General features: G+C 65.6%; 47 protein-coding genes, 1 other RNA gene and 2 pseudogenes (2 of these 50 cut by a window edge). 25 read left to right on the top strand and 25 right to left on the bottom strand.

What is annotated here, in order from left to right; all coding sequences use genetic code 11:
- Positions 1–872, top strand: partial view of a TPR end-of-group domain-containing protein gene (locus NOV74_RS02325; RefSeq protein WP_257308907.1) — the 3' portion only. 484 nt of this gene lie to the left of the window's left edge; 872 of the gene's 1,356 nt are visible here — the last part of the coding sequence; the start codon falls outside the window, past its left edge; the stop codon is at positions 870–872.
- 13 nt (positions 873–885) lie between these two features.
- On the opposite strand, the gene NOV74_RS02320 is transcribed toward NOV74_RS02325, so the two are convergent.
- The 5 genes from NOV74_RS02320 to udk form a co-directional block, all read right to left on the bottom strand.
- On the bottom strand, positions 886–1,881 hold the full coding sequence (locus NOV74_RS02320) for a polyprenyl synthetase family protein (RefSeq protein WP_257308905.1): 996 nt from the start codon (positions 1,879–1,881) through the stop codon (positions 886–888).
- A 4-nt stretch (positions 1,882–1,885) separates the two neighbouring features.
- Entirely contained in the window at positions 1,886–2,383 is a 498-nt protein-coding gene (locus NOV74_RS02315; protein WP_257308903.1) for a YajQ family cyclic di-GMP-binding protein, read from the bottom strand.
- Positions 2,384–2,529: 146 nt separating this feature from the next.
- Positions 2,530–3,159 (bottom strand): NUDIX hydrolase, encoded by a 630-nt coding sequence (locus NOV74_RS02310; protein WP_257308901.1) that lies wholly within the window; start codon positions 3,157–3,159, stop codon positions 2,530–2,532.
- Positions 3,159–3,476 (bottom strand): rhodanese-like domain-containing protein, encoded by a 318-nt coding sequence (locus NOV74_RS02305; RefSeq protein WP_257308899.1) that lies wholly within the window; start codon positions 3,474–3,476, stop codon positions 3,159–3,161. The genes NOV74_RS02310 and NOV74_RS02305 overlap by 1 nt, the downstream gene beginning before the upstream one ends.
- Positions 3,469–4,122, bottom strand: coding sequence for a uridine kinase (gene udk, locus NOV74_RS02300; RefSeq protein WP_257308896.1), 654 nt, complete (start codon positions 4,120–4,122; stop codon positions 3,469–3,471). The genes NOV74_RS02305 and udk overlap by 8 nt, the downstream gene beginning before the upstream one ends.
- Positions 4,123–4,175: 53 nt before the next feature.
- Between udk and NOV74_RS02295 the strand changes: the two genes are divergently transcribed.
- Positions 4,176–4,799 (top strand): type II secretion system protein GspG, encoded by a 624-nt coding sequence (locus NOV74_RS02295; RefSeq protein ID WP_257308894.1) that lies wholly within the window; start codon positions 4,176–4,178, stop codon positions 4,797–4,799.
- Positions 4,800–4,894: 95 nt separating this feature from the next.
- Here NOV74_RS02295 and tdh read toward each other — a convergent pair whose 3' ends face one another.
- Entirely contained in the window at positions 4,895–5,926 is a 1,032-nt protein-coding gene (tdh, locus tag NOV74_RS02290) for an L-threonine 3-dehydrogenase (RefSeq protein WP_257308892.1), read from the bottom strand.
- Between the two features lie 264 nt (positions 5,927–6,190).
- On the opposite strand from tdh, the gene asnB reads away from it, so the two are divergent.
- The 5 genes from asnB to NOV74_RS02265 are packed head-to-tail and all read left to right on the top strand — an operon-like array spanning position 6,191 to position 9,738.
- Positions 6,191–7,888, top strand: coding sequence for an asparagine synthase B (asnB, locus tag NOV74_RS02285; protein ID WP_257308890.1), 1,698 nt, complete (start codon positions 6,191–6,193; stop codon positions 7,886–7,888).
- A 49-nt stretch (positions 7,889–7,937) separates the two neighbouring features.
- A complete protein-coding gene (locus NOV74_RS02280) occupies positions 7,938–8,303 on the top strand; it encodes a PilZ domain-containing protein (protein WP_257308888.1) in 366 nt (121 codons plus the stop codon).
- 35 nt (positions 8,304–8,338) lie between these two features.
- Entirely contained in the window at positions 8,339–8,584 is a 246-nt protein-coding gene (locus NOV74_RS02275; protein WP_257308885.1) for a hypothetical protein, read from the top strand.
- Positions 8,585–8,620: 36 nt separating this feature from the next.
- The gene (locus NOV74_RS02270) at positions 8,621–9,280 is read left to right on the top strand and encodes a rhodanese-like domain-containing protein (protein ID WP_257308883.1); all 660 of its coding nucleotides are present in this window, start codon (positions 8,621–8,623) and stop codon (positions 9,278–9,280) included.
- On the top strand, positions 9,277–9,738 hold the full coding sequence (locus tag NOV74_RS02265; protein ID WP_257308881.1) for a MauE/DoxX family redox-associated membrane protein: 462 nt from the start codon (positions 9,277–9,279) through the stop codon (positions 9,736–9,738). Before NOV74_RS02270 ends, NOV74_RS02265 begins: the two co-directional genes overlap by 4 nt.
- 58 nt (positions 9,739–9,796) lie before the next feature.
- Here the strand turns inward: NOV74_RS02265 and NOV74_RS02260 are convergent, their stop codons facing one another.
- Positions 9,797–10,990 (bottom strand): glycine C-acetyltransferase, encoded by a 1,194-nt coding sequence (locus tag NOV74_RS02260; RefSeq protein WP_257308879.1) that lies wholly within the window; start codon positions 10,988–10,990, stop codon positions 9,797–9,799.
- A gap of 100 nt (positions 10,991–11,090) precedes the next feature.
- Here NOV74_RS02260 and NOV74_RS02255 point away from each other — a divergent pair, with 100 nt between their 5' ends.
- Both NOV74_RS02255 and NOV74_RS02250 read left to right on the top strand, forming a co-directional pair.
- On the top strand, positions 11,091–11,636 hold the full coding sequence (locus tag NOV74_RS02255; protein ID WP_257308877.1) for a hypothetical protein: 546 nt from the start codon (positions 11,091–11,093) through the stop codon (positions 11,634–11,636).
- 69 nt (positions 11,637–11,705) lie between these two features.
- Positions 11,706–13,049 (top strand): MFS transporter, encoded by a 1,344-nt coding sequence (locus tag NOV74_RS02250; protein ID WP_257308875.1) that lies wholly within the window; start codon positions 11,706–11,708, stop codon positions 13,047–13,049.
- 99 nt (positions 13,050–13,148) lie between these two features.
- Here NOV74_RS02250 and NOV74_RS02245 read toward each other — a convergent pair whose 3' ends face one another.
- A complete protein-coding gene (locus NOV74_RS02245) occupies positions 13,149–14,138 on the bottom strand; it encodes a hypothetical protein (protein WP_257308873.1) in 990 nt (329 codons plus the stop codon).
- Between the two features lie 69 nt (positions 14,139–14,207).
- Between NOV74_RS02245 and dnaG the strand changes: the two genes are divergently transcribed.
- From dnaG to NOV74_RS02210, 7 genes and pseudogenes are all read left to right on the top strand, one after another.
- A complete protein-coding gene (gene dnaG / locus NOV74_RS02240) occupies positions 14,208–15,932 on the top strand; it encodes a DNA primase (RefSeq protein ID WP_257308871.1) in 1,725 nt (574 codons plus the stop codon).
- Positions 15,933–16,065: 133 nt separating this feature from the next.
- Positions 16,066–16,287, top strand: a pseudogene (locus NOV74_RS15525) (RNA polymerase sigma factor region1.1 domain-containing protein); the annotation flags it as partial.
- A 108-nt stretch (positions 16,288–16,395) separates the two neighbouring features.
- Positions 16,396–17,817: pseudogene (gene rpoD / locus NOV74_RS15280) on the top strand (RNA polymerase sigma factor RpoD); the annotation flags it as partial.
- A 138-nt stretch (positions 17,818–17,955) separates the two neighbouring features.
- Positions 17,956–19,575: an MFS transporter gene (locus NOV74_RS02225; protein ID WP_257308869.1), complete on the top strand. Its 1,620-nt coding sequence runs from the start codon at positions 17,956–17,958 to the stop codon at positions 19,573–19,575.
- Between the two features lie 61 nt (positions 19,576–19,636).
- Complete coding sequence (locus NOV74_RS02220) at positions 19,637–20,605, top strand: serine/threonine protein kinase (RefSeq protein ID WP_257308867.1); 969 nt, start codon at positions 19,637–19,639, stop codon at positions 20,603–20,605.
- Complete coding sequence (locus tag NOV74_RS02215) at positions 20,605–24,702, top strand: translocation/assembly module TamB domain-containing protein (protein WP_257308865.1); 4,098 nt, start codon at positions 20,605–20,607, stop codon at positions 24,700–24,702. Before NOV74_RS02220 ends, NOV74_RS02215 begins: the two co-directional genes overlap by 1 nt.
- Positions 24,703–24,749: 47 nt before the next feature.
- The gene (locus tag NOV74_RS02210) at positions 24,750–24,971 is read left to right on the top strand and encodes a MoaD/ThiS family protein (protein ID WP_257308863.1); all 222 of its coding nucleotides are present in this window, start codon (positions 24,750–24,752) and stop codon (positions 24,969–24,971) included.
- Here the strand turns inward: NOV74_RS02210 and dnaX are convergent, their stop codons facing one another.
- Positions 24,972–26,567 carry a DNA polymerase III subunit gamma/tau gene (gene dnaX, locus NOV74_RS02205; RefSeq protein ID WP_257308862.1) on the bottom strand — a complete coding sequence of 532 codons (1,596 nt, stop codon included), beginning with the start codon at positions 26,565–26,567 and terminating at the stop codon, positions 24,972–24,974.
- Positions 26,568–26,701: 134 nt separating this feature from the next.
- Between dnaX and gltB the strand changes: the two genes are divergently transcribed.
- Positions 26,702–31,099 (top strand): glutamate synthase large subunit, encoded by a 4,398-nt coding sequence (gene gltB / locus NOV74_RS02200; RefSeq protein WP_257308860.1) that lies wholly within the window; start codon positions 26,702–26,704, stop codon positions 31,097–31,099.
- Here gltB and NOV74_RS02195 read toward each other — a convergent pair.
- From NOV74_RS02195 to hemH, 5 genes are all read right to left on the bottom strand, one after another.
- Positions 31,096–31,983, bottom strand: coding sequence for an SPL family radical SAM protein (locus NOV74_RS02195; RefSeq protein WP_257308858.1), 888 nt, complete (start codon positions 31,981–31,983; stop codon positions 31,096–31,098). The genes gltB and NOV74_RS02195 overlap by 4 nt on opposite strands.
- A 261-nt stretch (positions 31,984–32,244) precedes the next feature.
- Complete coding sequence (locus NOV74_RS02190; RefSeq protein ID WP_257308857.1) at positions 32,245–32,679, bottom strand: DUF2914 domain-containing protein; 435 nt, start codon at positions 32,677–32,679, stop codon at positions 32,245–32,247.
- Between the two features lie 59 nt (positions 32,680–32,738).
- The gene (locus NOV74_RS02185) at positions 32,739–33,602 is read right to left on the bottom strand and encodes a DUF481 domain-containing protein (RefSeq protein ID WP_257308856.1); all 864 of its coding nucleotides are present in this window, start codon (positions 33,600–33,602) and stop codon (positions 32,739–32,741) included.
- A 54-nt stretch (positions 33,603–33,656) separates the two neighbouring features.
- Positions 33,657–34,916, bottom strand: coding sequence for a protoporphyrinogen/coproporphyrinogen oxidase (locus NOV74_RS02180; protein ID WP_257308854.1), 1,260 nt, complete (start codon positions 34,914–34,916; stop codon positions 33,657–33,659).
- Positions 34,913–35,860, bottom strand: a complete 948-nt coding sequence (gene hemH / locus NOV74_RS02175) for a ferrochelatase (protein WP_257308852.1) — start codon at positions 35,858–35,860, stop codon at positions 34,913–34,915. The genes NOV74_RS02180 and hemH overlap by 4 nt, the downstream gene beginning before the upstream one ends.
- A 111-nt stretch (positions 35,861–35,971) precedes the next feature.
- Between hemH and NOV74_RS02170 the strand changes: the two genes are divergently transcribed.
- Positions 35,972–36,493 (top strand): hypothetical protein, encoded by a 522-nt coding sequence (locus NOV74_RS02170; protein ID WP_257308850.1) that lies wholly within the window; start codon positions 35,972–35,974, stop codon positions 36,491–36,493.
- Positions 36,494–36,515: 22 nt separating this feature from the next.
- Here the strand turns inward: NOV74_RS02170 and NOV74_RS02165 are convergent, their stop codons facing one another.
- Entirely contained in the window at positions 36,516–36,917 is a 402-nt protein-coding gene (locus tag NOV74_RS02165; RefSeq protein ID WP_257308848.1) for a hypothetical protein, read from the bottom strand.
- A gap of 140 nt (positions 36,918–37,057) precedes the next feature.
- On the opposite strand from NOV74_RS02165, the gene NOV74_RS02160 reads away from it, so the two are divergent.
- Positions 37,058–37,930: a TIGR02757 family protein gene (locus tag NOV74_RS02160; protein WP_257308845.1), complete on the top strand. Its 873-nt coding sequence runs from the start codon at positions 37,058–37,060 to the stop codon at positions 37,928–37,930.
- Between the two features lie 383 nt (positions 37,931–38,313).
- On the opposite strand, the gene ffs is transcribed toward NOV74_RS02160, so the two are convergent.
- Positions 38,314–38,409, bottom strand: an RNA gene (ffs, locus tag NOV74_RS02155) — signal recognition particle sRNA small type.
- A gap of 288 nt (positions 38,410–38,697) precedes the next feature.
- Here ffs and NOV74_RS02150 point away from each other — a divergent pair.
- From NOV74_RS02150 to NOV74_RS02140, 3 genes are read left to right on the top strand one after another with little or no spacing between them, the layout of a single operon-like run.
- Positions 38,698–42,087, top strand: a complete 3,390-nt coding sequence (locus tag NOV74_RS02150; RefSeq protein WP_257308844.1) for an adenosylcobalamin-dependent ribonucleoside-diphosphate reductase — start codon at positions 38,698–38,700, stop codon at positions 42,085–42,087.
- Between the two features lie 15 nt (positions 42,088–42,102).
- A complete protein-coding gene (locus tag NOV74_RS02145; RefSeq protein WP_257308843.1) occupies positions 42,103–42,906 on the top strand; it encodes a hypothetical protein in 804 nt (267 codons plus the stop codon).
- Positions 42,906–43,376 (top strand): hypothetical protein, encoded by a 471-nt coding sequence (locus tag NOV74_RS02140; protein WP_257308841.1) that lies wholly within the window; start codon positions 42,906–42,908, stop codon positions 43,374–43,376. Before NOV74_RS02145 ends, NOV74_RS02140 begins: the two co-directional genes overlap by 1 nt.
- Positions 43,377–43,451: 75 nt before the next feature.
- Here the strand turns inward: NOV74_RS02140 and NOV74_RS02135 are convergent, their stop codons facing one another.
- Positions 43,452–43,655: a hypothetical protein gene (locus tag NOV74_RS02135; protein ID WP_257308839.1), complete on the bottom strand. Its 204-nt coding sequence runs from the start codon at positions 43,653–43,655 to the stop codon at positions 43,452–43,454.
- 218 nt (positions 43,656–43,873) lie between these two features.
- Here NOV74_RS02135 and NOV74_RS02130 point away from each other — a divergent pair, with 218 nt between their 5' ends.
- Complete coding sequence (locus tag NOV74_RS02130; RefSeq protein WP_257308837.1) at positions 43,874–47,314, top strand: serine/threonine-protein kinase; 3,441 nt, start codon at positions 43,874–43,876, stop codon at positions 47,312–47,314.
- Here the strand turns inward: NOV74_RS02130 and NOV74_RS02125 are convergent.
- The 7 genes from NOV74_RS02125 to NOV74_RS02095 form a co-directional block, all read right to left on the bottom strand.
- Positions 47,304–47,597, bottom strand: a complete 294-nt coding sequence (locus tag NOV74_RS02125) for a hypothetical protein (protein ID WP_257308835.1) — start codon at positions 47,595–47,597, stop codon at positions 47,304–47,306. The two genes, NOV74_RS02130 and NOV74_RS02125, sit on opposite strands and share 11 nt — an antisense overlap.
- Positions 47,598–47,743: 146 nt before the next feature.
- Entirely contained in the window at positions 47,744–48,493 is a 750-nt protein-coding gene (gene nudC / locus NOV74_RS02120; RefSeq protein ID WP_257308832.1) for an NAD(+) diphosphatase, read from the bottom strand.
- A 51-nt stretch (positions 48,494–48,544) separates the two neighbouring features.
- On the bottom strand, positions 48,545–48,802 hold the full coding sequence (locus NOV74_RS02115) for a hypothetical protein (RefSeq protein ID WP_257308830.1): 258 nt from the start codon (positions 48,800–48,802) through the stop codon (positions 48,545–48,547).
- Positions 48,803–48,867: 65 nt separating this feature from the next.
- Entirely contained in the window at positions 48,868–49,977 is a 1,110-nt protein-coding gene (locus NOV74_RS02110; RefSeq protein WP_257308829.1) for a sialidase family protein, read from the bottom strand.
- 2 nt (positions 49,978–49,979) lie between these two features.
- Positions 49,980–50,249, bottom strand: a complete 270-nt coding sequence (locus NOV74_RS02105) for a MoaD/ThiS family protein (protein WP_257303889.1) — start codon at positions 50,247–50,249, stop codon at positions 49,980–49,982.
- A gap of 62 nt (positions 50,250–50,311) precedes the next feature.
- Positions 50,312–50,530: a hypothetical protein gene (locus NOV74_RS02100; RefSeq protein ID WP_257308827.1), complete on the bottom strand. Its 219-nt coding sequence runs from the start codon at positions 50,528–50,530 to the stop codon at positions 50,312–50,314.
- Between the two features lie 117 nt (positions 50,531–50,647).
- Positions 50,648–51,637 (bottom strand): malate dehydrogenase, encoded by a 990-nt coding sequence (locus NOV74_RS02095; protein WP_257308825.1) that lies wholly within the window; start codon positions 51,635–51,637, stop codon positions 50,648–50,650.
- A 178-nt stretch (positions 51,638–51,815) separates the two neighbouring features.
- Here NOV74_RS02095 and NOV74_RS02090 point away from each other — a divergent pair, with 178 nt between their 5' ends.
- Entirely contained in the window at positions 51,816–54,866 is a 3,051-nt protein-coding gene (locus NOV74_RS02090) for a ligand-binding sensor domain-containing diguanylate cyclase (RefSeq protein ID WP_257308824.1), read from the top strand.
- 7 nt (positions 54,867–54,873) lie between these two features.
- Here the strand turns inward: NOV74_RS02090 and mtgA are convergent, their stop codons facing one another.
- Positions 54,874–55,602 carry a monofunctional biosynthetic peptidoglycan transglycosylase gene (mtgA, locus tag NOV74_RS02085; protein WP_257308822.1) on the bottom strand — a complete coding sequence of 243 codons (729 nt, stop codon included), beginning with the start codon at positions 55,600–55,602 and terminating at the stop codon, positions 54,874–54,876.
- Between the two features lie 55 nt (positions 55,603–55,657).
- Here mtgA and NOV74_RS02080 point away from each other — a divergent pair, with 55 nt between their 5' ends.
- Positions 55,658–56,797, top strand: the 5' portion of a protein-coding gene (locus NOV74_RS02080) for a M29 family metallopeptidase (protein ID WP_257308821.1). The gene runs 9 nt beyond the window's last position; only the first 1,140 of its 1,149 coding nucleotides appear in the window; its start codon is at positions 55,658–55,660; its stop codon lies off the right edge, out of view.

The following is a 56,797-nucleotide window of genomic DNA, read 5'->3' as shown; positions in this document are numbered from 1 at the left end:
ATCCGGTGGATCTCGAAGCCTATGAATACTACTTGAGGGGGCGACAGTTCTATTTCAGGTTCAACCGTCAAGGCATGAGCCTCGCGGCCGACATGTACCGGCGCTCCTTGGATCTGGATCCGAATTTCCCCTCGGCCTGGGCGGGTCTGGCCAACTGCGCGGCCTACAGCTACATCTACATCGACCGGACTGAGCCTCAGCGAGAATTGGCGGAGTCCTGCAGCCGCAAGGCCCTGGAATTGGATCCGGACTTGGCCGAGGCTCATGCCTCCCGGGGCGTGGCCCTGTCCGCCGCCGGACTGGCCGACGAGGCTGAGACCGCGTTTGAAACAGCACTACGCCTCGACCCCAACCTCTACAGTGCCGCCTATTTCTACGCACGCCATTGCTTCGCGGCCGGTAAACCGGAAAGGGCCATCGAGTATTTCGAATGGGCGGCCGCCCTCCGTCCGGAGGACTTCCAAGCCATCCTGCTGGTGGCCCAGGTCTACCACAGCCTGGGCCTCGAAGATGAGGCCGAGCGGGCCCGCAAGACCGGGCTGGCGCTGGTGGAGGCACGCCTGGAGCACACCCCCGACGATGTCCGCGCCCGCTACCTGGGAGCCAACGCCCTCGTCGCCCTGGGTGAGCGGGAGAAGGGCCTGGCCTGGGCCCGAATGGCCCGCAGCATGGACCCCGACGATCCCATGCTGCTCTACAACCTGGGCTGCATCCATGCCCTGGCAGGCGATCCGGAAGAAAGCCTGGATTGTCTGGAGCAGGCCGCGGCCGCAGGGCTTACCCAGAAGGATTGGTTCATCCACGACGGCGATCTGGATTCCGTCCGGTCCTATCCGCGCTTCCAGGAGCTGATGGCCCAGCTCCGGAGCTGAGGGATCGGAGCCCTCACATGCTCCGCGACAGCAGAGCCTCGGGAATCTCCCGGAGCAGGCTCCCAGTGCTGGTGTCGCCCTGCACGGCGGAGAGCTGGGCCACGGCATTCTTCGAGGCCTTGAGGGCCAGGTCGCGGGTTTCAGAAAGGGCGTCGTGCTGCGCGATGATCGCGCGGAGCCGGGCCTCTTCATCCGCTGGAATGGGCACTTCCTCGCCCCGGTCCCAGATGGTGCGGATCAGGGACCGAACCTCGTCTGGGGCCTTTTCCAGCAGGGTAAGCATGGGCAGGGTGAGTTTCCCCTCGCGGAGATCGCTGAACGCCGGCTTGCCCAGCTGCTCGCTGGTGGCGGTGTAGTCCAGCAGGTCGTCCACCAGCTGGAAGGCCCGGCCGACCTCCAGTCCGTACTCGCGCATGGCGAAGCATTCATCCAGGCTGCGACCGGTGAGGACGGCGCCGGTTTCGGTGCAGCCACTGAACAGGAGGGCCGTCTTCCGCTCCTGGATGTCGAAGTAGTCCTTGCGGCTGGTGTCCAGCTTGTAGAGCACGTCGTTCTGGATCAGCTCACCTTCGATCATCCGGGTGGTGACTTCCGCGAAGATCTCCATCATCCGCCAGCTCCGACCGGCGATGGCCTCGTTCATGGCCACCAGGTAGAGGAGGTCCCCGAAAAGGACTGTCAGTGTGTTGCCCCAGAGCCGGTTGAGCGTGGGCATCCCGCGCCGCAGCTGGGCGTGGTCGATGACATCGTCATGCACCAGGGTGGCCGTGTGGATCAGCTCGAAGACGGCGCCGAAGCGCACATCCTCGTCATTGGGCACACCGCAGAATCGCGATGACAGCATCACCAGAGCCGGGCGCAGGCGCTTGCCCTGGCCACCGCGGACATGATCCGCCAGCTTCTGGACGACCTCCACGTCGCTCTGCAGGATGCGCTGCAGCTCCGCCTCCACACCCGCCAGCTTGGGGGCGATGGGCAGGAAGTAGCGGGAGAGGTCGAGTCGGCTCAACGGTTCAGCCCCTGTAATTCGTGAACTGCAGGTCCAACCCCTGGTCGTCCTTCTTGAAGAGGGCGATGACTTCCTGCAGGTCGTCGCGGCTCTTGCCGCTCACGCGGAGCTGGTCACCCTGGATGCTTGCCTGGACCTTGATCTTGGCATCCTTGACAGCCTTGATGAGGCCCTTGGCCTTCTCCACAGGAATGCCCTGGTGGATGGTGACTTCCTGGCGGACGGTGCCCTTGGTGGCGGGTTCGACCTTGCCGTATTCCATGCTGCGGATGCTCACGCCGCGCTTGTGCAGCTTGGTCTGCAGCACATCGATGACGGCCTTGAGCTTCATCTCGTCATCGCTGTTGAGCACCAGCACCTTGTCGTCCTTCAGCTCGATCTTGGACACTGAGCCTTTGAAGTCGTAGCGCTGGCCGATCTCCTTCATGGCCTGGGACACGGCGTTCTTCACCTCGTCCAGGTCCACCTTGCAGACCACATCAAAGGAACATTCACTGGCCATGGCCGCACCTCATCCGGATACACCCTTCAGACTAGCGCTTCGCCTTGGCTTAGGAAAAGGCCGAGACAGGATTAACGGGATGAAAAGCAGGACCAACAGGATGAAAGCTCGCTTCGCCTGAATCCTGTTAATCCATCTAAATCCTTTTAATCCTGTCCGCGCTTTTCAGTCGAGGCCTCCAGTCGCTCCCTCAGGGCTGGCCAGCCCTCCCAGAGGCTCAGGAGCTGGAAGGCGGCCAGCACCAGTGCGTGGTGGATCTCCCCTCGGGCCATGCGGGCCCGCCACTCGGGCCAGGGGCAGGCCCAGACCTGCAGTTCCTCGGCAGGGTCCAGCGCCAGCGGGCCATCCGGGTCGCAATCGAGGGCCAGGAAGCTGTGGCAGCGGTTGTTCTGGGTGGCCGGGTTCGGGGTGCAGGAACCCAGGGCCACCCAGCGGTCGGACACGAACCCCGTCTCCTCCCGCAATTCACGCAGTGCCGCGACCACCGGGGCCTCCCCCGCATCGCACCCCCCGCCCGGGATCTCGAGTGTGGAGGCGTCGATGCCGTGGCGGAACTGCTCCACCACCAGCAAGTCGCCGCCCCGTGTGAAGGCCACCACGTTCACCCAATCGGGCCCCTGGAGGCGGTAGAAGGCATGTTGCCGTCCCGTGTGGGGGCTGCGCCGCTGGGCCACGATCTGCCGGAAGAGCCGCGAATCCTGGCGCACGCTCTCGGACTCCTGGGTCCAGGCGGTGTTCGGATCGAAGCCCTCGGGATGACGGTGCAGCAGCCGCATCAGTACCTCGGCACGGAGGGATCCAGGCGGCAGTAAGCGTCGATGCCGCCAGCCAGGTGGGCCAGATCCGCGAACCCCGCGCCCTGGAGGAAGCGGAGGGCATAGAGGCTCCGGGTGCCATGGTGGCAGTAGGCCGCCACCGGCCGGGAGGGGTCCAGCTCGCTAACCCGGTCCGCCAGCTCGCCCAGGGGGATGAGGAGGGCGCCGGGGATGTGGGCCAGGTCGTATTCCCAGCGCTCGCGCACGTCGAGGCGCTGAACGGTCTCGGGCAGATCCCGGAAGGCCTCGGCGGATAGATGGATTCCGTTCTCAAACACGCTGAAGTTCTCCTTGGTCCAGTACGCGGCTGCAGATGTGATGGGTGATGACATCCATAGCCGTGCGGTTCTCCACGCCCGTCGGCACGATGAGATCCGCCCAGCGCTTGCTGGGTTCCACGAACTCCAGATGCATGGGGCGGACGCTCTGTTCGTACTGATCCATGACGCTTTCGAGGCTGCGGGCCCGCTCCTTTGTATCCCGTCGGATGCGGCGGAGGATGCGGATGTCGGCATCCGTATCCACGAAGACCTTCACGTCCAGCAAGTCCCTGAGCTCCTGAAGCGCGAAGAGCAGAAGGCCTTCCAGAATCACCACTTGGCCGGGTGGCACAGGTTCCTCCCAGCCCGTGCGATCAGAGATCGTGAAGTCATAGCGAGGCTTCTGGATGCTCTCGCCCCGATGCAGCGCCCCCAGGTGTGTGGCCATGAGCTCCAGATCGAAGGCATGGGGATGATCCCAGTTCACCGGCATGCCGCCGAAGCGGGACTTCACTACTTCCAACGGCGCGTAGTAGGCATCCATATCCAATAGGAGCGTGGCCACTTTGCGGCGACGCAGCCGTCTCACCAGCTCGGCGGCCACAGAGGTCTTTCCGCTGCCCGAGCCACCCACGATGCCCACCAGCATCGGCCTGTCGGTCATGTGCCCCCCTTTCTTCCATCCTATCGTCATGCGCCTCTGGTAAGGTTCTTGCCATGAATTGCACGCGTTTCGCCCCCGCCTTGGCCCTTCTTACGCTCCTGTCCGGATGCACTTCCGAAGACCCCAGGCTGCCCGGGAACCTCTACGAAGAGGCCCGAAAACTGAACCTGGAAGGCCGGAGCCTCGAAGCCAGGGCCATGATGAAGCAGCTGGTGGATCGCTACCCGGACACGGAAGCGGCCCGCCAAGCCACCCGGGACCTATTCCTGATCGAAGCCTTTGTGAATCGGGACGTGGCTGACCGCCAGAAGCAGGTGCGGGCGGCCCTCAAGCGCATCACAGACGCTCTGATCCGCTACAAGGCCAAGACCGGTGAGTACCCAGACTCGCTGCAGGGACTGGTCCCCGAATACCTCGACCAGGTGCCCGAAGCCCCTTGGGGCCATCCTTTTCTCTACCGCCCTTACGTCAGCCGTCCGGTGGAGGAAGTCCAGGTCAAGCGAGGCCCGGTGCGACAGAAATTCAACACCAAGCTGGACGGGTACTACCTGGTCTGCCTTGGCACGGACGGCGTCCCCGGTGGCGAGGGGCTGGCTGGCGATATTCTCATCAAGGACGGCGCCCCCTGGACTGACGGCCCCTTCCCGCCCGTTCCCCAGCCACAGCCCGTCCGTTGAGGTTCCAACCAACCTCGTGGCAAGCTGCGCACACCTTGGGCAGCTAACAAAATGCGGCCCATGGCCGCATTTTGCAGGTGCCTCCAGGCAGGAAACTAGCTGACGCCCCAGTCCAAAATCACCTTTCCGCTCTGCCCGCTCCTCATCGCGTCGAACCCCTTCTGGAAGTCGTCAATGCTGAAACGGTGCGTGATGACCGGGGTGATGTCCAGGCCACTCTGGACCATCGCGGCCATCTTGTACCAGGTTTCAAACATTTCGCGCCCGTAGATCCCTTTCAGGACGAGGCCCTTGAAGATCACCTGACTCCAGTCAATGGCACAGTCCCCGGGGAGGATGCCCAGCAGCGCCACGCGGCCGCCATGGTGCATCACTTCCAGCAGCGATTCGAAGGCATTGCGGTTGCCACTCATCTCCAGGCCTACGTCGAAGCCTTCGGTCATTCCCAATTCCTTCATCACTTCGGGGAGGCTCTTCTGCATGGGGTTCACGGCGACCGTGGCGCCCATCTTCCGCGCCAGTTCGAGTCGGTATTCGTTCACATCCGTGATCACCACGTTCCTCGCCCCCACATGCTTCGCGATGGCCACGGCCATGATGCCGATGGGGCCGGCGCCGGTGATCAGCACGTCCTCGCCCACCATGTCGAAGCTGAGGGCCGTGTGGGTCGCGTTGCCATACGGATCGAAGATGGAGGCCACCTCGTCCGGGATGTTGTCCGGCACCTTGAACACATTGAAGGCGGGGATGGAGAGGTATTCCGCAAACGAGCCCGTGCGATTCACACCTACGCCCACGGTGTTGCGGCAGAGGTGGCGCTTGCCTGCCCGGCAGTTACGGCAGTGGCCACAGGTGATGTGCCCCTCGCCGCTCACCCGATCGCCCGGCTGGTAGCCCTCGACTTCAGCACCCACCTTCTCGATGATCCCGAAATACTCATGCCCGACCACCATGGGCACGGGAATGGTCTTCTGGGCCCAGTCGTCCCAGTTGTAGATGTGCACGTCGGTGCCGCAGATGGCGCTCTTGTGGACGCGGATCAGCACATCGTTGGGGCCCATCTCGGGCATGGGCACCTCGCCCATCCAGATGCCTTCCTCGCGCTTGGTCTTGAGCAGGGCTTTCATGACGCCTCCAACCGCACCATTTCACCATCAAGATCAAAACTGGCCAACTTACCCTTCCGCCCTTGACGATTCGTGAAACCAGCCGATAAGGTTCTTGCAGGCGACCTATGACCTTCCTCTCCGCGCGGTTCAACCGCCATTCCAATAATCGGCTCCCTCGCGCGAATCGCGCGTGGGCCGGCGAGGGTCTCACCTAGACACCTGAATTCCCGGACCACCCCCGATTCGCGACAGCGGATCGGGGGTTTTGCTATTGGAGTCCCCATGTGCGGCATCCTCACCATCCTCGACATCGATCCTTCCCGCTCGAATCCGTCGGAGCTCCGGCGCCAGGCCCTGGCCATGGCGCGGAAGATCCGCCACCGGGGGCCGGACTGGAGTGGCATCTACAGCGACGACCGGGCCATCCTCGTCCACGAACGCCTCTCCATCGTGGATGTCGAGCACGGGGCCCAGCCCCTGGTCGACACCCTCCAAGGTACGGTCCTGGCGGTGAACGGGGAGATCTACAACCACCGGGAGCTTCGGCATGTCCTGCAGGAAGCCCATGACTTCCAGACCCTCTCGGATTGCGAGGTGATCCTCTACCTCTACGACGAGCTCTCGCCCCGGGATTTCCTCAACCGGATGAACGGCATCTTCGCCTTCGTGCTCTACGACCCCAAGCGCGAGACTTACCTCATTGCCCGGGACCCCATCGGCGTCATCCCCCTCTACCTGGGGTGGGATCGGGACGACCGGCTGTACGTCGCCTCGGAGATGAAGGCCCTGGTGGGCCACTGCGAGCGGATCCGCGAATTCCCCCCGGGACACTTCTACCTCGGGCACGAGGCGGACGAGGGGTTCCAACGCTACTACGAGCCTGACTGGGCCGAACCCGGCCATGTCCCGGATACCCCCTACGATTCCGCGGCCCTGCGCGCTGCGCTCGAAGCGGCGGTGCGGCGGCAACTCATGTGCGACGTGCCCTATGGCGTCCTGATCTCCGGGGGGGTGGACTCTTCTCTGATCGCGGCCATCGCCGCCCAGTTTCGGGAGGGTCGCGTGGAGGAGGGGGGCACGGCGCCGGCGTGGTGGCCGAGAATCCACAGCTTCGCCGTGGGTTTGGCGGGCGCGCCGGACCTGGCCCCGGCCCGGCTGGTGGCAGACCATATCGGCGCCATCCACCACGAGATCCACTTCACCGTGCAGGAGGGACTGGACGCCCTCTCGGATGTGATCTACCACCTGGAGACCTTCGATATCACGACGATCCGGGCGTCCACGCCCATGTATCTCATGATGCGGAAGATCCGGGCCATGGGCATCAAGATGGTGCTGTCCGGCGAAGGTGCAGACGAGATCTTCGGTGGCTACCTCTACTTCCACAAGGCACCGGACGGCCCGGAATTGCACGCCGAGACGGTGCGCAAGCTCCAGAAGCTGCACCTCTACGACTGCGCCCGCGCCAACAAGTCCAGCGCGGCCTGGGGGGTGGAAGCCCGGGTCCCCTTCCTGGACCGGGAATTCCTCGACGTGGCCATGCGCCTCGATCCCGCGGTGAAGCTGCCGCGAAACGCGCACCGGCCCCGCCCCATCGAGAAGTACCCCCTCCGGAAGGCTTTCGAGGGCCTCATTCCCGACGAGGTCCTCTGGCGCCAGAAAGAGCAGTTCTCGGATGGTGTGGGCTACAGCTGGATCGACAGCCTCAAGGCCGCGGCCGAGGGGGAGATCAGCGACGCCATGATGCGGGGGGCCTCCGAGCGTTTCCCTGTGAAGACCCCCGAAACCAAGGAGGCTTACCTCTACCGGCGGATCTTCGAGCACCACTTCCCCAGCGCGACGGCCGTGAACTGCGTGCCCTGGGAGCGCAGCGTGGCCTGCAGCACCGAGACCGCCCTGCGGTGGGACGCGTCCTTCGCGAACCAGGCCGATCCCTCCGGGCGGGCCGTGACCGATGTGCACGACCACGCCAAGGAGTGACGCGCTATCATCACGAGACCCACCGACACTGGGCATCCGCAGAGCGAACGTGACCATCGAGCAACGCCAGCACCCCCGAGTGCCCATTGCCTACCGCGTGAAGGTGGTGACGCCGGAACGCATCATCGCCTTCCCCACGGCCATCAACATCAGCATGGGCGGCCTCCTGATCGGCGGGTCGGATCGGCTGCCCGTGGGCACCGCCTGCGGCGTGGCCATCCTGCTTGAAGAGGCCGAGGCGGGCAAGCGGGTCGTGACGCGGGGAACCGTGGTCCGGTCTGATGCCAACGGCATGGCCATCCAGTTCTCGCGGGAGCTCGAAGGTCGCGACATCGAGGCCCTGAGGGCCCTGATCCGGTCCGTCTCACCCGAGGCGGATCGGGCCTTCGAGGCCCAGGAAAACCCCAAGGGTTGAACCAACCTGCATCCGATGGATCACCCGGAGCCTCCATGTCGAACCCCGAAGTCGCGCTGGCGCGCCTGCTGGATTACATCAAGCCAGGATCCGCCGCCAGGGGCTGCGGGGGCGAGGAGTGGGCTCCACCGGCCTTCGAGCGCTACGAAGACATCCGGGAATGGCTGAAGGAATCCGTCATGAGCGCCACCATGTATGAGCGGTTTCCGGACGGCCGCTGGACTGTCCAACTTCTGCTGAAGGAGCAGGAGCCCGGAACCTATCGGTACATCGTGTTGTAACCGATGCCAGGCTCATTCCGCCAAGCTGATCAGTCCATGCTGCGTGGCTCCCGATCCACGTCTTTCCGAACCTTGGCCTTGGCCGGGCTGGCGGTGGGGGCCGCGCTGCTCTCCAACCGCCTCGCTTCCCCGGCACGCCGCCTGGCTTGGGCCGGATCTGCGGTGCCGCTCTCTCCTGTGAGCCCCGGACCCGCGGCAACGCCACGCCCCGAAGGAGTCAGGCCCGAACCCGTGACCCAGGAGCCTGGGAGGGGTCACCTGCCCCACTCGGCTCCGCCCACTCCACCCGGGAAGACACCGCCTCCCGCCTCGGTCGCCCCGTCCACGCCGGAACCACCATCCTTCAGTCCCATCCGGGAGATCAGCAGTGCGGAAGCCTGGCAGGCCTTCCATTACGGCACGCCATTCCTGGACGCCCGCCGGGGCTCCGAATTTGCCGAAGGCCACATCGCCGGGGCCTGGAGCACCCCGGTGTGGGAATCCGATCTGGACGACCGCCTGCTCTCGTTCAAGGCCGCGCGCCGACCGGGCTCGGAAGATCCCATCGTCATCTACTGCAGCGGGGGTGACTGCCGGGATTCCCACCTGCTTGCCGAGAAGTTGCTGGGGGAAGGTTACTTCCACATACTCATTTTCCGCGATGGTTTCCCAGCCTGGGTGGCACAGGGCCGGCCCGTCGAGAAGGGAAGACCATGAGCCCCCGACTGCGGCGATGGCTCCTTCATCCCAGGCTCAGCCTGGCGGTGAGAATCGCCCTGGGTCTGGTCTTCATCGCGGCGGCTCTGCCCAAGATCGGCGATCCACCCGGCTTCGCCAAAGCCATCTGGGCCTATCAATTGGTTCCAGGCAAGGTATTGAACCCCATGGCCCTGGTGCTGCCATGGCTGGAGTTGGTCTGCGGCCTGGCGCTCTGCCTAGGCGTCTGGATCCGGGCTGCCCTAACATGGGTCGCGCTGCTGCTCCTGGCCTTCAGTCTGGCCCTCACCCTCAACCTCGCCCGCAACCATCCGGTGGATTGCGGGTGCTTCGGAGGCACCACGCACCGGACGGATGCCGAGCGCCTGACCGACATGCGGTGGTTGCTGCTGCGCGATGTTGGCTTGCTCCTCCTGGCCGCCCAGATCCTCCTGGCTACCCATCCCCGAAAGAATTGACGCCCCCAACCAGCTCAGTCTGGGGCGCGGTACCAATCGGCTGGCGCGGTCGATCAGCTTATTGGATCACTCCGAGTTCCCGGCCCACCTTGGTGAAGGCGGTAATGGCTTTGTCCAGGTCGGCACGGGTGTGCGCCGCGCTCATCTGCGTGCGGATGCGCGCCTGGCCCTTGGGCACCACCGGGAAGAAGAAGCCGATGACATAGACGCCCTCATCCAACAGGCGCTTGGCGAACTCCTGGGCCAGGGGCGCCTCATACAGCATGACGGGCACAATGGGGTGCTCGCCGGGCAGCAGCTTGAAGCCGGCCTTCTCCATACCGGCCCGGAAATACTGGGCGTTCTCATGCACCTGCTTGATAAGGCCCTGGCTGTTCTTGAGCAGTTCCAGCACCTTCAGCGTGGCGGCCACGATGGCGGGCGCCACGGAGTTCGAGAAGAGGTAGGGACGGGCCTTCTGCCGCAACCAGTCGATGGTCACCTGCCTTCCGGCGATGTAGCCGCCGGAGGCACCGCCCAGGGCCTTGCCGAAGGTACCGGTCATGAAGTCCACCCGGCCCATGACCCCGCAGTGCTCGTGCGTTCCCCGCCCATTCGTGCCCATGAAGCCCACGGCGTGGCTGTCGTCCACCATGACCATGGCACCGTATTTCTCCGCCAGGTCGCAGATCGCTCCGAGTTTGGCAATGTAACCGTCCATGCTGAACACACCGTCCGTCACCACCAGCTTGAAGCGGGCTCCGGCGGCATCTGCGGCCTTGAGCTGGGCCTCCAGGTCCGCCATATCGGAGTTGGCGTAGCGGAAGCGCTGGGCCTTGCAGAGGCGGATGCCGTCGATGATGGAGGCGTGATTCAGCGCGTCGCTGATGATCGCATCCTCCTCGCCCAGCAGGCCCTCGAAGATGGCGCCGTTGGCGTCGAAGCACGAGGAGTACAGCTGGGTGTCCTCGAAGCCCAGGAAGGCCGCCAGCTTCACTTCCAACTCCCGGTGGATGTCCTGGGTGCCGCAGATGAAGCGCACCGAAGCCATGCCGAAGCCGTGGTCATCCATCACGGCCTTGCCGGCCTGGATCACCTCGGGATGGTTGGCCAGGCCCAGATAGTTGTTGGCGCAGAGGCAGACCACGTCCTTGCCGTTGGCCTGCATCCGGGGCTGCTGGGGTGAGGTGATGATCCGCTCGGTCTTGAAGAGCCCGGCCTCCTTCAGCTGCTCGATTTCGTGGGTGAGGTGGGCCAGGTAGGCAGGATTCACAGTGGTCTCCTAAGCGTCAGAGCCCCATAGGATACTGCGAGGTTGCGTGACGAACGTCCGGTTGTGTCACCATCCTTGCGAACTGGAAAAGGATCCGACCATGCGCCCCGCTCTGCTCCTGCCCGTCCTCCTCCTGACGCTGGCCTGCAGCTCGAAGCTGGAACGGGCCAAGGCTGAGGGCTTGATCCGCAAGGACTATCCGGTGGTCGTGCCTGTCACCGTACCCGAGAAGGCCTCGGCAGAAAAAGGCAGTCCCGAGCACCTGCGCCTAGTGACGCTGAAGGAGAACCTGGACAAGAGTGGCTGGTTCGACAGTGCGGTCCAGGCCGAAGGCGAGCGGGAGACGTTCACCTTCCGCCTGAAGCCTGATGCCCCCAAGAGCATCAAGGCGGCGCCCAAAGGCTTCTCCATGCCCGCGGCCGAGGCGGTGTTCGTGCGCGCCGTCCATATGGAACCCACCCGCGAGGGAGCCCGCGTCACCTACGAGATTCGCCTGGACAAGCCCACGGCCCAGTTCCCCATCTTCCAGGCTGTCCATTCAGATGCGGCATTGGGCCAGACCAGGCAGCGCCACGCCACCTTCGAGCGCCGGCGGGGAAGCTGGGCACTGACGGGCACCGACGAGACTTACCGCAAGGCGGAGTGACCGGCGTTACACGCTCGTTCCTTGGGGGATGGCCAAGCCCCCGGTACCATTGAAGGCATCGAGGTTCCCTTGGATCACAGCCCTGCCTTCCGCTTGCGCCGGTTTCTGAACTGGTTTCCCCTGGGGCTGACCTACGCGGCCATGTACATGGGCCGCTACAACTTCAACATCGTGAAGAACGACATCGGCGCCTGGTACCACCTGGATAAAGCCCAGATGGGCCTCATCGCCTCCGCGGGCTTTTGGACCTACGGCCTGGCCGTGATCTTCAACGGGCCCCTGGCGGATCGCATCGGCGGTCGCAAGGCCATCCTCATCGGCGCCATCGGCGCGGCAGCGGTCAACCTGCTCATCGGGTTCATGTTCCTGAATGGTGATGCCTCCAAGGTGCTGGTGAGCATGAGCCTGCTCTGGAGCGCCAACATGTACTTCCAGAGCTTCGGCGCCCTGTCCGTGGTGAAGGTGAACAGCACGTGGTTCCACGTCAGCGAGCGCGGCATCTTCGGCGGCATCTTCGGCATCATGATCAGCTCAGGCTACTTCCTGGCCACTACCATCGGCGCTTGGCTGCTGGCCAGCTTCCGCAGCTGGACCGTCATCTGGTTTGTGCCGGCGGGTGCCATGACCTTCATGTTTCTCGCGGACTGGTTCCTGGTACGCAACCGCCCCAGCCATGCCGGGTATGACGACTTCGACACGGGGGACGGCTCCAACGCCGGTTCCGCGGATGAGACCCCCCTGCCCCTGGGTGACCTCATGCGGAAGGTCTTCCACAACCCGATCGTCGTCTCGCTCATCTTCGCGGAGTTCTGCACGGGCTTCGTGCGCCAGGGCGTGATGCTCTACTTCACGGAGTACCTGCAGGAGATCTACCACCTGGGCAAGAAGGAGCATCTCTTCTGGTGGACCGGCATCGCCTTCATGGGCGGCGGCATCCTCGGCGGTCTGCTCTGCGGCTGGATGAGCGACAAGCTGTTCCAATCCCGCCGACCGCCCGTGGCCTTCCTCTTCTACCTGGTGCAGGTGGTCATGCTCGGTCTGCTGGGCATGACCTTCGGTCAGGGCACCCATGGCGGCCAGGTCTGGGCCGTGCTCCTGCTGGGCCTCACGGCCATGTTCATCTTCGGCGTCCACGGCATGCTCAGCGGCACGGCGAGCATGGATTTCGGAGGCCGCAAGGCCGCGGCCACGGTCACGGGGGCCCTGGATGGCATCCAGTACATCGGTTCGGGCCTGACAGGGTTTGGCCTCGGATGGATCCTGAAGACCTACGGCTGGGATGGCGTGGCCGCCCCCGGCCACCAGCCCACCCATGCCTGGGTGTGGGTCGGCTCCATCATCCCCTTCAGCCTAATCGGCGCCTTCATCATGACCCGCATCTGGAGTGCCAGAGCGGGCGCAGGAACGCACTGAACAGAATTTGAAACCGCAGATGTCGCAGATGGCACAGATAAAAACGTTCAAGCGCTTTTCATCTGCGTCCATCTGCGGCATCTGCGGTTAAAGAGCCTTTTACTTCTTCGCCAACTGATCGAATGCAGCCTTGAGGCCACTGTGGATGGCCTGGATATCGGCAGGTTTCCAGAGCTTCTGGTCCTCGCGGACGAAGGTGGTCACGTCACTGCGGTTGTCGAAGCGGGCCACGGGCAGGTGATAGACCTTGGTCTCATAGCGGTCGCCGGCCTGGATGGTGCGCTCCACGCGGATGGTGCCGGGGCGGTCGCTCTGCTCCATGAGCCAGGCCATGTCATCCGTGCCGTACTGACCGAGCATAACCTCCATGGGCACGCTGTGATGGAGGATGCTGCCCTGGCCATCGGGGCGCCCCCGCTCGATGTTCTTGCGGCGGCTTTCGACCGGGTCCACCCAGACGTAGAGCACCGAGGCCGTTTCAAGGATGGCGGGCGCCAGGGTCTGGAAGGCCGTGTCGTAGCCGTGGGGTGGGCACAGGGGAAAGACCGAGCCATGGGCCCCGCCCCGGGCCGCTTCGATCACCAGCGTGCGACCCGTCTTGTCCAGGGCGTTCTGGCGGTTGAGGACATCCAACTCGGTGCGGCATTCGGCTTCCAGAGCCTCGGCCATGCGCACCCGGAGGCGATGAGGGAGGTCACCCAGGTACTCCGGCAGGCCCACCTTGACGTGGGCGGCATCCAGGCGGTCGAAGAGGTGCTGGGCGGCGCCAGGGACTTCGATCTGGCGGCTGGCCATGAGGTTCGCGTAGTCCTCGTTCAGCAGCTCGATGAGAACTGCCCAGGTCCAGTTGTCGCGAAAGGGGCGGTTGGGGCCGTGGTAGTAGGCGTAGCCCAGGCCGCAGGCCTTCAGCTCATCGTCGATGCGGTGCATCAGGTGGACATAGGGGTAGTCGTCGAGCTGCAGGGTGGGCCCCATGTGGAAGTCGTTCCGGCACTGATCCGGCGTGAGACTGGCCAGGTAGCGCCGGACTTCCGACTTGCCCGAGGCGGGCAGGCTGAACAGAAGGATCGTGTCGAGCAGGTGGGGCATAAGTCCATCCAACAGAAACCCCTAAGAATGCCATGACCGCTCCTCCCTGGCCCGTGATATGCCTGATACATGCGTGATCGCGAGATCGTCGAGCGCGTCCGGGACGCCACGGACCTGCTGGCCTTGGTGGGCCAGGCGGTGAAGCTGCGGAAACAGGGCTCGGCCCATGTGGGCCTCTGCCCCTTCCATGCCGAACGCAGCCCCAGCTTCCAGGTCGTGGCCAACCGAGGCTTCTACCACTGCTTCGGCTGCGGCAAGCATGGGGACGCCTTTGCCTGGCTCATGGAGCGCGAGGGCATGACTTTCCCCGAGGCCCTGGAGCAGCTGGCCCGGGCTGCCGGCATCGACCTGCCCCAGCGCCGGGAGCGTCCTGCGGCCGAACTGGATCTCGAGACCCGCCTGCGCAGCGCCCTGGAGGCGGCCCAGGCCTTCTACGAGCGGCAGCTGGAGCGCCATGAGGCGGCCCGGACCTACCTGCGCCAGCGGGGCTACGAAGGGCCTTTCGTGGCGGAGGCCGGCTTCGGCATGGCGCCGGATGGCTGGGATCCGCTGGTGACCCACCTGCGCGGCCTCAACTTCTCCGGCGAGCTGCTGGAGCAGGCGGGCCTGGCCAGCCGCAGCGAGCGCGGCACCCAGATCGACTTCCTCCGCAACCGCCTGACCATCCCCATCCACGACGGCCGGGGCCGCCTAGTGGCTTTCGGCGGTCGGATCATGGGCGAAGGACAGCCCAAGTACCTCAACACGCGCGACACGGTGCTGTTCCACAAGGGCGAGACCCTCTTCGGCTTCCATCGCGCCAAGGGCGCCATGAAGGACGGGGCCCTGGTGGTGGAAGGCTATTTCGATGTGCTGCAGCTCCACCAGCACGGGATCCATCAGGCCGTGGCTCCCCTCGGCACCGCCCTCACCGAGGAGCACTTGAAGCAACTGGGCCGGTTCACCCGCCGGGTCATCCTCTGCTTTGACGGCGACGCCGCGGGCCGGCGGGCCATGGAAAAGAGCCTGCGCATGGCCCTGCCCCTCGGATTCGAGGTGCGTCTGCTGGAGCTGCCCCAGGGGGAAGACCCCGATACCTGGTGCCTGAAGCTGGGCGGTGAGGCCTTCCGCGACCTGCTGCGGGCCGCTCCGGACTGGACGGCCTTCATGATCGACCGGGCCATGGAAGGCAAGGATCTGAGGCGCATCTCCGACCGGATGGGGGCCTTCAAGGACCTCCTGGATTTCCTGCCCTACCTGCCCCGCACCACCGAGAGCCGGGACCTCTTCTCCAGCCTGGCCCATCAGCTGCAGGTGCCCCTGCAGGAGCTGGACCGGGCCGTTCGAGGTCGGCAGGCCCCAGTTCGGGAGGCGGAGGCACCCGTCCAGGCTTCTTCGCCCCAGGAGCTCGACGACCTGATCCGCAGCCTGCTGCTCCTTTGCACCGCTGGCCACTGGCCTCGCGTCCAAGAGGTTCCACCAGCCTGGTGGGATGGCCTCGACGGGGCCCCCCTGCTCCAGGCCCTGCTGGATGCGGAAGGTGATCCAGCCCGCCTGCCCGAAGGAGCCCTCGCCGCCATTCGGCACCTGGATGCCCAGGCCAGCCGCCAGGACGAGGCCGGCCGGGACGCCGAGGCCCTCTTCGTGAAGCTCGAGGCCCGCTACGTGGACCGGGAGCTTCAGGCCAATAACCGCCTGCTGCTAGACCCCAGCACCCAGGTGGATCCGGCCCTGAGGCAGCGGGTGGAGGCCCGCCAGAATGAGCTGCTGGGACGCCAGAAGGATCTTTCCCGTCGCCGGCGTGGCCCCCGGTGAGGCCTGATCAGAAGATCAGGCCCTTGCCTGAATTTGCAGATCCCCTATACTGAAAAGTTCCGGACACGGCCCGGTACATTGGCCGTGTTCTGTTTTCCCCTCGGCCGCCGGGTCTTCCCACCCCAATGGCCCGATGCCTGCAGCGCTCTTTGAGGTCCGAATGGTTCCGACGCCGCCACGCGATGCCTACTACACCCTAACCAAAGCCCTGATCTCCATCGGAAGGAAAAACGGATTCCTGCTGGTTGACCAGCTCAACGACTTCCTCCCCAACACCGCCTCCAGCCCCGATGACCTCGAAGTGGTCATGGGTTTGTTCGCGCGTCTGGGCGTAGGCATCGGTGCTACGGAGGAGGAGGCCCAGGCCGCCCGCGAGGCCATCGAGCCTGAATTCATCATGGTGGAAGGTGGCGGGAAGGGTGACAAGGATCTCGAAACCGAGATCGACAGCCCTGACAGCGACAAGTTCAACGACCCCGTGCGCATGTACCTCAAGGAGATGGGCACGGTGCCCCTCCTGAAGCGCGAGGACGAGGTCGAGATCGCCAAGCGCATCGAGGTCGGCGTCCGCAGCGTCATGCGGGCTCTGTCCCGGTCCCGTCTCGCAGCCAGCCTCCTCATCGATATCGGCAAGATGCTGAAGGAGAATCCCGGCAAGATTCGCGAAGTTGTGGGCCTCTCCGACGAGGTGGACGACGACGAGGATGCCGAGAGCACCTCTGCCACCCAGCACGTGCATCACCAGTTCGAGAAGCTGCTGGTCTTCGACCAGGCCCTCCAGGACCTGCTGCAGATCAAGCTCCAGGTGGATGCCGGCACCAAGACTCTGCCCAAGAAGCGCAAGCTGGATCGCGAGATCCTCTACGCCCGGGCGCGGCTCTCACGGCAGATCCGCAAGCTGGGCCTCAACAGCCTCGCCGTCACCCGCCTGATCGACCGCATCACCCACCAGCACAGCCAGGTGATGGCCGGCGAGCGCAAGTGCCGTGAGCTGCGGGATCGCCTCAAGAATCCTGCTTTTGCCAAGCTCAAGGATCGCTACAAGGACGAGCTGACCCACATTGAGAAGACCCTGGCCGACTTCTTTGAGAAGTACGAGACCACCAGCGATTACTTCCACAAGGACTTCAACGGCCTCAAGGCTGCAGAAAGCATCAGCCGCGGCGCCAAGGCCGAACTGATCGAAGCCAACCTGCGTCTCGTGGTCAGCATCGCCAAGCGCTACACGAACCGTGGCCTGCAGTTCCTGGACCTCATCCAGGAGGGCAATATCGGCCTCATGAAGGCCGTGGACAAGTTCGAGTACAGCCGCGGTTTCAAGTTCTCAACCTATGCCACTTGGTGGATCCGGCAGGCCATCACCCGCGCCATCGCGGACCAGGCCCGCACCATCCGCATCCCGGTGCATATGATCGAGACCATCAACAAGCTCATCCGCACCCAGCGCGAGTTGGTGCAGAAGCTGGGCCGGGAACCTTCCAGCGAGGAGATCGCCCACGCCATGGACATGCCTGTGGGCAAGGTCCGCAAGGTGATGAAGATCGCACAGGAACCCATCTCCCTCGAGACCCCCATCGGCGAGGAGGAGGATTCCCACTTGGGCGACTTCATCGAGGACAAGACGGTGGTCTCCCCTGTGGAGCAGGTCGTCCAGCAGCGCCTCAAGGAGACCGTCCGCAACGTCCTCAACACCCTCAGTGAGCGCGAGGAGCGCGTGCTGCGCATGCGCTTCGGCGTGGGCGACGACGGTTCCGAGCACACCCTGGAAGAAGTCGGCAGCGAGTTCGCCGTCACTCGCGAGCGCATCCGCCAGATCGAGTCCAAGGCGCTCCGCAAGATCAGGCACCCGCGCTACTCCAAGACGCTCAAGGCGTTCCTGGGATAGAACAAAGCAGATCACCGCCAAGAGCGCCAAGAACCGCAAAAGCACTGTTTTTTTCTTGGCGTGCTTGGCGTCTTGGCGGTGAAAGCTTTTCCTTATGTTCAAGTGCCACTTGGCATGTGATCTGGATAGCCTGAACCCGTGATTGCTGAAAAAGGCCCCTTCGCTCCGCTCCGCAGCAAGATCTTCTTCGCGATCTGGATTGCGGCCATGGCTTCGAACGTGGGCACCTGGGTCCAGAGCGTGGGCGAGAAGTGGCTCATGGGGGAGATCACCCGGTCACCTCTGCTCATGAGCCTCGTCGAGACGGGGGCTACCCTGCCCATGCTGGCGCTGTCGATGCCCGGCGGCGCCATTGCCGACATCGTCGACCGCCGGCGGCTGCTCCTGGCCACCCAGGCCTGGATGCTCATGGCTGCCGCGGTCATGGCCATCCTGTCCGCCCTCCACCTGGTGACCCCGGGCGTGCTCATCAGCATGTCGCTGCTGCTGGGAGTAGGCGCGGCCCTCAATGCACCCGCCTGGCAGGCCTCGGTACCGGATCTGGTGCCGCAGGACCAGATCGCCGCGGGGGTGGCCCTCAACAGCGCCGGTTTCAATGTGAGTCGCGCGGTGGGCCCCGCGCTGGGCGGCCTGGTAGTGGGCTGGCTGGGCGCCACCTGGGCCTTCGCTCTCAACGCAGTCTCCTTCGTGGGTGTGCTCGTTGTCTTGAAGGGATGGAAGCGCCAACCCGTCACGACGGATCTGCCTGCGGAACGTTTCACTGCCGCCATGAAAGTTGGTCTGCGCTACACCTGGCACAGCAAGGCGCTGCAAGTAATCCTGCTGCGCGGCGGCGGTTTCGTCTTCTTCGGGGGCCCGATCTTCTCGCTGCTGCCCACCCTGGCCATCCACCGGCTCCACCTTGGTTCGACGGCCTTCGGTCTGCTGCTGGGCTGTACTGGGGCGGGGGCCGTGGGCGCCACGCTGGTCCTCCCCGCGCTTCGGCGGAAATTCACGCCAAACATGCTGATGGCGGCCGCCACGGTCACCTTCGCGGCGGGCCTGCTGGTGCTGGCCTTCGTCGCCCACACCCTTTCCGTCGGGCTGGCCCTCCTGGTCTGCGGGGCCGGGTGGCTGTCTGTGCTGAGCACCTGCAACACAGGTGTCCAGCTTTCAGTGCCTTCCTGGGTGCGGGCCAGGGCCCTGGGTGTCTACATCACGGTCTGGGGCGGCGCGATGGCAGGTGGAGCGGCCTTCTGGGGCGTGGTGGGCGAGCACTGGGGCATCCACACCGCCTATGCGGCGGCGGGCATCGGGATGTTACTGCTGCTGGCAGTCACGGCCCACTTGAAGATCCAGGCCCTCCACCAGCCGCTGGACCTGAGCCCCCACCACCTGCAGCCCCATTCACCCGGTCCCATCCATCCCAACGAGGGCCCGATCCTCACGGTGCTTGAATACCGGATCCCAGAGGAGCGCAAGGCCGCATTCCAGGAGGCCATGCGTGAGGTCCGCCGCATCCGCATCCGGGACGGCGCCGTGCGGTGGTCCCTCTTCCAGGATCTGGTGCCGCCCGACCCAGGGCAGCTCCGGTTCGTGGAGAGCTTCCTCAGCTCCAGCTGGGGGGAGCACCTGCGCCAGCACCACCGCGCCACCATGGAAGATCGGGCGTTTCTCAGCAAGGCCTACAGTCTCGGCGTGGAATCGCGGCCTAGGATCCGGCACCTGGCAGCTGCCTGGAGCGACCAGAGCTCCTTCCTGGATCGCATCCTGGAATAGGCTCCTAGGAGTCGCGGGCTGTTTCGGTCATGCTGGATCCATCGCTTCGGAGCCCGCGCCCGTGCTATCCAAGGACCAGACCCTGGGGAAATACCAGATCCTGGACCGCCTCGGCTCGGGCGGTTTCGGGGCCGTGTACCTGGCCATGGATACCTGGGTCAACCGCAAGGTGGCCCTGAAAGTGCCTCACCAGCAACAGGATGAGATCGTGGATCTGCTGAAGGAGCCCCGCATCATGGCGGGCCTGAAGCATCCGAACATCGTCGAGCTCATCACCGTCGAGCGGAAGAACGGGATCTTCTTCATGGTCCTGGAATACATCGAAGGCGAGAGCCTCGATCGCCTCATCCGCCGCGAGCGCACCCTGCCACCGGCGCGGGCCCTGGAAGTGAGCCTGGATGTCTGCAGTGCCATCGCTTTCGCCCATGGCCACCAGATCCTCCACCGTGATCTGCGCCCCGCCAACATTCTCCTGAACCGCGAGGGCGTGGCCAAAGTCACTGACTTCGGGACTTCTCGGGTGCTGGAGATGCAGCATGTCCCCTACGCGCCCACGCGCATCGGCTCGCCGCCCTACATGGCCCCCGAGCATTTCCGGGGCCGGGCTGTCTTCCAGTCCGACCTCTGGTCATTGGGCATCACCCTCTACGAGATGCTCACGGGCACCGTCCCCTTCTACGACGCAGATCCCCTCAAGATCGCCCAGGCCTTCACCAGCCAGCAGATCCTGGCGCCCCACCTTCGCAATCCCATCGTGCCCAAGGCCTTTTCCGAAGTGGTCATGAAGGCCCTGGCCGTGAATCTCGGTGAGCGCTACTTGTCGGCTCAGGCCTTTCTGGAGGCCCTGCGCCGTCTCAAGGATAGCGTCGCCCGCGAAACCCGCCCCCTCGGCACCGCCGTGCTCGCCTCGAACAGCTCGGGCCCACACCTCACCCTGCGCGCGGCCACCCAGGCCAGACTATGCCGCTTCTGCTACCGCCAGCTGCCGCGCATGGCCATGATCTGTCCCAGCTGCGGTGAAAAAAACTGATGGTCTGGCACCCTACGAAACTAGCGGTGCAACGGCTCTGGGGCCGCCGCTGGGTGCGCCGCGTGACTTACGTTCTGGTGGCCGGCACCGCCACCATCACCATCGTGCCTTGGTTGGCCACACGGCCAGCGGTCACCCGCTGGACGGTCTCAAAGCTCGACGCCCTGGTCCGTGATGAGACCGGCCTCACCCTGGAAGTCGGCCAGTTAGAAGTCCACCCCCTTTTCGGATCCTTCGCCCTGCGGGACGTACGTCTCGGCGGCGATCTGCTTACGGTGCAGAGAATAGAGGTCCAGGCTGACCTCGCCTCACTGCTCTCCGCCACACCCCACCTCTTCTCCATCAGAGTCGAGCACCCCCACCTTCGCCTCACGGAAGCGGGCCTGTCCGCCATCCACTTGAAGGAGCACCCTCCCCGGAAGGGCCCCCTGCCCCAAGTGCGGCTGGACCTGCTCAGCCTCACGGGAGGCGTGATCGAAATCCCCGAACCATTGCGGGGCCTGCCAGCCATGCGCTACCAATTCGAAGTAAAGGCCACGGGCCCAGAACCCAACCGCTTGCGGATGGATGTGGCGGGCCCCCAACTGCTGGTACAAGGTCCGAAAGGCTGGGAGAAGGGCCGTCTGGATCTGAACGGTGAACTTTCCGAGAAGCTCGTGATCCTCAAGGAGGGCTATATCCGCCTCGGGGAAAGTCAGATCCGCCTGAACGGGCGGTTCGATACGAAGACGCCCCAGCGGCCTGAGCGGCTTGAAGCCCAGCTCACCGGAGTCGTGGCCCTGGCCCAGGCCTCTCACTGGGGCGGCATGGCCCGGCCTCCCCTCACGGGCAACCTGGACCTCACTGCCTCGGTGCATGGCGCCTTGGCGAATCCACAGTGGACGGTCAGCGCCGAGGGGGCCGGGCTCAGGCCCTCAGAGGGCGCCTTCGTCCCCGGCAGCCTCGATGTTCGCGGCAGCGGCAACCTGGAAGGGTTTCAGTTGAGCCACCTCTGGTGGCATTCCTCCCAGGGGGACCTCTCCGTGGAGGGAGGCTGGTCCCGCAAAACCCCAGCCAAGGCGACTCTTTCGGGCCAGGCCATGGATCTCGGGGCCCTTGGCAAGTTCCTCCGATTGCCAGAACTCAACGGCGTCAGGGGCACGCTGAAGGCCCAGGTGGAAGGCCCACGAGATGCCGCCGCCCTCAGCCGGCCGGACCGCTGGCAGGGAGCCGTGCAGCTCGGGCTGACTCAGCATGGACTGGAGGCTGGAAGCCTGCAGGCCACCCTGCGAAACAGCCGGGCCACCCTGGACCGCCTCCACCTGGACCTGGAGGACCTCAAGGCTGAAGGAACTGGTTGGGCTGACCTTGGCCCTCGCGGACTGGTCCGCCTGGAGGCCGAAGGGAACGCGGGTGTGGGTGCGGCCCAGGTGGCCGACGCGCTCCGGGCCTGGAAGGTGGTGGACCTGGATATGGAAGGGCAGGCCCAAGCCCAGGCCAAAGTCCGATGGAGCCGGAGTCCAGGTCTGGAACTGGAGGGCTCGGTCGAGGTGGCTCGTCCCCGCTGGCACGGAGCCATGGCTGACAGCGTCCAAGCCAAGGTCCAAATACAGGGCACCGAATTGCGCGTCACGGACATCGACCTGAAAAAGGAGGAGGGTCGCGGCGGCGGGGACCTCTGGCTCACCTGGGCTCGCACCGCCCCGGGCCAGCCCCAGATGGATATGTGCTTCACGGCCTTCCGCCTGCCCGTGGCTGAAGGCTTGAAGGCCGCCGACCTGAAGGACAGCGAAGGGAAGGAACTCCCCATCACGGGAACCGGTGGCGGCTGGGTGCGTCTCCAGGGCCCCTTCGACCACATCACCATGATGGGCGCGGCCCAAGTCGAATCTGGCGAAGTTTACGGCATCAATATTCCAGCGGCTTCCTCGGACTTCGCCATGGACCTGGACACCCTCCGCATGCGTCTCGACGATGTGCGGATCGGGGAGCAGCTGGACCAGCTGGGTACGCCCGAGGTCGGCCCCGAAGGCGCCCTGGCCCTGACCGGCAAGGCCGACATGGACTTCCAGCGCTGGACCTGGCGCGTGGATCTATCCGGGCGCCTGGATTCCCAGCTCCTGGCGCTCCCCGGGCCCCGCCTCCAGGCCCAGGTGGAGGCCCGGCTGCTGGGACCCATCACCAGCCCGTTCGGCGCCCTGGACCTGCCCGAAGGCCAGGCCACGTTAAGCCGGGGCCGCGTCTTTTTCGAGGGCCGAAGCGTGGAGGGTCTCGAGGCGTCGGTGAAGCTGGAGCGAGGCCGGTTGGAGGGCCGGCTCGGCATCGAAGGCATGGCGCACCCGCTGGTGGAAGCCCAAGCCAGGCGGGATGGACCCGATCTGGTCGGCAGCCTGGCCCTCGACGTGTCCCCCGCCAGTGCTCACACGGACCTCCTCGCCCGGGGGCTCACGGATGACCTGCTGGAGGACTTGAACCTGGGAGCCACCGCCCAGGGCCGCTGGAACGGTCGGACGTTGACCTGGTCCGGCACCCTGAACAGCCTGGCCGCGCAGTTCAGCGCATTCGAACTGCACCAGGTCAAGCCCTCGGCCCTCAAGGGCGATGCGACCGGTGCGGAAGTGGACATCACGCTGGAGGGCGGTGCCCGGGCCGCCACGGACGCCTCCCCCATCCAGGCGGCGGGCCTCCGCCTATCAGGGGTTTTGCCCTTCTCACCCTCCGCTCCCCTGGGGCTCCAGACTCAGGGCACTGCGAATCTGGCCCACCTCAAAGCCATCTTCGACCGTGTGATGGAAGTGGACGAGTACAACCTGCTCTCCGAGGTCAGAGTCCAAGGAACCAGCCGCTTCGATCTCCTGGTCCATGGGACCTATGCCAATCCACAGCTCGACGGCACGCTCTCCCTGGACAAGGGCCAGCTGTACCTCCGGGGCTATCAAGGCGTGGAAGACCTCCAGGCTGAAGTTGTTTTCAAGGACCGCACCGTCTCCATCCCAGTGGACAAACCCCTGCGGGGCACGCTGGCCCACGGTGACCTGGTGGTCTCCGGCGGCATCATCTGGCGGCTGGGTGGTCTGGATACGTACGCGCTGAAGGCCTCCCTGGCCAACTTCCAGCTGCGCGATGTGCCCGATGGCCTGGACCTCCAGGGCACCCTGCGCGCCACCCTGGAAGGCACGGAGGAAAGCGGCCTGCTCAAGGGCCGGTTGCGGGCCGATCGGTTGAGCTATCACACCGAAGTGAAGCTCGCCGACCTCATCCTTCGCAGCGCGCTCAGCGACAGTGGCGGCCTGGTGGGCTTGGACCTGGACGATCCCCTGGAGCGCATCCGGCTGGAATTGGACCTCGACCTCCGCAGCCCCTGGAGTTTCGACACCAACCTCCTGAAGCTGGAAGGCCACACGGAAGGCGCCTTCCAGGTGCTCGGCACCCTGGCCCACCCCATCCCCAAGGGCACCCTGGTCTTCCAGCCCGGTGGCCGCATCACCAACATCTTCCCGGCGGGGGACATGGTGGTGAACCAGGGTTCGCTCAAGTTCACCGAATCCCGCGCCATGGATCCCATCATCAACCTCCAGGGGAGTGTCACCTCCATCCCAGGCTATACGGTGAACCTCGATATCCACGGCACTTTGAGCAACCTGAACATCGTGCCCAGTTCCACGCCGAGCCTGCGCCAGGACGAGATCGTGGCCATCCTCATCAACCCTGGCAACGTGGCCAACGTCGGTACCGCCAGCGCCACTTCCGGCGCCACCCAGGGCGCCATCACCTCGGGCATCGCCAGCGCCGGCTCCGGCCTCATCTCTACGTTGGCCTTCGCGCCGTTGCAGGAGCAGCTGCGGAGATCCCTCGGCCTGGACCGCGTGAACGTGGCCGTGCGAACCACCAGCATGGGCACCACGGAAACGGAAGTCACCTTCGGCAAGAGCATCAACTTGTTCGGCCAACGCAGTGCCTTCGTGGTGTCACACCGGAAAAGCGGCGAGCTGAGCATCACCTCCGGGCAAGTGGAGTGGCGCTTCGGCGACTTCATCCTGCAGCTGGGGGCCAGCAAAGGCGCCGGGGCCGCGCTCCTTCCCTCGGGGGAGATCCGTCATACCTGGAGCCCGAAGTAGGCTGGAGGTCGGCGGCGGAAGACGGTAGTTTGGAGTTGGAGATGGCCATGCTGACCGTCAAATGTTTTGCCCGCTATCGCGCCCTCCTGGGTTTCAGTGACCTCGCCCTGCCTGCAGTCCCCACCCTGGGTGACCTGCTGGCAGACCCGCGCTTCGCGGACCTGCCCAAGGACGCCCTGCTCGCGGTGAACCAAGCCTTCGCCGACCGGAGCACGCCGCTCACCGACGGCGACGAAGTGGCCTTCATGCCGCCGGTCTCAGGCGGCTGATCAACCCTCGTGCCGGATCTCCAGCACTTCACCCCCGCTGAGGCGCAACAGCTCCTGGAAGCCCGGTTCCCGCCGCAGGCGATCCTCCGGTCGCTCGGTCTGAGCTGTCTCCGTACCGCCCTCGAAGCGGATCTCCAGTTCCCTCAGACCTGGCAGCACGGCGGCCAACGCAGCCAGCACGTGGGGATTGGCCTGTTCCCGCTCCAGGTCCTGGAGGGTCTGCCGGACATTGCCAGGGAAGCGGAACCGGAGGACCGGCGGCTCCCATCGAAGCTCCGAAGCCATCTGGGGGGCGGTGCCGAGGGCGCGCAGGCCGGGGATGGCACGAAGCGCTTCGCTGCAAGCCATCCGCAGCTCGGGGGACGCCGAAGCGCCAGGAGGCATGGGCGCCCGGACCCGCAGCGGGGCCTGGGCTTGCGGGGCAGCCGGCGTGGGCCTGCGAGGCCCCTCAGGCGCCGGCGCGGCCTGGGGGGCCCTGGAAGGGACCGGAGGCGGACCGGCCGGCGGGCCTGAGGGCCGGGCACCCGACACCAGGGCATCCAGCGGCGTCAGATGCGGTAACTGGGAGGCGGTCACCAGGGCCAATTCCACCACCACCCTGGGCAGGCTGCTGTCCCGCAGGTCCCGCTCCCGGCTCAGCAGAAGGTGGAGCATCCGGGCCCAGCGCAGCAGGTCCTGCGGGCCGCGTGCCGCCCGGGCTTCCTGCTCCAGCCGGTCACGGAAGGCGAGGACCAGCTCGCGCCAGAAGGTGGCCCAGTCGGCGCCCTGCTCGTTCAGTTCCCGACAGGCCTCCACCAAGGCCGCTGAGTCACCAATGGCCAGCGCGGACATCACACCCTGCACCAGATGGGCGCTGACGATGCCCAGTTGTTCGCGGACGGACTCCTCCAGCACCCTTCCGTCACCCGCGGCGATGACCCGGTCAAGGATGGTGAGGGCGTCGCGCATAGACCCCTGCCCGGCCTCGGCCACCAGCCGCAGGCTGCCGCTCTCGGCCTCGACGCCCTCCTGCTCGCAGACGTGCTTGAGGCGGCCTTCGATGAGCCCCACGGGGATGAGGCGGAAGGGGAAGATCTGGACGCGGCTCTTGATGGTGTCCGGCACATCCTGCAGCTCGGTGGTGGCCAGGACGAAGATGGCGTGGGGTGGCGGTTCCTCGATGACCTTCAGGAGGGCGTTGAAGGCCTCGGTGCTGAGCATGTGGACTTCGTCGATGATGTAGACCCGATAGCGGCAGAAGGCGGGACGCGTCTGCACCTGCTCCCGGAGGGCCCGGGCATCGGCCACGGACGCCCGGCTGGCGGCGTCGATCTCGACGATGTCCAGGTTCTGATCCGGCTGCTCCGCGGCCCGGCAGGGGCCGCAGAGGCCACAGGGCGTGGCGGTGGGGCCCTCCACGCAGTTCAGGGCCCGGGCCAGGATGCGGGCGGTGCTCGTCTTGCCCGTGCCCCGCACACCCGCGAACAGGTAGGCCTGGTGGATGCGCCCGCTCTCCTTGGCCCGCTTCAGCGCATTGGCCAGGGCCTTCACACTGCCTTCCTGCCCGACCAGGTCGGAAAGCAGGCGGGGACGGTACTTCAAGGCGAGGGTGGTCATGGGACATCCAGTCTCCCACAAGGCCCACGGGACCGTCAGGTGCTATAAGCGCGCCTGATAGCCCCATACGGCGTTTCAAGGTCAAAGATCCAGCGATTCTCGATAGGATGGCTTGATCCCGAAAGGAATTGACGATGCTTGAGGGATCACGACCTGAACACAGCGCTTGTGGGGTTGGCTTCGTTGCCAGCCGGACGGGTTCGGCCAGCCGGGACATCCTGGAGGACGCCCTTCACGCGCTGAAATGCGTGGAACATCGCGGCGGCTGCGCGGCGGACCAGATCAGCAGCGACGGCGCCGGCGTCATGGCCGACATCCCCTTCGAAATGTTCGGCCACCGGTCTGGCGACATCGCCGTGGCCAGCCTCTTCCTGCCCCAGGACGCCGACCGGCTCCGCCGGTCCCTGGAGATCTTCGAGTCCACCTTCGCCTTCTTCGACCTGAACGTGCTGGCCTACCGCGAGCCTCCCGTGGATCCCGCCGTGCTGGGCGACGAGGCGCGACGCTCCCTCCCCACCATGCGCCAGGCGGTCCTGCGCCGCCCCGCCCAGTGCCGCACGGACGCCTCCTTCGACAAGCTGCTCTATTCGGCCAAGCAGGTGCTCCGCACCAAGCTGGTGGAACAGGGCATCCAGAACGAGGTCTTCTTCGCCTCGCTGTCGGCCCGCACCCTCGTCTACAAGGCCCTCACCCGCGCCGCCGACCTGGACCGCTTCTACCTGGACCTGCGCGACCCGCGGTTTGTCACCCGGTTCGCCATGATCCACCGGCGCTTCAGCACCAACACCCGCACCTCCTGGGACAAGGCCCAGCCCTTCCGCCTCATCGCCCACAACGGCGAGATCAACACCATCGCCGGCAACCGCTCCCGGGCCATCTCCCGGGAGATGTCCATCGGGCTCAAGCCCGACCAGCTGGTGACCCACGGCTCCATCAGCGATTCCGGCAGCCTCAACGAGATCGCGGAAGGCCTGCACTACCGCAGCAGCATCCCCCACATGGAGGACATCCTCGCGATCATGATGCCTCCCGCTGAGGGGCAGAGCGCCTTCTACACGTTCTGGAGCCGCGCCATGGAGCCCTGGGACGGCCCGGCCTTCCTGGTCTACTCGGACGGCAGCAGCGTGGGCGCCCGGCTGGACCGCAACGGCTTCCGCCCGGCCCGGTGGGCCATGACGGAGGACCGCTTCTACCTGGCTTCCGAGGCCGGTTCCTTCCCGCTGGACGAGGCCGCCGTGTGCCGCAAGGGCATCCTCTATGCCGGCACCGGGGTCACGCTGGACCTGGGCACGGGGCGGGTCCACTTCCGCGATCCGGGCCGCTCGCGCGAGCACCGCGATGCCACCTTCGACGCCCGGACCCGGCCCATCGGCACCCTCCCCGGGGCCGAGGCCACCGGGCCGGTGAGCGTGTTCAAGAAGACCCTCTTCACCTGCTCCCGCGAGGAGCTGGAGAAGATCCTCTATCCCATGGCCGCCACCGGCAAGGAGGCCATCGGCTCCATGGGCGACACGGCCCGGCCCAACGTCTTCTCCTCCGAGCCCCGTCCCTTCTTCGACTACTTCTACCAGCACTTCGCCCAGGTCACGAACCCGCCCCTGGACTACATCCGCGAGGGCAACATCACGGACCTGCGGGTGTTCCTGGGCCGCGCGCCGAACATCTTCTTCCCCAAGGACCTGCTGCCCCTGAACGAGGCGCTGGAGCTGCCCCGGCCCATCCTGGACCTGGGCCAGATGCGCTTCCTGGAGCGGATGCAGAGCCTGCGACCCTCCGAGTCCCACATCATCCCCCGCACCTTCCCCATGGTCTTCCGGCGCGACGATGGCGTGGCCGGCTTCCACGCCGCCGTCGAGCAGCTGGCCGCGGATGTGCGGGAGGCCGTCGAGCAGGGCACCAGCGTCATCATCCTCAGCGACCGGGAGGCCAGCGTGGAGCGGCCCCCCATCCCGGGCCTCATCGCGCTGCGCGCCGTGGTCCACACGCTCAACGAATCGGGCCTGCGCCTGAACGCCTCCATCGTCATGCACACGGGCGAGGCCCGCACCTCCCACCACCTGGCGGCCCTCATCAGCTTCGGTGCCTCGGCGGTCTGCCCCTACCTGGCCCTGGAGATCGCCCGTCAGGACGAGCACCCCACCTTCAGCGCCCTGAGCCCGGACCAGCGGGAGCGGAACTTCGTCAGCGCGCTGGAATCCGGCCTCCTCAAGATCATGGCCAAGTGCGGCATCTCGGTGGTGCAGAGCTACATGAGCGCCAAGCTCTTCACGGCCGTGGGCCTGGGGCCCGAGCTGATGGAGACCTTCTTCCCGGGCCACGCCAGCCCCCTGGGCGGTATCGGCTACGAGGAACTGGCCGGCGACGTGCTGCGGAAGACCGGCCTCGCGGCCCAGGCCGGCTTCATGGACCGGCTGCTGCACACCCACCAGTTCCGTGAATCGCCCCGGCCCGGCGAGGGCGAGCGCCACGGGCTCACGTCTGCCCGGACTCGCCTGCTCCACCGCCTGGTGGCCCTGGAGCCGGATACCGCGGAGGCCCGAGAGCTGTACCAGGAATACCTCGCGTCCCTGAAGGTCGACGAACCCATCAATCCGCGCCACCTGCTGGCCTTCCGGACTGCCGCCACGCCTCTGCCGCTCGATCAGGTGGAGGACAGGTCCGCCATCCTTGGCCGTTTCGGCGCTGGCGCCATGTCCTTCGGGGCCGTGAGCGCGGAAAGCCAACGCGACCTCATCCTCGCCATGGAAGCGGTCGGCGGGCGCAGCAACAGCGGCGAGGGTGGCGAGAACCCCTTCTACTGGACGGACGGGATCAGCGCCTCCACCAAGCAGGTCGCCTCGGCGCGCTTCGGCGTGACGGCCGAGTACCTCATCTCGGGCGAGGAGATGCAGATCAAGGTGGCCCAGGGCGCCAAGCCCGGTGAAGGTGGCCAGCTCATGCGCGTGAAGGTGGACGCCACCATCGCGAAAGCCCGGTTCTCCTTGCCGGACGTGGACCTGATCTCGCCCCCGCCTCTGCATGACATCTACAGCATCGAGGATCTCAAGGAGCTCATCCACGAGCTGCGCCAGGTGCACCCCGCTGCGAAGATCAGCGTGAAGCTGGTATCGGGCACGGGCATCGGCACCATCGCCGTGGGCGTGGCCAAGGCCGGGGCGGACATCATCTACATCGCCGGTGGCGATGGCGGTACCGGTGCCGCCACGCTGGGTTCCATGAAACATGCGGGCCTCCCCTGGGAATTCGGCCTCATCGAGGCCCACCAGGCCTTGCGCGAGAACCAGCTCCGCGGCCAGGTGGAACTGCGGGTGGATGGCGGCCTCCTCACCGGCAAAGACCTCGTGACCGCGGCCATCCTGGGCGCCGAAGGCTTCGAGTTCGGCAAGCTGCTCCTCGTCGCCGAAGGCTGCATGATGGCCCGGATCTGCGAGAAGAACACTTGCCCCGCAGGCATCGCCACCCACGATCCCAAGTTCAAGGCCCGCTACTCGGGCAGCCCCGAGGCCGTCGAGCGCATGCTCATCCACCTCTCCGAGGATGTGCGTCACCACCTCGCCTCCCTGGGCGTCGCCTCCCTTTCCGAATTGCAGGATCGGGTGGACCTGTTCCAGGTGGCGCCAGATCACGCGGCCTTTGTGCGGGACCGCAAGCTGGACCTTTCGGGTTTCCTCGATCCGCGTCCCGAGGGAATCGGCTCCAACCCCGTGCCCTTCAACCAGGAGGGCGTGGCCGCCCTGAACCAACAGATCCTGGCGGATGCCGAGCCTTTCCTCGCGAACGGCGGCGACCACCATCACGCCTACGCCATCACCACCGGCGACCGGGGGATCCTGGCCACCCTCTCCGGGGCCATCGCCCGGCGTGTGCGCGAGCACCGCTTGAGGAATGAGGATCCAGCCGTGCACGGAACTTTGCGCCTCGACTTCACCGGCAGCGCCGGCCAGGGCTTCGGCGCATTCCTCACCGAAGGGCTCGACGTGCGTCTCCAGGGCGAGGCCAACGACTCCGTCTGCAAGTCCATGTCCGGGGGCCGAGCCGTCCTCCTACCCCACCCGGAGGCCTCCTACACGCCGGAGACCAACGCCATCCTGGGGAACGGGGCGCTCTACGGGGCCACGGGCGGAACCCTATTGGTGCTCGGCCTGGCCGGGGACCGCTTCGCTGTCCGCAACAGCGGCGCCACGGCCGTGGTGGAGGGGGCGGGCCACCACGCTTGCGAGTACATGACCCGGGGGGTGGTGGCCATCCTCGGCCCCGTGCTCACCAATGCCGGGGCGGGCATGACGGGCGGCTGCCTGTTCCTGCGGCGCGACCGTGGGGACCAGGTGAACCACGACTACCTCGCCACCATCTCCTGGCGGGCCGAGGATGAGGCCCTGTTCCGCGACCTCATCGAAGCCCACGCCGCCGAGACCGGCAGCCGCACCGCCACGACCCTGCTCGAAGACTGGCCCGCGACCCTGGCTACCTACGCGCCTTTCGTGCCGGTGGCCGTAGCGAAAGCCTCTCGGCCGCAGGAACAGGTGCTTTAGCTCACCCGGTCGAACAGCCCCGGTTGACGGACGGGCGGTGGCGGCGGCGGTTCGGCCTTGGCCGGGCGTTCTCGCACTTTGCGGCGGACGGGGAACGCCTCCCGGAAGGCCAGCCGGATGCCTTCAGCGTAGTTGGGATCAAGCACCTTCAGCCAGCCATGATCTGCGAGCACCTTGTAGAAGGGATCCTGCTTCAACAGGCGAAGGCCACCCACCCAGGCACCGGATGCGCCGCTGGCCCTGGCCCGCCGGGCGAAGGCCTGGGCATCATGCACGGCCATCAAAGGCGTCACGGCCACCGTCACCCCGATGCCCGCGGCCGCGAGGCGCTCCACCGCAGCCCAGCGGCTGGGGATGGCCGGGGCATGGGGCTCCACGGTTTGGCGTACGGTGTCGTCATCCGTGGGGATGGAGAGGCCGACCGTTAGTCGGTCGCCGAAGCACCGCAGCAGGTCCAGGTCCTGGAGGATCAAGGGCGACCGGGTGTGGACGATCACCTCGGTGGTAGGGCAAAGCAGCAGCACCTCCAGGCAGCGGCGGCTCAGGCGATACTGACGCTCGAGGGGCTGGTAGGGATCCGTGGCCGAGGCCATGAAGACCCGCTCCCCATGCAGCCGGTGCCGCTGGGACCAGAGCAACTCCGGGGCGTTCAGCTTGGGCGTCACCCAATTGCCCCAATCCTCAGGCTTATGGAGGGCATTGGGGTACTCGCGGACATAGCAATAACGGCACCCATGGCTGCAGCCGCGGTAGGGGCTGAGGGCGAACCCGAACCCGTAGCGCTCATCCTTCTGGGACCGCAGGATCGAGCGTGCCTCTTCCGGTTCCACGAGCAGGCCCTGGAAGAGGGGCAAGGGTTCGGAAGGAAGAGGCAGCGGAGTCATGTTTCAAGTTTTCGCTTTTTATTCGTGAAGTCAAGGAGAGGTCCGGATTTTGGCCGCGCTTTGTGGGCGGTCAATAACTTCAGGATGGCCACCCTATCCTCGGCATTTTCTCCGGCCCGCTTGCCAGCTCCCCGATCACCGTTCTTCACCGGCAGGAATCCGAAGGTCCGCCACATGGCAAGGGGCCTGATCCATCCAGACGAAGAGGGCCACGCCCATCAGGCGTCGCCCTCTTCGAAACCCAGAGCTTGAGGTCCGCCCCTACTCGATCTCGACCGTGAAGGCGGCCGTTCCAAGTTCAGCGCCATCAGCAGACAGGACCTTCACGGTCCAGTCGCCGCCGTCCCCGGCCCGGAAGGTACGATAGGCATTGGTGCGATAGGGGGAGTGGGGCACCTTCAATTCCTGCTTCGAGGTGCGCTCGCCCTTGCTGAACACCACGGTGACGGTGCTGTCGCCAGCGCCGGTGACCTTGGTCCACGCGTAGATCTTCGTACCAGCCGGGACCTTGAAGGAGGCGGACTCGCCCTGGATTTCCATCTTCTCCACGCCCGTGCCGACCTTGATCTCAGCGCTGGCTTGGGATTCAGCCTTGGCTTCCGCCTTCGGGGCGGGCTTGGGTTCAGCCTTGGGCGCCGGTGTCTGGGCGAAGAGCGCCGCGGAGGCTAGAAATGGGAGGAAGAAACAGGTGCGCATGGCAAGGCTCCTAAAAAGTGGTCCCATTCTGCGCCTGTCGGCGCTGGGTGTCACCAGGATCAGAAGTTGATCACCAGAGAGGTGGTGAACACGGTGTCCGTCTTCTTCAGCTGGAAGGGCACCTGGCCCAGGATCACTGGAGGCGTGGCAACGGGCGTCTGCACGACATCCACTCCTACGAACGCGGGCTTGTTCTTGTAGGTCACGTCATAGCCCACCTTCAGGGCCAGCCGCGAGGACAGGTTCGTGGTGAAGCCGTTCCGCCATACCGCCAGGTAGTTCTGGGTGTCCTTGAAGCTGTCGGAGAGGTTCAACTCCGAGGTGAAGGAGGAGGTGGCGAAGAGCTTCTTCTCGAATTTGGCCCCCAGCCGGAAGGTGGCGAACCCATCCTCCGTGCCCACGGGGCGGAACACCGGCGTCTCCTTGGTATAGCCTACGCCAGCATCCGTGAAGAACTTGGTGCGATCCTCCTTGGTCCACCAGTACCCAAGGCCCACCAGCCCCGTGTAGCGCGCTTCCAACCCCGCGGGAAGGTTGCGCTCCCATCCGGCCGCCCCGAACCACAGGAGTCGCTCGGTGATGTTGTGGTCGTAGCGGAGATTCGCGTAGTAGGTCTCGGTGCTGGTCTTGCTGGTGCGTGTTTCCTGTACCGTAGCCGTGGCCAGACTCGAACCCAGGGCGCTGCGGTCGATGGTGGTGGTGGCCACCCGCACGCCCCCCGCGTTGAAGGCGAAGGTCGCGTCAGCCCAGGTGTATTTGAACTCGTTGGTGAAGCCCAGGCTCTGGCTGGAGGCGTTCCCGCCCACGGCCACATAGCTCAGGGCCGCCTTATCCGACCAAGGCCGCTTGGGGGCTGGCACCTCCTGGCCGGCAAGTGGCAGCAACGCCACCGGAACAGCTAGCAGAAAAAGGCTTGTCTTCATGGCTAGCTCCTGGAAATTCCAGGCCATGCTACCAGCCTCAGTGCGAAATCAGGCTCAGGACATCCAGGTCTCCAGACCTTCCAGGATGTCGCGCACACCTGGCCCGAACCGGGCGTTGCTGAGCCAGTCCACGCCGGCAGGCAAGCCCTCCAGGGCGGCCTTGATCCGGGCCCGGTGACCCAGTTCAGGGCGCGGGATGGCGCGCTCCGCACGCTCGTGCCGCACCGCGGCTGGATCGCCGAGCGTGGGTACCCAGTGCTTCAAGCGCGCGAAGACACCTTCCCAGGCTTCCAGGTCCGCCGGTTTGCCGAAGGCCCCGCCGATGAAGCTGCGGAGCTGCATGACACCTGCCGGCGCACTCTGGGGATCCATCCAAGACGGCACAAGGGACCCAAGGTATCCCCGGCCTTCGGGCGGATGGATGAGGAAGCCGAAACTGTCCTTCAGGGCCGGCAGCGGCGCATGGCGGCTATGCCAGAGATCCACGGAGGTGTACGGAATGGCACCCAGGGCCTCCGCACTCTGGTGCGCCACGGACCCGAGCAGGGCCGCCGCCTCGTAGGCGGGGAGTGCCAAGACCACACGGTCGGCCTCGCGCATCTCACCACCACCGCTCACGCGCCAGCGGCCATCAGAGAGAGCCTCCATGCGCTCCGCCCGCAAGCCCACACGCACCGTGCCAAGTTTCGAAGCCAGGCGGATCGGCAACTGCCCCATGCCGCCCTCGGGCACCACCATGTGGCTCACCCCGCTCTTGCGGATGCCATTCACCAGGCTGCCGGTGGCTTCCCACTGGCGAAGTTTCGGGATGGCATCCACGGACAGGATCTCCGCGGGCGCAGCTAGGACACCAGCGATCATGGATGGCAGCAGCTCGGTGGCCACACCCTTGCCCAGGCGCCGCGTGATGAAGGCACTGAGGCCCTCCTCCGGCTCGGCCGGACGCACAGGCTGGAAGGGCTCCAGCATCATCCGGAGCTTGGCGCCCACGGACATGAGTGGCGAGAACATGAGGGCCGGCGGGGAGGCGGGCACCGGGATGAGGCTGCCGCCCTTCCCCACCCAGCGGGCACCAGTGCCTGGGGACTTGAACGGCAGCTCGATGGCGCTGAAGAGCCGGTCCACGGCCGTGCCCTTCTGCCACAGCACACCCTGGGGACCGGTCTCGAAGTGGCCACCTTCCCAAGGCAGGGTCTTCATCCAGCCACCCACCGACGCCCCCGCCTCCCACACTTCCACGGATTCGCCCTTGCGCTGCAGGTGCAAGGCGGCAGCCAGGCCGGTTACGCCGCCGCCGAGGATCAGGGTGCTCATGGGAGGATCTCCATTACGCGCCGCGTGAGGCAGCGGATGTAGGCGGGGTCGGTACCGGGGGCGGCCACGCGGCGGTAGGTGCGGATGCCCGCCTTATCCGCCACATGCCGGTACTCGATGTCCAGCTCGTGGAGGGTCTCGATGTGCTCGCTGACGAAGCTCATGGGCACGACGATCACGTCCTTGCCGCCCATGGATTCCAGCACGGACTTCAGGGGCGGTTCCAACCAACGCACCGGGCCAGTGCGGCTCTGGTAGGCCTGGAGGTAACCCCCGGGGATGGGTCCGATGCGGGCGATCAGCGCCTCACGGGTGGCGTGGATCTCCTTCTCGTAGGGATCGCCCGCCTCGATCTGGCGCACCGGCAGGCTGTGGGCGCTGAAGATCACGGTGGCGCCCGGGAGTTCTTGCAAAGCGGCGCGAAGGGGACGTTCCAGGGCATCCAGATAGTCGGGATCTGTGGCGTAGTGGTCCACGCCCGGCAGGATCTCCATGCCGGCCTTCGCGGCCTCCACGGCCAGCTCCCGCAGGCTGGAGCCCGTGGTCGCGCGGCAGTCGTGGGGATAGAGCGTCACCGGCACCAGCTTCGTGATGCCCTGGCGCTTCAGGGCCTTCAGCAGGCCCTCGGCCCGGGGCGCGGCGTACCGGAAGCAGAGCTTCACAGGTTCGGTGCGCCCGGACGAGCGCAGGGCCGAGCGCAGCGCGGCCGCCTGGGAGGCGCTCTCGCGAAGCAGGGGTGACCCGCCGCCGATCTGGGCGTAGCGTCCCTTCGCACCGGGTGCCCGAAGACGCGCGATGAGTCTGGCGAAAGGCCCCTGGAGCCAGGCCGGACCCGGCAGGCGGATGAGGTCCCGATCGCCAAACAAGGCCGCCAGAAAAGGTTCGACCTGGTCCAGGTTCACCGGACCGCCGAGGTTCAGTAGCAGGATCGCCGTATGTCGCATCACCCTCCACCTTACGCGAGACCTGGCGGAACTTTCGTCACGGAAACCCGTACGCGGCATGACGCTGGAGGGGCCGGCATCCCATAGACTGTCCTGACACTGGAGTCTGCCATGCCCGCACCCGCCTCTCTGACCGCCTTCGCCGCCTTGCCTGATGACGCCCGGCTCTGGCTTGTGGCCTTCGATCGGCCCGTGGCGGCCGAGCGCTTGGCTCCGGAAGTGGATGCCCTCCTGGGCCGGTGGCGCCACAAGGGAGTCGATTACCACGGAACCTGGACGCTCTTGGAGGACCGCATCCTGGCCATCGCGGAGCCCACCCTGGCCTCCCAGCCGTCAGGCTGCGCCATCGACGGCATGCTGCGGGGCGTGCGCCAGATCTCCGAGCGCCTCGGCCTGAACCTGCAGGATCCCCAGGATGTGCTCGCCCGCCTGCCTGACGGACCGCAGGCTTTCCTCCGCGCCGACCTGGAAGGCCGGCTGGCTGACGGAACCCTGGGCGCCGGTACCCCGATCATCGACCTGGCCCTCCTCACCCTGGGAGACCTGCGGAGCGGTCGCATGGAGCGCCCCCTCGCGGCCACCTGGATCGGCCGGAAGTACAAAATTCAGGCCCCGGTTTCCGCCGAGGCCTGAATCGAGCTATCAGCTATTAGCTTTAGAAGATGGATTCACCGGGCTTGCGGCGCCAGGCTTCGGAACGCTTCTGCCCTTCGACCTTGGGCTTGGCATCCTTGGCGGCGGCCAGGGTCTGCAGCAGGGAGCCGCCCATCTGGGAGGCGACGCTCTTTGCCAGGGCCGGGGCGGCGGGAACCACGGGGGAACTCACCGGGCCGGAGGCGGAACCTTCCGCTACAGTCGCCTTGGTGGTGATCTCCTTCAGGCGCTTCTGGTACCAGACCTTCCGCTTGGGATCGATGGCTCGGGTCTTACCCGTCCCTTCTCCCTTCTTCAGAATTTTGGGCTTCGGCTTCTCACGGTCTTCACGCAATACGGAATCGGGCTTCGCAGCTTCTTCCAGGATCTTTGCCAGGTTGCCAAGGCCACGCAGGGTCATCATGTGCGGTTACTACTCCAGAAGGGGCCACGGGCCGCCATTCATTAGGTTACCGGCAGAGCCTTTGCTTACATAGTGATTTTGAACACGAGGTTCGGTTTTTTCGCCGTCATGGGCAAGACGCTCCTGGGACACTGAGGTCTATGGAGACCTCGACCGCTACGCTGAAGGCCCGCCTGGATGGGCTTTGCACCCGCTATGACACGGCCGAGGCCCTGGTGAAGGATCCGCTTTCCGTGCCGTTGGCCTACGCGGCGCCCCTGGACCGGGAGGTGACCGCGTTCGTGGCGGCCCATCTGGCCTACGGGCGGGTGGATCCCATGATCAGGGCCGTACGCGGTGCCCTGGCGCCTCTTGGAACCAACCCTTCGGCCTGGCTGCGCGAGCGCTCCGAAACCGAGATCCGGGAGGCGTTGGCCCATGCCCTGGAGGGCTGGGCCTGGCGGTTCCACACCACCGCCGATCTCGCGGCGTGGCTGTTGGCCTGGAAGCGGCTGGATGGAGAAAGCGGCGCCGGCCTCGAATCCCACCTCCTGCCTGGGCCCGACGAGAACGCGGACGCCGCCCTCTCCCGGGTGGTTCAGCGCCTCCGGACGGAGCTCCCGGCCACCTACGGTTCCCGGTTCTCCCTGCCGGATCCCCACGAAGGGGCCGCCTGCAAGCGCTGGCGGATGTTCCTGCGGTGGATGGCCCGCCCAGGCTGGCCCGACCTGGGGCTCTGGACCCGCTACCCCGTGGACCAGCTGGTCATCCCCCTCGACACCCATGTGACCCGCGTCTCCCGCTTCATCGGCCTCAGCCACCGGGCCACCCCCGACGGGAAAATGGCCCTTGAGATCACCGAGTCCCTGCGCCGCCTCGATCCCGTTGATCCCCTCCGCTACGACTTCGCCCTCAGCCACCTCGGCATCCTCGGCGACTGCCCCGGCGTGCGGCATCGGAGCACGTGTGCGGAGTGCCCCTTGTACACGGTCTGCCGGGCCGGCTCGAAATCCGCTGCGCGGATTCCGAGATAAGTAAAGGCGATCAAGCGCAGCCCTTTGAAATGCGAGGTGCTGTCTTTCCTTGATTTGGCACCAAGTTGGAACCTAGGGCCGGGCTTGCCGTGTGCGCGACCTAAGTGGGTCGCGGAGCAGAGCCCAGGGGACTCTGCGAAGCGGGGACCCACTGGGAGCGTACGCCAGTGCCGACTCGCAAAGCCAAGCCGAAGGTGCAGGCTGCGCGATGGTCAGCCTGCCCCCAAAAGGGGCCGGGCTGACCATGTGCGCGACCTAAGTGGGTCGCGGAGCAGAGCCCGGGGGGCTCTGCGAAGCGGGGACCCACTGGGAGCGTACGCCAGTGCCGACTCGCAAAGCCAAGCCGAAGGCGCAGGCTGCGCGATGGTCAGCTTGGCCCCGAAAGGGGCCGGGCTGACCACGGCACTCGGGGGAACGACTTAGGGCTGCTTCTTCCGATCTGACCCGGTTCATCGCACCCCGATGCATGGGGCCCGGCTTGAGTACAGGGTAGTCCGGAAGAGGTAGGTCGCGCCAGCGGAAGGGGCCTGCGTGGAGGCGCGCCGGCCCTCGAAGTGACGGATTTCATGGAGGTTTTTAATTGCTGGAAAAATCCGGTGGGCGGCCCTTGACACCCCTACATGTTGGGGCCATCCTTTTCTCCCGGCACAACCCCTAGAGGTTTCCCCCCAAGTCCCCTTCCAGTAAGGGAGCGCTTTGTGTGCCTTGCCGGAAGCATCTTACCTGTTTGAACGCCCTTCCCCACCCCCCTACCCAGGACAGCACCCATGAAGATCTCCCGCCACTTCACGAAGGCTGGGCACGACCCCCTGGAAGGTTTCCACTTCGTCCCCAGGACCAGCCGGATTTCCAAGCTCGATGGCACGGTCGTCTTCGAGGCCAAGGACGTGATGGTTCCCGAAGCCTGGTCCCAGGTGGCGGTGGACATCCTGGCCCAGAAGTACTTCCGCCGGAAGGGCATCGATGCCCAGAACGGCGGTGAGAAGGATGCGCGGCAAGTGTTCAATCGCCTGGCGGGCTGCTGGCGCCACTGGGGCGAGACCCACGGCTACTTCAACACCACGGACGACGGCCAGGCCTTCTACGACGAGCTCACCTACATGCTCGCCGACCAGATGTGCGCACCCAACTCGCCGCAGTGGTTCAACACGGGCCTGCACTTCGCCTACGGCATCTCCGGGCCGGCCCAGGGCCACAGCTACGTGGATCCGAAGACCGGCGAGATGATGAAGTCCACCTCCGCCTACGAGCGCCCCCAGCCCCATGCCTGCTTCATCCAGAGCGTGGCCGACGACCTCGTGAACGAGGGCGGCATCATGGACCTGTGGACCCGAGAGGCCCGCATCTTCAAATACGGCTCCGGCACCGGCACCAACTTCTCCAAGGTGCGCGGCTCCGAGGAACCCCTATCCGGTGGCGGCCGCAGCTCGGGCCTCATGAGTTTTCTGGCCGTGGGCGACCGCGCCGCGGGTGCCATCAAGAGCGGCGGCACCACGCGCCGCGCCGCCAAGATGGTCTGCCTCGACCTCGACCACCCCGACATCGAAGCCTTCATCGACTGGAAGGTGACCGAGGAGCGCAAGGTCGCCATGCTGGCCGCCGGCAGCGCCATGCTGCGTCGCCACTGGGATGCCGTCTGCCAGACGGTGGAAGGCTCCACCAGCCGGGATGCCGATCCCAAGACCAACGAGGCCCTCCGCAAGGCCCTGGCCCGGGCCAAGCGGGAGGGCGTACCCACGGCCTTCCTCACCCAGTGCCTGGGTCGCCTGGCCGAGGGCGATTTCGCCCGGGATCTCGCAGGCTACGACACGTCCTGGGACGGCGAGGGCTACCTCACCGTGGGCGGCATGAACTCCAACAACTCCGTGCGGGTGCCGGACGCCTTCATGCGCGCCATGGAAATCGACGGCGACTGGGAGCTGAAGCGCCGCATCGACGGCAAGACCAGCAAGAAGCTGCGCGCCAAGGATCTCTGGGAGAAGGTGAACCGCGCCGCCTGGGCCTGCGCCGATCCCGGCATCCAGTTCAACACCACCATCAACGACTGGCACACCTGCCCCGAGGATGGCCTCATCAACGCGAGCAATCCCTGCTCCGAGTACATGTTCCTGGACGACACCGCCTGCAACCTGGCGTCGCTGAACCTGTGCACCTTCCTCACCGATGACGGGGGCTTCGATCTGGTGGGCTACCGCCACGCCATCCGCCTCTGGACCGTGGTGCTTGAGATCAGCGTGCTCATGGCGCAGTTCCCCAGCGAAGCCATCGCGCAGCGCAGCTACGACTTCCGCACACTCGGCCTCGGCTACGCGAACCTGGGCGCCATGCTCATGCGCATGGGCATTCCCTACGACAGCGCCGAAGGCACCCAGTGGTGCGCGGCCCTGACGGCCATCCTCACCGGCGACGCCTACGCCGCCAGCGCCGAGATGGCCCGCGAGCTGGGGCCCTTCCCCGGCTACCAGAAGAACGCCGCCCACATGCTGCGCGTCATCCGCAACCACCGTCGCGCCGCCTACCACGCGCCGGGCTCCGAGTACGAACAGCTCTCCATCCGCCCCCAGGGCCTTACTGGCACGGGCGTGCCCAAGCGCATCGTCGAGGCCGCCCGCGAGAGCTGGGACACCGCCCTCACCTATGGCGAGCAGTGGGGCTACCGCAACGCCCAGGTGACGGTGCTGGCGCCCACAGGCACCATCGGCCTCCTCATGGATTGCGACACCACCGGCGTCGAGCCCGACTTCGCCCTGGTGAAGTTCAAGAAGCTGGCGGGTGGCGGCTACTTCAAGCTGGTGAACCGCGCCATCCCCGAGGCCTTGGCCCGCCTGGGCTACGCCCCCACGCAGATCCAGGAGATCGAGCGCCACGTCGTGGGCTGGCTCCAGATCACCGACGAGACCCCCGGCATCACCCGCAGCATGCTCAAGGGCGCGGGCTGGGCCGAGGAGGAGATCGCCGCCGTGGAGCAAAAGCTCCCCACCGCCTTCGATCCCGCCTACGCCATGGATGTCGAGCGCCTGAAGAAGGACTTCAGCGCCGAGCAGGTGGAAACCTTCCTGCTGGCCTTGAGCGGCACCATGACCGTGGAGGGCGCGCCCCACCTCAAGGATGAGCACCTGCCCATCTTCGACTGCGCCAACCGCTGCGGACGCACGGGCCGCCGCTACATCGCCCCCCTGGGCCACCTGCGCATGATGGGCGCCGCCCAGCCCTTCCTCAGCGGCGCCATCAGCAAGACCATCAACCTGCCCGCCGAAGCCACCGTCGAGGAGATCGGCCGCATCTACGAGGCCAGCTGGCAGCTCATGCTCAAGGCCGTGGCCCTCTACCGCGATGGCTCCAAGATGAGCCAGGCCATGTCCACCAGTCTCGACCTGCTGGACGGCACCGACACGCTGATGGACGACCAGGCCACCCATGCCGAGAAGACCCCCGTACTGGCCCAGGCCCTGACCAACCAGCTGGTGCGCACCTACCGCCGGCGCCTGCCCAATCGCCGCGGCGGCTACACCCAGGCGGCCACCATCGGCGGCACCAAGCTCTACCTGCGCACCGGTGAATACGAGGACGGCAGCCTCGGCGAGATCTTCCTCGACATCCACAAGGAAGGCGCCGCCTTCCGCGCGGTGCTCAACTGCTTCGCCATCGCCGTGAGCATGGGCCTCCAGCACGGCGTGCCCCTGGAAGAGTTCTGCGATGCCTTCCTGTTCACTCGCTTCGAGCCCGGCGGCATGGTCTCCGGCAGCGACACCATCAAGCTGAGCACCAGCCTCATCGACTTCGTGTTCCGCGAGCTGGCCATCAGCTACCTGGGTCGCTACGACCTGGCCCACGTGGAGGCCGATCAGATCGTGAACGCCACCACCGGCCTGCATCCCGGCAGCCAGGCCCCCGGCCTCGCCAACCTGCCCAGCCTGCCCACAGGCACGCCCCTTCCCTTCCCCGAGGCCGCCGCCGGCGCTGCCGCCCACGAGCATGAGCTCCAGCCCGTACTGCAGCCTGTGGGCGTCGGAGCGCGCGTCGTCAGCGCCGCCCAGGTCGCCCGCGAAAAAGGCTACACCGGCGACCCCTGCCCCGAGTGCGGCCACCTCACCCTCGTCCGCAACGGTGCCTGCATGAAGTGCCAGACGTGTGGGGCTACGACGGGGTGCAGCTAGGAGCCGGTCTAGGTCATGCAGCGTCTACTTTCATTCATACGACAAAATATTGCTTCAATACTTATCATTATTGCGACGATTGATATCGCTGTTTGCGGAGCGTGGCTGGGCCTGAGTGATTGGCATTTAATTTATCAAACCTGGAGGGGCCGACTCCTCCTAATTGGGTGTTTGGTTCTTCTAATTGCACAAATTATTCAATTCAATAATAATGCAAATTTTGATACTCTAAAAAATAATAATGAATCACTTTTCGAACAATTGGCAATTTATAAAAAAATTGATCCGCATAAAATCATTAGTCATATTTTAATGGGTATCGCGAGGGAAAAATTAGGGTTGGATCATTACGATAGAATAAGTATTTACCAATTCACCCCTGAAGGTTTCGTTCTACGAGGCAGATACTCTGAAAACAGAGATTATAATCACAAAGGTAGAACTATTTATCCGCTTAATCAAGGCTGTATTGGCCGAGCCTATCAACGGGGTGAATTTAAACGCTCAAGACTACCGGACCCACACGCACACAGGACGACCTATTACACAACATTGGAGTCAGAATACGACATTCCGGAAACGACGTCGCGAAATTTTGTTATGAAAAGTCGTAGTATAATAGGAGTTCGAATAGAATCGCTAGATCATTCGGATTCTCTCGGCGTATTAGTCATCGAGAGTATTAAGCCACAAGGTTTTAATAGTGATGATATTTTTCAATTAATCGATAACGAAAAAAATACTCTTTCAGCTCTATTAAATGGATTCAAAGAAGAACTGCGCATTAAACGCCTGCCCGCCTTGGAAGGAGCGTTCTAATGTTAGACATTAGTAATCTTATTTATAATATAACTTACACTCTCAACCGAACCACCTTTTCGATACAGGAAATTCAGAACATTTTATTTTTAATTGATTGGAGAGCTGCCCTCTCCGAAAAACCATCTATTTCGAATTTGGAATGGGAAATTGGAACAGACGGAGCATATTCTAAAAATTTTCAAGACAAAATTAAATCGTATACAAAATTATTTTCATTTGAAGATGGAGATCGGATAAAGATCAACCCTCAACAATCTCCATCCACTTTTATTATAATTGATTGGCAGAAAAACATTATGGACTTTACACTATCAAAAATACAAAATCTCAACAAACAAGATTTCGATAATTTGGTCAAATCTTTATTTCCGATGAAACTTGAAAAGTTTGCACCCATTAATCTTTCTTCCATTGCAAAAGATTATTTAAGTTCGGGTGTTCCTATTCAAAAAATTAAATTTGATTGAATTATTGTGAATTATAAAATATAGAAACGATTTAAGAGGTTCATGCCGAACCCCAATGATCCGGCCTCCCTGGGCTTAGCTTCGGACCCCGAGGTAGGCCAACCAGATCGAAGCCTGACTCCGCGCCTCGGCCACGGCCGCGTCCAACATCCACCTTGCGATGCTGAGCGCGCTGAGCAGGTGCGGCAGGGCCTCGAAGTGGAACCAGCGGGCATCCTCAATTTCGACGGGATCGGGCCGCAGGTCACCCGCGGGGTGGTCGGCTAGGAAGGCCACCATGAGGCCATCAAGGGAGGGCCAGATCTGGCTGCCAAGTACCGCAGGTAGCGGAGCCTGAATCCAAAATCTTCCCCAGTCATGTTTTTCCTACTAGGACCCAACCCAACAGCATCCTCACGGCCTTCCCATTGAATCTGTGCTAGCCTCTCGCCGGATCCACGAACCCCTTGAATCCGGTAAGGCTGGCGCAACGCTCACCGAGTCTGGGAGCCGAGATCATGGATGACCGCACCGATCCCCGCGTGGAGCCCCAGCTGTCCCGGGCGGAGACCCTTGCCTGCGCGGGGGGCAGCCCCGATGCCAAGCCCGAGCCGGAGTTCCCCATCAAGGACTGGGACCGCTACGAGTTCCTGCGTTTCCTCGGGCAGGGCGGCATGGGGATGGTCTTCTTGGCGCGGGACCGCAAGCTCGGTCGCGAGGTGGCCATCAAGTTCGTCCGCATCGAGCGCGACGCCCACCTCCAGCGGTTCATGGTCGAGGCGCGCGCGCAGGCCCGGGTGGATCACGAGCATGTGTGCAAGGTCTTCGAAGTGGGCGAGGTGGATGGCAAGGTTTTCATCACCATGCAGTACATCCCGGGAACGCCCCTGGATGCAGTCCCCGCCGGGCTGTCGCTGGAGCAGAAGGTCATCGTGCTGCGGGACGCGGCGCTCGGCGTCCACGAAGCCCACCGGGTCGGCATCATCCACCGGGACCTCAAGCCCTCCAACATCATGGTGGAGCGGGCGGAGGACGGCTCTCTCCGGACCTTCGTGATGGACTTCGGTCTGGCCAAGGAATGGAACCAGGACGTCACGGAGACGGGTTCGGTGCTGGGTACGCCCGCCTACATGTCGCCGGAGCAGGCCCGCGGCGACCTGTCGCGGGTGGATCGCCGCGCGGACATCTACGGCCTGGGGGCCACGCTCTACCAGGTGACCACGGGCCGCGCCCCGTTCATCGGCGCCAACACGCTGGAGATCCTCAGCGCCATCACCTCGACGGATGTCCTGCCCATGCGACACCTCCGCCTGGACATTCCCAGGGATCTGGAAGCCATCACCCTCAAGTGCCTGGAGAAGGAACCGTCGAAGCGCTACGATTCGGCCAAGGCCCTCGCCGACGACCTGGACCGGTTTCTCGCGGGAGATCCCGTCCTCGCCCGGTCCACGGGCCTCTGGTACCGGATTCAGCGCAAGCTCCAGAAGCGCAAGCAGCTCACCCTCGTTGGCGCCCTGTCGCTGGTAGTGGTGCTCGTGGCCCTGGGCGCCGCCGTCAAGACGCGCCGGGATGCCGGCCGCCGCGAGAGCCTGGCCCAGCAGTTCACCGAAGCCATGGCCCGCATCGAATCCACGACCCGCTATTCCGCGCTCGCGCCACTCCATGACATCCGGCCCGATCTGCAGGCCGTGCGGGCCCACATGGCGCAGCTCCAGGCCGACATGCAGCAGGCTGGCTCCCTGGCCAATGGACCCGGCAACTACGCCCTCGGCCGCGGCTACTGGACTCTGGACGACGCCGAGCAGGCGCGAGAGCACTTGCAGATGGCCTGGGACGCCGGCTACCGCGAACCACGCGTGGCCTACGCCTTGGCCGTGGTCCTCGGCCGCCAGTACCAGGAGAAGCTGCTGGAGGCGGAACGCATCTCCTCTGCCGATCAGCGGGAGGCCCGGAAAAAGAACCTTGAATCGACCCTGCGCGCCCCGGCCCTGACCTACCTGCGCCGGGCCAGGGGTTCTGACGTGCCGTCCCCGGCCTACCTGGAGGCCCTCATGGCCTTCTACGAAGGGCGCCTGGACGAGGCCCTGGATCGGCTGAAGACCCTCCAGGCGGATCAGCCCTGGTTCTACGAGGCACCGTTGCTCCGGGGTTCCCTGCTGCAGGCCCGGGCCTGGAAGCAATGGAACCGGGGAGCCCGGGAAGCAGCCCAGGAGGATTTCGCAGCGGGCCGGGCAGCCCTGGCCGCCGCCGCCGGCACAGGGCGCAGCGCACCAGCGGTGTATGCCGCCTTGGCCGAGCTGGAACTCAATGTCATGTTCATGGAGAAGTACGGCCAGGGCCAGGTGGAGCCCGCTTATACCCGAGGGATGGCCGCCATCCAAACGGCCCTCGCCGCCCAATCGGATCATGTGCCCTCGCTGATCCTGGAGGCCTCGCTTCTGGGCAATCTCGCGGACTTCCGGATGAACCGTGGGGAGAGAGTCGATGACTTGGCGGAACAGGGTGTAGCCCAGGCGTGGAAGGCTGTCGAGGCCGGCCCCTCCCGCGCCGACGCCTGGATCGCCCTGGGGAAGGCCTACTACCTATGGGGCAACGCCCGCGCCAGCGTGAACCTGGACCCGACCGATCAGCTCATGAAAGGCATGAAAGCCTTCGAATCCTTAGCCTCCGAGAAGCGGGACTACACGGTGTGGAACCACCTGGGCCTGCTCCACCAGACCTGGGCAGGATTCGAAGATCAACAGGGCCGGGATCCCACCGCCCAGCTCAGCGAGGCCATCGCGGCCTATGAGGTGGCCACGCGTCTGGAGCCCCACCTACTCCCCGCCTGGATCAACCTCGGCACCTGTTTCCAACTGCGGGCGGCGGTCCCGCGGGCGGCCCATCCGGAAGGTGACCTGCAGGCGGCCTTGAAGGTGCTGGACCAGGCTCGCACCCTCAATCCCAAGCACCTCGTCCCCTACTTCGTGCTCGGACAGGTGCGCTATGCTCTGGCCCTCCGCGCCAGGGACCGGGGCGAGGACCCTGGGCCGGAGCTGACCCGCTCGATCGAGCTGACCCGTCAGGGCATCGCGATCAACGCAGGCATCCCCCAGCTCCACAATGGCGAGGGGCTCGCGCTCCTGGCCCAGGCCCAGGCGGCGTGGGACCGGGGTGAGGATCCGTCCGCCCTCACCACCCAGGCCCAGGCCTGCTTTCGGCGGGCCATCAAAGTGGCTCCGAATCAGGACTTCGGGTATCTGAATCTCACCTACCTGCTCATCTGGAAGGGCCGCTATCTCGGCAGCGCCTCGGCCCTTCAGGAGGCGGACCTCCTGCTTCGCAAGGCCTTGAAGATCCTTCCCGACCACAAGGGCCTCCTGGCGACCCAGGGATGGTGCCTGACAGTCCGGGCGGAGCAGGCCCTGCCGGCCGGGAGGGATCCCACCCGCGAGCTTCAGGCCGGTGAAGCGGCCCTGGCCAAGGCTCTGGCCCAGGGTGCCCGGGACCGCGACTCACTCCATTACCTGGGGGAGCTCCGCTCCGCCACCGCGGCTTGGCAGACCCAGCAGCGCCGCGCCGACCGGAAGGCGTTCGACCTGGCCGCCGAGGCCTTCCAGCGGGCCCTGGAGGTCACCCCGGATTCCCACCCAACCCTGCTGGCCATGGCTCGCCTCTACCAGACCCGCGCGGCCTGGGAGCTGGCCTCGGGGGCAGATCCAGGATCCAGCCTCGCCGAGGGCCGCTCCGTGCTGGAACGCGTCTTGAAAGCCCGCCCCCAGTGGGGGGAGGCCTTGGCCCTGCGGGGCAGCCTGCTCCTCGAAGAAGCGGAAAGCCTCCCTCCCAGCGAAAGCGGCCCGAAGGCCCGGGCAGCCTTGAAGGACTTGAGCGAGGCTTTCGCCCTCAACAAGAACCTGGTCCGGGCCTGGAAGCCCTGGGCGGAACGGGCTCAGCGGTTGGAGCGAAGGCTCAGCCGTTGACCTGGATGGTGCCTGTGCCGACCATGGCTTCTGATGTGGCGGAAAGCTTCACTGAATAGCTTCCGTCCTTACCCACGACGGAATAGATGTGGGTGCCGTCCGCATTCGGGTCCACGGTGCAATGGGTCACCTTACCTTCGAAAAGATCCTTAGGGACTCTCACCTTGCTGGGAGCCGTCGCACCTTCCTGGATGAAGTGCACGGTATCGTGATCCTTCCTTTTCACTAACAGTGGCGAATCCAGGAACCCGTCTGACTTCACATGCATGATTTTGGTGGCCATCGTGGCCTCCTATCATGAAGGGTGGTGGGGGATGCCGAGGTCACCTGTGTCCTGACGTCGGCTTTTCAAGAGCACCGCCCAGCTTAGGCCTCTCGTGGAAAAATTCGAATGTTTTTCGGCCAGGTGTCCCGCCGCAAGTCCCGGATTCAGCCGCTTTCATCGAGCGCCGCGTCCAGCATCCACCGCGCGATGCTGAGGGAGCTGGGCAGCTGCGGCAGCTCATCGAGACGGAACCAGCGGGCGTCCTCCAGTTCGGTGGGATCGGGCTGCAGCTCGCCCGCGAGGTGGTCGGCCAGGAAGGCCACCATGAGCCCGTTGGGAAAGGGCCAGGGCTGGCTCCCGAAGTAGCGCAGGTTGTGGACGCGGATGCCCAGTTCTTCGGCCACTTCCCGATGCACCGCGTGCTCCAGGGACTCCCCGGGTTCCGTGAAGCCCGCGATGGCGCTGTACACGCCGGGCTTGAAGTGGGGCGAGCGCGCCAGGGCCAGCTCCCGGTTCACCCCTGCCCCGCGCTGGATGAGCACGATGATGGCCGTGGCGTTCGAGGGAAAGACTGTCCGCCCGCAGGCGGGGCAGCGGCGGCCATGGCCGGCCTCTGGCCCTGCGCAGGGCTCAAGGGCTGTGGCGCAGCTGCCGCAGAAACGATGTCCCGCCGCCCACTCCAGCCACTGGTACGCGCGGCCCGCCCGGGCCCAGTCCGCCGGGTTCAGGTGAGGGAAGGCGTCACGGAGGCCCAGGGCTTCCACCCCTTCGGGCACCGGGTGATCCCCGGCCACCTTCAGCGCCAAATGTCCTTCGGCCAGGCGCAAGGAAAGCTCCGCCTCGACTTCCAGAGGCACCGCCCCCAGGGGAAGCCACAACCGGTCCCCCTGGAAGATGATCCGCAGCTCACTCACGGTTCATCCCCTCCAGGCGGCCAGTCCAGGCGTCCCGGTCGCAACCAGGCCTTAGTGCTTGCCATGCCCCTTGTGGTCGCCACCTTCCCGGCCCTCATGCTTCTCCTGGCCCTTGTGCTTGCCGTGGTCGCGGCGTTCGCGGGAGGGTCGCTGTTCCACGCGGCGGCCATCCCGGCGCGGTGCCGGCGCCGGGGCGGGCTTCTTGGAGAGGCCCAGGGGATCGGGTAGGCCCAGGGGATTGGGGAGCTGGGCCATCAGGAGGGTGCTGCCAAACAGCAGCGCTGCCAGGGTGCGGGCCATACGGTTCATGAAGCCTCCGGAGACTTGGAAAGGGACGGCGGGTCCGCCGCGCCGAACCTTCATCCTACCGGGTTCTACACAAAGAGCACCGCATGCACGGGCGGCAGGTGTTCGGCGAGGGTGAGCCAGTCCTCGCCGGCGTTCTCGCTGACCCACACCGAACCTGTGGTAGAGCCGAAGGCCAGGCGCTCGCCGGTGGCGTCCAGATCCAGCGCGTGGCGGTACACCAGGTCGTAGGCCCAGCTCTGCGGCAGACCCCTGTGCAGGGTTTCGAAGGTGCGGCCCCCATCTCGGGTGCGGTTCACCACCACCTTGCCTTCCGCAGGAATACGGCGCTCGTCCTTGATGGCGGGCACGAACCATGCGGTGTCCGGATCCTTCGGATGCACCACCACGGGGAAGCCGAAGACGGAGGGCTTCACGTCCTTGATCTCCGTCCAGCTCATGGCGTCGTCCGTGCTGCGGAAGATGCCGTTGTGGTGTTGGATCCACCAGATATCCGGCGCGGCGGGGCACTGCACCATGCGGTGCGGATCCTGGGATTCCGGTGCCTCCACCAGTTCCGGAGGCGCGTAGTCGGCCCGCATGCCCTTGGTGTGGGCCGTCCAGGTCTTTCCGCAATCCTGCGTGTGCCACACGCCGCCGCTGGAGACGGCCACCACCACGCGGTTCCCATCCCGGGGATCCACGCAGACGGAGTGGATGCCGGGCACATCGGCACCACCCCCGGCCCACTTGCGGCGCTCCGGCATGTTCCAGAGGGCTTCCACCATGGTCCAGGTGGCGCCGCTGTCCTCGCTCCAGAAGAGGCCCCCGGGCAGCGTGCCCGCCCAGAGCAGGCCCGGCTGCGACGCGAGGCCCGGCGTCAGGCACCAGAAGCGCATGAGGCGCCAGGGGATCTCGCGGCCGAGGAAGTCCTTCTCCACATGCCCCTCGGGCGGCGTGGGATAGGCGGGCACGCCGATCTCCTCCCAGGTGGCCCCGCGATCCTTCGAGCGGTGCAGCTTGGCGCCGAAGTGACCGTGGTCCAGGGCCGCGTACCAGGCGCCGTCGCGGGGATCCTGCATGGCCAGGGAGACGTTGTCCCCCAGGAAGGACACCGAGTCGAGGTCCCAGACGCCGCGGGCCGTGCGGTGGGCGGAGAAGAGCCCCTTGCGGGTGGAGACGAGCAGCTGGTCGGACATCATCAACCTCCGGACAGGGCCTGCATGACGTAGATCTCGCTGGCGGCGGACACCGGATCGCTGAGCCCCCGGCGATCGGCGATGGGGGTGCCGTCCACGAAGACGGCCATGTGGAACCTCAGGGCGCCATGCTCGTCCAGCACGTAGCCCCGCAGCTTCGGGTACAGGGCGAAGGCCGCCTCCAGGCTCTCCTGCACGGTGGCGCCCGCCACGGTGCAGGGCGGGCAGGCCACGTGGCGCTGGAGGTTAGTTGTGAATGCGACTCGGGACATGCGGGCCTCAAGGCCCCGCCACTTTCCTCCACCGTCGCCCTACCTGTCAAGACAGACAAACATCAGTCGAAGCGGTCGGGATCGTCCCACCGGTCCAGGTGTTCTTGAGCTTTCTTCTTGGCAGCCTCGAGTTCCGCCTGGGCAGCGAGGAATTCTTCGTCCTCCAGCTTCGTCGGATCAGGGAGGGGATGTCCGGCCAGATCGTGCAGGGGCGCGGCTCGGCGTTCCACCCCGACGATGCGGCTCCAGGCTTTCTTGCGCCGTTCGACCTCTACGATCATGGTCCACCTCCGGCTCAAGCCAAGCATAGGTTCCGGACCCCGCCCTGCCATTGTAAAAAAGCGCAGGGGGATCGCTCCCCCTGCGCTTCCGCTTGGTTTCCCCACTGAAGGGGTTTCCTACTTGACCAGGCCCAGATCCTTCACAGCCTGGCGCTCTTCTTCGAGTTCCTTGGCGGTGGCGTCCATCTTGGCGCGGCTAAAGGCGTTGATCTCCAGGCCCTTCACGATCTCCACCTGGCCGTTCTTCACGGTGACGGGGAAGCCATAGACCAGGCCCTCAGGCACGCCGTAGCTGCCGTCAGAGGGGAAGGCCATGCTGGTCCAGTCGCCCTCGGGGGTGCCCAGCGCCCAGGAACGCATGTGGGCGATTGCGGCGTTGGCGGCGCTGGCGGCGCTGCTGAGCCCGCGGGCCTCGATGATCGCCGCGCCGCGCTTGGCCACGGTGGGGATGAAGGTGGTCTCGTACCAGGCGTGGTCATTCACCAGCTCGTAGGCGTTCTTGCCGTCCACGGTGGCGTGGTAGAGGTCGGGGAACTGGGTGGTGCTGTGGTTGCCCCAGATGGTCATCTTCTGGATGGCGGTGACGGGCTTGCCCGTCTTTTCCGCCAGCTGGGAGATGGCGCGGTTGTGGTCCAGGCGCACCATGGCGTGGAACTGGCTGGGCTTCAGCTTGGGCGCGTTGGAGAGCGCGATCAGGGCGTTGGTGTTGGCAGGGTTGCCCACCACCAGCACCTTCACGTTGCGGCTGGCCACCTCGCTCAGAGCCTCGCCCTGGGGTTTGAAGATGCCGCCATTGGCGTTCAGCAGGTCGCTCCGCTCCATGCCGGCTTTGCGCGGCAGGGCGCCCACCAGCAGGACGTAGTCCGCATCCTTGAAGGCGACCTTGGGATCATCGGAAGTGGTTACGCCGGCCAACAGGGGGAAGGCGCAATCCTTCAGCTCCATCACCACGCCGTTCAACGCCTTCAGGGCAGGTGTGATCTCCAGAAGCTGCAGGATCACCGGCTGGTCTTCACCAAGCATCGCGCCACTGGCAATGCGGAAAAGAATGCTGTATCCGATCTGACCGGCAGCACCGGTGACGGCCACACGAACGGGGGACTTCATGGGGATCCTCCTGGAAGATGGCCCATTCTATACCGTTCGGCTGAACAGAAAACCGACGGGTCAGGAATCCGTGATTTTGATCCCTCTTCCCTTCAGCCCCCTGGAAGGATTCATACTCTTCATGCCAATAGGAAAGTTCCGTTGTTTTTCGTTCGATAAGATGGAATCAGACCTATCCATGCGCACCCTGCTCCGCTTTGCCCGAACCCTCCTGCTGGCCAGCCTCGCGCTGGGGGGCACGGCTGCGGGCATCCCCAACTCTGGGCGCATGGTCTTCCGCGACTATGGCTCCTCCGAAGGCCTGGAGCACACCAGCCTCACCACCATGACTCAGGATGCGGAGGGTTTCTTGTGGGTGGGGACCGAGGGTGGCGCGTACCGCTTCGACGGCACCAGCTTCCGGCTATGGAGCCTGCCGGAGGGCCTGCCTTCCGCCTGGGTACGGGCCTTTGCCCCCAACCCCGACGGCAGCCTCTGGATTGGCACCCGGGCCGGGCTCTGCCTGCTGCGAGATGGCCGGGTCCAGACCTTGGATCCCGGCGACCCCTTGGTCTCGGCCCAGATCCACCAGATCCTCCGGGATGCCGGCGGCCGGGTCTGGGTCGCGACCGAATCCGGCCTGTTCCAGAGTGTCAATGGCGGCCCCCACTTCATTCCCGTCCAGGGTTGGCCCGGCGGCCCAGCCTATGCCCTGGCCCTGGATGGCGATGCGCTTTGGGTGGGGGGCGCCTCGGTCCTCCGCCACCTTGGTGGAGACGGCAGCTGGCGCACCTGGGCGGCCCGCGAAGGGGTGCCGGCAGAACCCGTGAAGGCCCTGCTGATGGCCCCATCCGGCACACTCTGGGTGCGCACGCCCAGTCACCTTCGTGTGCTCTCGTCCAACGGAACGCGCCTGGGCCTTCCGGCCCTGGGACTACCGCCCCTAGGCGTGAGTTTCTATGAGGAATCCCTCAGCCCCGATGGTGAGGGCGGCGTGTTCGTCCCCACAGCCAAAGGACTGATCCATTTCACGGACGGGGCCTGGAGGGTCCTCGACGAGAGCCGAGGCCTGCCCACGGGCTGGGCCAATCAGGCTTTCGTCGACCGCGCCGGTAATCTCTGGGTGGCCAGCCTGGGCCTGCACCGGCTCCAGGGTCGGGGTACCTGGGAGAACTTCACTCGGCAGGATGGCCTTCCGGCAGATAACACCTTGGGCCTGCTCCGGGACCAAGCCGGCGTGCTTTGGATCGCCACGAGCGGTGGCCTCGCACGCCTGGGGGCCAAGGGCCCCGAAGCCTTCCCCCTTGCTGCGGGCATGGTGCTTTGCGCGCTGAAGGAAGGTCCCGACGGCTCCATCTGGGGGGCGGGCGAGCAGACCTTCCTGATCCGCATCAGCCCGGATCGTTCCCGGCTGACCCGCCTCCCGCTGCCCCCTTCCAGAAGGCTGGCGATGCCGGTGGTTCTGGCCTTTGATCGCCAGGGCAATCTATGGGTGGGTACCACCCACGACGGGTTGTGGCAGGTCTCCAATCCCACGGGACACGCCAAGTTCCATCGGGCTGAGCTTCCTGGGATTGCAGCCATCGAAGCCGTCACAGCGCTGCACGAAGATGCCCAGGGCCGCCTGTGGGCCGCCACGCAACTGGGCTTGGCTCGCCTGGACCAGGAAGGCTGGCGCCTCTGGGGCCGGGAGATCGGCCTCCGCCCTGCTCCCCTCGCGGCTCTGGCCGCCCTGCCTGACGGCACTGCCTGGGTGGCCTACCACGAGCCTATGGGCCTCTCGCTCGTGGACCTGCGGGGCGAGGCTCCCAAGGTGGTGCGGCATTGGAACCGCAAGGATGGCCTTGCCAGCGATTCGGTTTACAGCCTCGCAGTGGATTCCGCAGGTCGTCTGTGGGTGGGTGGGCCACAGGGCGTCCAGTGCATGAAGGGCGAGGAGCACCGGCTCTTCCGGCGGGAAGACGGGCTGACCAGCACCGACTGCAACCCCTTCTCCACCTGGGTGGACGCGGATGGCGGCGTCTGGTTCGGATCCACCGCGGGCCTCCTCCACCATCCCCCGGAGCAGGGACTCCAGGCCCGGATCCTTCCAGGAACCCTGTTCATCTCTTTCCGGCTGGGCTCGCGGGTCTGGGAACATCCCTTCGCGGGCCCCTTGGATCTGGGTGCCGTGCCCTCCCGGGACAACACCCTGACGGCCCAATTCACGTCCCTGACGTTCGAGCATGAGGGTCGGCTCCGCTTCCAGTCTCGCCTGACGGGCCTTGAGGAAGGTTGGGTGGACATTCCTTCTCGGGATCTTCGCTACTCAGCCCTGTCACCGGGGCACTACCGCCTGGAGGTCCGCGCCCTCATCGAAGACGGCGGCGCGGGACCGGTGGCCTCGGCGGCCTTCCGAATCCTGCACCCATGGTGGCTGCGCTGGTGGGCCTGGCCCGTCTGGGCCGGTCTGGCCGTTTGTGCTGGGCTGGCCGTCTTCCGCTGGCGGGTCCGCCTCCTGGAAAAGCGCAACGAAGAACTGAAGGTGCTCGTCTACCAGCGCACGGAAGCGCTGGAATTGAGCAACCTGGCGCTCGCGACCATCTCCACCACGGATCCCCTCACGGGCCTGCGAAACCGCCGCTACCTTGAGGATGAACTGCCGCCCGTCCTCGCGCTGGTCCTGCGCGCCCAGCGCGACCACCTGGGCACGGACCACCACTCCAGCGAATCCTGCCTTGTCTTCGCCATGCTCGACCTCGACCACTTCAAGCGCGTGAATGACACCTACAGCCACGCCGCTGGGGATCTGGCCCTGAAGCAGGTGGCGGACATCCTCCGGCGGGAGGCCCGCGAGTCCGACTTTCTCATCCGCTGGGGCGGCGAAGAAATACTCTTCGTGGGCCACACTTCCGATCTCGACGGTGCCGCCACCGTGGTGGCGCGCCTCCATCAGGCTCTGCGGGAACACGTCTTCGACCTGGGCCTGCCGCAACCCGTGACCATAACCTGCTCCATCGGCTTCTCGCTCTTCCCCTTCCAGGCAGACCACCTGGAGGCCGCCTCCTGGGAGGACCAGGTGCGCGTGGCGGATCGCTGCCTCTACGCCGCCAAGCGCTCCGGCCGCGACGGATGGGTGGGCGTGGCGGCCCGGCCAGGCCAGCCGGCCGGCCTGGCCAAGCGCTTCGACCAAGGCCCCGCCCTCTGCGCCCAGGCAGGCACCGTGGAGCTACGCCATAGCCCCCGGGAAGGGGACCTGGTCTGGCACTGAGGCGCCGCTAGAAGGCTTTCGCCTCCATCTCCTTCACCATCTGCTCGCCGCCGAGCTGGCGCATCTGGTTCAGGATCCACGCCTGGCGGCCCCGGATGTAGTAGCTGGGGGCGTTCGCGCGAAACTTGCGGGGGTTGGGCAGTACGGCCGCCAGCAGGGCGGCCTCGGCCGGCGTCAGGCGCTTGGCGGGCTTCCCGAAGTAGGTGCGGGCAGCTGCTTCGGCGCCATAGACGCCGTCCCCGAACTCCACGATGTTCAGGTAGACCTCCAGGATCCGCTTCTTGGACCAACCCACCTCGATCATCAGCGTGAACCAGGCCTCCGCCCCCTTCCGCGCCCAGGAGCGGGTGTTCCAGAGGAAGAGGTTCTTGGCGGTCTGCTGGGACACCGTGGAGGCGCCACGCTTCTTGCGGCTGTGCTCGTTGTGCTGGATGGCCTTCTCGATGGCGTCCCAGTCGAAGCCGAAGTGGTCCGGGAAGTTCTGGTCCTCGGCGGCAATCACCGCCGCGCCCAGGCTGGGCGAGATGTCCTCCAATGGCACCCAGGTGTGGTGCGAGGTGTAGCGCTTGTCGCTGGACCAGGATTCCACCCGGCGTTGCACCATGAGGGCCGATACCGGCACCGGCACCCAGCGGAACACCAGCACCAGTGCCAGGCTGAGCCCCAGGAACAGGCCCACCATCCAACTCAGGACCACCAGGATCCGTCTACCCCAACCACGCTTCTTCTTTGCCATCCCTCCAGGATGCCAGCCCCGCCGCCCTGTGGCATCCTCGCAGGCGGAGGACGGCATGAGCGAAGCCCTGACGGGACCCGAACTGGTGGCGCTGGTGCAGCGGGTGTTCCAGCCCCGGCCGGAGGAGACGGCCCTGGCGATCCTGGTGGATCTGCCGGACGTCAAGGTGCCTGACGACCCCAACTGGGCCGCCCGCCGCGCCATCGCCCAGGCCTGGGCCGATGAGCTGAACGCCCACCAAGGGGAGCTGGGCCTGGCGACCCGCCTGGTGATCTACCCCAACGTCCACACCAACAACGGGGATCTGCCCGAGCGCGCCTGGATCCACGCCGGCGGCCCCCTGCCCTCCGCCGACTCGCTGGATCCCGCAGCCTCCGTGAGCTTCGCCAACCTGTACGCCAGTCACCCCATCCTCATCGCCCTCACGAAGTTCTCGGCCACGGCGCCCCTCAAGCTGGCCGCCAAGACCCACCCCATCCGCGCCGCCACCATGCCCGGCTTCCGCGAGGACATGATCCCCGCCCTGCGCCTGGACTACACTGAGGTGAACCGCCGCGTGAACCTCCTGAAGGACCTGCTGGACCGGGCCGAGAGCGCGGCCTTCCGGTTCGGCACCCCCGCAGGCCCCTGCGACCTGCATGTGGACCTGCGCCACCGCACGGGCCACGCCTCTGGCGGCCTGCTGCCCCAACCCGGCGTGGCGGGCAACCTGCCCTCCGGCGAGGCCTACATCGTGCCCTACGAGGGCGAGCTGCCGGGCGATCCCAGCCGCACCGCAGGCATCATGCCCGTGCAGTTCGGCGCCGAGACTGTGCGCTATCGCATCCAAAACAATAAGGCGCTGGGCGTGATCAGCGAAGGCCCCAAGTCGCGTGAAGAAGCAGCACTTCTGACCAGGGAACCCGCCTACGGCAACCTCGCCGAGTTGGGTCTGGGCGTGCTGTCCGCCTTCGGCATCAAGCCTATCGGCGAGATCCTCCTCGACGAGAAGCTGGGCCTCCACCTCGCCTTCGGCCGCAGCGACCATTTCGGCGGCCAAGTGGGACCGAAAGATTTCAGTGGCCCCGAAGCTGTCATCCACATTGACCGCGTCTACGTCCCCGAGACCCAGCCCGAGGTGAAGGTGATGGCCGTAGACCTCACCATGGCCGACGGGGCGACCGTGCCGCTCATGCGGGACGGGGTCTACACTGTG

Source organism: Geothrix fuzhouensis (genome assembly GCF_024609325.1).
In the GTDB taxonomy this organism is placed as follows: domain Bacteria; phylum Acidobacteriota; class Holophagae; order Holophagales; family Holophagaceae; genus Geothrix; species Geothrix fuzhouensis.
Note: the sequence above shows the minus strand (reverse complement) of the source record. Positions and strands in the feature narration are given on the sequence as shown.

Excerpts from the sequence above, each read along its gene's own strand:
- NOV74_RS02190 (WP_257308857.1), bottom strand. The coding sequence starts at position 32,679 with ATGCGCACCTGTTTCTTCCTCCCATTTCTAGCCTCCGCGGCGCTCTTC.
- NOV74_RS02160 (WP_257308845.1), top strand. The coding sequence starts at position 37,058 with ATGGAGACCTCGACCGCTACGCTGAAGGCCCGCCTGGATGGGCTTTGC.
- NOV74_RS02180 (WP_257308854.1), bottom strand. The coding sequence starts at position 34,916 with ATGAGCACCCTGATCCTCGGCGGCGGCGTAACCGGCCTGGCTGCCGCC.
- NOV74_RS02270 (WP_257308883.1), top strand. The coding sequence starts at position 8,621 with ATGCTGCGTGGCTCCCGATCCACGTCTTTCCGAACCTTGGCCTTGGCC.
- NOV74_RS02315 (WP_257308903.1), bottom strand. The coding sequence starts at position 2,383 with ATGGCCAGTGAATGTTCCTTTGATGTGGTCTGCAAGGTGGACCTGGAC.
- NOV74_RS02170 (WP_257308850.1), top strand. The coding sequence starts at position 35,972 with ATGCCCGCACCCGCCTCTCTGACCGCCTTCGCCGCCTTGCCTGATGAC.
- NOV74_RS02095 (WP_257308825.1), bottom strand. The coding sequence starts at position 51,637 with ATGAAGTCCCCCGTTCGTGTGGCCGTCACCGGTGCTGCCGGTCAGATC.
- NOV74_RS02215 (WP_257308865.1), top strand. The coding sequence starts at position 20,605 with ATGGTCTGGCACCCTACGAAACTAGCGGTGCAACGGCTCTGGGGCCGC.
- asnB (WP_257308890.1), top strand. The coding sequence starts at position 6,191 with ATGTGCGGCATCCTCACCATCCTCGACATCGATCCTTCCCGCTCGAAT.
- NOV74_RS02090 (WP_257308824.1), top strand. The coding sequence starts at position 51,816 with ATGCGCACCCTGCTCCGCTTTGCCCGAACCCTCCTGCTGGCCAGCCTC.
- NOV74_RS02295 (WP_257308894.1), top strand. The coding sequence starts at position 4,176 with ATGAATTGCACGCGTTTCGCCCCCGCCTTGGCCCTTCTTACGCTCCTG.
- NOV74_RS02310 (WP_257308901.1), bottom strand. The coding sequence starts at position 3,159 with ATGCGGCTGCTGCACCGTCATCCCGAGGGCTTCGATCCGAACACCGCC.
- NOV74_RS02130 (WP_257308837.1), top strand. The coding sequence starts at position 43,874 with ATGGATGACCGCACCGATCCCCGCGTGGAGCCCCAGCTGTCCCGGGCG.
- NOV74_RS02145 (WP_257308843.1), top strand. The coding sequence starts at position 42,103 with ATGCAGCGTCTACTTTCATTCATACGACAAAATATTGCTTCAATACTT.
- NOV74_RS02245 (WP_257308873.1), bottom strand. The coding sequence starts at position 14,138 with ATGCCCCACCTGCTCGACACGATCCTTCTGTTCAGCCTGCCCGCCTCG.
- mtgA (WP_257308822.1), bottom strand. The coding sequence starts at position 55,602 with ATGGCAAAGAAGAAGCGTGGTTGGGGTAGACGGATCCTGGTGGTCCTG.
- tdh (WP_257308892.1), bottom strand. The coding sequence starts at position 5,926 with ATGAAAGCCCTGCTCAAGACCAAGCGCGAGGAAGGCATCTGGATGGGC.
- dnaG (WP_257308871.1), top strand. The coding sequence starts at position 14,208 with ATGCGTGATCGCGAGATCGTCGAGCGCGTCCGGGACGCCACGGACCTG.
- NOV74_RS02185 (WP_257308856.1), bottom strand. The coding sequence starts at position 33,602 with ATGAAGACAAGCCTTTTTCTGCTAGCTGTTCCGGTGGCGTTGCTGCCA.
- udk (WP_257308896.1), bottom strand. The coding sequence starts at position 4,122 with ATGACCGACAGGCCGATGCTGGTGGGCATCGTGGGTGGCTCGGGCAGC.
- NOV74_RS02135 (WP_257308839.1), bottom strand. The coding sequence starts at position 43,655 with ATGGTGGCCTTCCTAGCCGACCACCCCGCGGGTGACCTGCGGCCCGAT.
- NOV74_RS02195 (WP_257308858.1), bottom strand. The coding sequence starts at position 31,983 with ATGACTCCGCTGCCTCTTCCTTCCGAACCCTTGCCCCTCTTCCAGGGC.
- gltB (WP_257308860.1), top strand. The coding sequence starts at position 26,702 with ATGCTTGAGGGATCACGACCTGAACACAGCGCTTGTGGGGTTGGCTTC.
- NOV74_RS02110 (WP_257308829.1), bottom strand. The coding sequence starts at position 49,977 with ATGTCCGACCAGCTGCTCGTCTCCACCCGCAAGGGGCTCTTCTCCGCC.
- NOV74_RS02165 (WP_257308848.1), bottom strand. The coding sequence starts at position 36,917 with ATGATGACCCTGCGTGGCCTTGGCAACCTGGCAAAGATCCTGGAAGAA.
- NOV74_RS02125 (WP_257308835.1), bottom strand. The coding sequence starts at position 47,597 with ATGGCCACCAAAATCATGCATGTGAAGTCAGACGGGTTCCTGGATTCG.
- NOV74_RS02150 (WP_257308844.1), top strand. The coding sequence starts at position 38,698 with ATGAAGATCTCCCGCCACTTCACGAAGGCTGGGCACGACCCCCTGGAA.
- NOV74_RS02265 (WP_257308881.1), top strand. The coding sequence starts at position 9,277 with ATGAGCCCCCGACTGCGGCGATGGCTCCTTCATCCCAGGCTCAGCCTG.
- NOV74_RS02255 (WP_257308877.1), top strand. The coding sequence starts at position 11,091 with ATGCGCCCCGCTCTGCTCCTGCCCGTCCTCCTCCTGACGCTGGCCTGC.
- NOV74_RS02140 (WP_257308841.1), top strand. The coding sequence starts at position 42,906 with ATGTTAGACATTAGTAATCTTATTTATAATATAACTTACACTCTCAAC.
- NOV74_RS02210 (WP_257308863.1), top strand. The coding sequence starts at position 24,750 with ATGCTGACCGTCAAATGTTTTGCCCGCTATCGCGCCCTCCTGGGTTTC.
- NOV74_RS02105 (WP_257303889.1), bottom strand. The coding sequence starts at position 50,249 with ATGTCCCGAGTCGCATTCACAACTAACCTCCAGCGCCACGTGGCCTGC.
- NOV74_RS02115 (WP_257308830.1), bottom strand. The coding sequence starts at position 48,802 with ATGAACCGTATGGCCCGCACCCTGGCAGCGCTGCTGTTTGGCAGCACC.
- NOV74_RS02100 (WP_257308827.1), bottom strand. The coding sequence starts at position 50,530 with ATGATCGTAGAGGTCGAACGGCGCAAGAAAGCCTGGAGCCGCATCGTC.
- NOV74_RS02275 (WP_257308885.1), top strand. The coding sequence starts at position 8,339 with ATGTCGAACCCCGAAGTCGCGCTGGCGCGCCTGCTGGATTACATCAAG.
- dnaX (WP_257308862.1), bottom strand. The coding sequence starts at position 26,567 with ATGACCACCCTCGCCTTGAAGTACCGTCCCCGCCTGCTTTCCGACCTG.
- hemH (WP_257308852.1), bottom strand. The coding sequence starts at position 35,860 with ATGCGACATACGGCGATCCTGCTACTGAACCTCGGCGGTCCGGTGAAC.